The 55891-nt window shown below is 70.5% G+C and carries 52 protein-coding genes and 2 tRNA genes (1 of these 54 only partly in view); 26 read left to right on the forward strand and 28 right to left on the reverse strand.

Annotated features, from left to right (window positions below; all coding sequences use genetic code 11):
- Positions 1-494 precede the first annotated feature (494 nt).
- A complete protein-coding gene (locus tag ACH4U8_RS39035; RefSeq protein WP_395782871.1) occupies positions 495-830 on the forward strand; it encodes an integrase core domain-containing protein in 336 nt (111 codons plus the stop codon).
- 517 nt (positions 831-1347) lie between these two features.
- Here the strand turns inward: ACH4U8_RS39035 and ACH4U8_RS39040 are convergent.
- Positions 1348-2457, reverse strand: a complete 1110-nt coding sequence (locus ACH4U8_RS39040) for an ABC transporter ATP-binding protein (protein WP_395782872.1) — start codon at positions 2455-2457, stop codon at positions 1348-1350.
- A 244-nt stretch (positions 2458-2701) separates the two neighbouring features.
- On the opposite strand from ACH4U8_RS39040, the gene ACH4U8_RS39045 reads away from it, so the two are divergent.
- Entirely contained in the window at positions 2702-3721 is a 1020-nt protein-coding gene (locus ACH4U8_RS39045; protein WP_360318330.1) for a LacI family DNA-binding transcriptional regulator, read from the forward strand.
- A gap of 71 nt (positions 3722-3792) precedes the next feature.
- Here ACH4U8_RS39045 and ACH4U8_RS39050 read toward each other — a convergent pair.
- Positions 3793-3866, reverse strand: a tRNA-Thr gene (locus ACH4U8_RS39050).
- A gap of 173 nt (positions 3867-4039) precedes the next feature.
- Between ACH4U8_RS39050 and ACH4U8_RS39055 the strand changes: the two genes are divergently transcribed.
- Positions 4040-4303: a GlsB/YeaQ/YmgE family stress response membrane protein gene (locus ACH4U8_RS39055; protein WP_360318328.1), complete on the forward strand. Its 264-nt coding sequence runs from the start codon at positions 4040-4042 to the stop codon at positions 4301-4303.
- Positions 4304-4373: 70 nt separating this feature from the next.
- Positions 4374-5249: an acyl-CoA thioesterase gene (locus ACH4U8_RS39060; protein ID WP_395782873.1), complete on the forward strand. Its 876-nt coding sequence runs from the start codon at positions 4374-4376 to the stop codon at positions 5247-5249.
- 13 nt (positions 5250-5262) lie between these two features.
- On the opposite strand, the gene ACH4U8_RS39065 is transcribed toward ACH4U8_RS39060, so the two are convergent.
- On the reverse strand, positions 5263-5742 hold the full coding sequence (locus ACH4U8_RS39065) for a flavin reductase family protein (protein ID WP_360318336.1): 480 nt from the start codon (positions 5740-5742) through the stop codon (positions 5263-5265).
- Positions 5743-5861: 119 nt separating this feature from the next.
- Positions 5862-7256 carry a class I adenylate-forming enzyme family protein gene (locus ACH4U8_RS39070; protein ID WP_395782874.1) on the reverse strand — a complete coding sequence of 465 codons (1395 nt, stop codon included), beginning with the start codon at positions 7254-7256 and terminating at the stop codon, positions 5862-5864.
- A 470-nt stretch (positions 7257-7726) separates the two neighbouring features.
- Here ACH4U8_RS39070 and ACH4U8_RS39075 point away from each other — a divergent pair, with 470 nt between their 5' ends.
- Together ACH4U8_RS39075 and ACH4U8_RS39080 are read left to right on the forward strand one after the other, a co-directional pair.
- Positions 7727-9385 carry a diguanylate cyclase domain-containing protein gene (locus tag ACH4U8_RS39075; protein ID WP_360318321.1) on the forward strand — a complete coding sequence of 553 codons (1659 nt, stop codon included), beginning with the start codon at positions 7727-7729 and terminating at the stop codon, positions 9383-9385.
- Positions 9386-9800: 415 nt separating this feature from the next.
- Entirely contained in the window at positions 9801-10556 is a 756-nt protein-coding gene (locus ACH4U8_RS39080; RefSeq protein ID WP_395782875.1) for a hypothetical protein, read from the forward strand.
- 9 nt (positions 10557-10565) lie between these two features.
- Here ACH4U8_RS39080 and ACH4U8_RS39085 read toward each other — a convergent pair whose 3' ends face one another.
- The 6 genes from ACH4U8_RS39085 to ACH4U8_RS39110 form a co-directional block, all read right to left on the reverse strand.
- Positions 10566-11336 carry an S-adenosyl-l-methionine hydroxide adenosyltransferase family protein gene (locus tag ACH4U8_RS39085; protein WP_395782876.1) on the reverse strand — a complete coding sequence of 257 codons (771 nt, stop codon included), beginning with the start codon at positions 11334-11336 and terminating at the stop codon, positions 10566-10568.
- Positions 11337-11345: 9 nt separating this feature from the next.
- The gene (gene trxA / locus ACH4U8_RS39090) at positions 11346-11693 is read right to left on the reverse strand and encodes a thioredoxin (RefSeq protein WP_360318315.1); all 348 of its coding nucleotides are present in this window, start codon (positions 11691-11693) and stop codon (positions 11346-11348) included.
- Positions 11690-12166, reverse strand: a complete 477-nt coding sequence (locus ACH4U8_RS39095) for a MerR family transcriptional regulator (protein ID WP_395782877.1) — start codon at positions 12164-12166, stop codon at positions 11690-11692. Before ACH4U8_RS39095 ends, trxA begins: the two co-directional genes overlap by 4 nt.
- 108 nt (positions 12167-12274) lie before the next feature.
- On the reverse strand, positions 12275-14659 hold the full coding sequence (locus ACH4U8_RS39100; RefSeq protein ID WP_395782878.1) for a glycoside hydrolase family 65 protein: 2385 nt from the start codon (positions 14657-14659) through the stop codon (positions 12275-12277).
- Positions 14656-15435, reverse strand: a complete 780-nt coding sequence (locus tag ACH4U8_RS39105) for an HAD family hydrolase (protein ID WP_395782879.1) — start codon at positions 15433-15435, stop codon at positions 14656-14658. Before ACH4U8_RS39105 ends, ACH4U8_RS39100 begins: the two co-directional genes overlap by 4 nt.
- Positions 15436-15584: 149 nt before the next feature.
- Positions 15585-16367, reverse strand: coding sequence for an SDR family oxidoreductase (locus ACH4U8_RS39110; protein WP_395782880.1), 783 nt, complete (start codon positions 16365-16367; stop codon positions 15585-15587).
- 399 nt (positions 16368-16766) lie between these two features.
- Here ACH4U8_RS39110 and surE point away from each other — a divergent pair, with 399 nt between their 5' ends.
- On the forward strand, positions 16767-17720 hold the full coding sequence (surE, locus tag ACH4U8_RS39115; protein WP_360318304.1) for a 5'/3'-nucleotidase SurE: 954 nt from the start codon (positions 16767-16769) through the stop codon (positions 17718-17720).
- 116 nt (positions 17721-17836) lie between these two features.
- On the opposite strand, the gene ACH4U8_RS39120 is transcribed toward surE, so the two are convergent.
- On the reverse strand, positions 17837-18568 hold the full coding sequence (locus tag ACH4U8_RS39120; RefSeq protein ID WP_360318301.1) for an acyltransferase: 732 nt from the start codon (positions 18566-18568) through the stop codon (positions 17837-17839).
- Between the two features lie 205 nt (positions 18569-18773).
- Here ACH4U8_RS39120 and ACH4U8_RS39125 point away from each other — a divergent pair, with 205 nt between their 5' ends.
- Both ACH4U8_RS39125 and ACH4U8_RS39130 read left to right on the forward strand, forming a co-directional pair.
- Entirely contained in the window at positions 18774-19784 is a 1011-nt protein-coding gene (locus ACH4U8_RS39125) for an alcohol dehydrogenase catalytic domain-containing protein (RefSeq protein ID WP_395782881.1), read from the forward strand.
- Between the two features lie 146 nt (positions 19785-19930).
- Positions 19931-20572: a YidB family protein gene (locus tag ACH4U8_RS39130; RefSeq protein ID WP_395782882.1), complete on the forward strand. Its 642-nt coding sequence runs from the start codon at positions 19931-19933 to the stop codon at positions 20570-20572.
- On the opposite strand, the gene ACH4U8_RS39135 is transcribed toward ACH4U8_RS39130, so the two are convergent.
- Positions 20550-21851, reverse strand: coding sequence for a cytochrome P450 (locus ACH4U8_RS39135; RefSeq protein WP_395782883.1), 1302 nt, complete (start codon positions 21849-21851; stop codon positions 20550-20552). The genes ACH4U8_RS39130 and ACH4U8_RS39135 overlap by 23 nt on opposite strands.
- Before the next feature lie 79 nt (positions 21852-21930).
- Positions 21931-22692 (reverse strand): SDR family NAD(P)-dependent oxidoreductase, encoded by a 762-nt coding sequence (locus ACH4U8_RS39140; RefSeq protein WP_395782884.1) that lies wholly within the window; start codon positions 22690-22692, stop codon positions 21931-21933.
- Between the two features lie 213 nt (positions 22693-22905).
- Here ACH4U8_RS39140 and ACH4U8_RS39145 point away from each other — a divergent pair, with 213 nt between their 5' ends.
- From ACH4U8_RS39145 to ACH4U8_RS39155, 3 genes are all read left to right on the forward strand, one after another.
- Positions 22906-23415 carry a MarR family transcriptional regulator gene (locus ACH4U8_RS39145; RefSeq protein WP_360318288.1) on the forward strand — a complete coding sequence of 170 codons (510 nt, stop codon included), beginning with the start codon at positions 22906-22908 and terminating at the stop codon, positions 23413-23415.
- A 423-nt stretch (positions 23416-23838) separates the two neighbouring features.
- Positions 23839-25365, forward strand: a complete 1527-nt coding sequence (locus ACH4U8_RS39150) for a putative PEP-binding protein (RefSeq protein ID WP_360318285.1) — start codon at positions 23839-23841, stop codon at positions 25363-25365.
- Between the two features lie 57 nt (positions 25366-25422).
- The gene (locus ACH4U8_RS39155) at positions 25423-26001 is read left to right on the forward strand and encodes a pyridoxamine 5'-phosphate oxidase family protein (RefSeq protein WP_360318282.1); all 579 of its coding nucleotides are present in this window, start codon (positions 25423-25425) and stop codon (positions 25999-26001) included.
- 46 nt (positions 26002-26047) lie between these two features.
- Here ACH4U8_RS39155 and ACH4U8_RS39160 read toward each other — a convergent pair whose 3' ends face one another.
- Positions 26048-26713, reverse strand: a complete 666-nt coding sequence (locus ACH4U8_RS39160) for a hypothetical protein (protein WP_395782885.1) — start codon at positions 26711-26713, stop codon at positions 26048-26050.
- 395 nt (positions 26714-27108) lie between these two features.
- On the opposite strand from ACH4U8_RS39160, the gene pcaD reads away from it, so the two are divergent.
- Both pcaD and ACH4U8_RS39170 read left to right on the forward strand, forming a co-directional pair.
- A complete protein-coding gene (pcaD, locus tag ACH4U8_RS39165; protein WP_360318277.1) occupies positions 27109-27891 on the forward strand; it encodes a 3-oxoadipate enol-lactonase in 783 nt (260 codons plus the stop codon).
- A gap of 323 nt (positions 27892-28214) precedes the next feature.
- Positions 28215-29036 (forward strand): IclR family transcriptional regulator, encoded by an 822-nt coding sequence (locus ACH4U8_RS39170; protein ID WP_395782886.1) that lies wholly within the window; start codon positions 28215-28217, stop codon positions 29034-29036.
- 21 nt (positions 29037-29057) lie between these two features.
- On the opposite strand, the gene ACH4U8_RS39175 is transcribed toward ACH4U8_RS39170, so the two are convergent.
- The 3 genes from ACH4U8_RS39175 to ACH4U8_RS39185 all read right to left on the reverse strand — a co-directional run bounded on the left by ACH4U8_RS39175 (position 29058) and on the right by ACH4U8_RS39185 (position 31682).
- A complete protein-coding gene (locus ACH4U8_RS39175) occupies positions 29058-29672 on the reverse strand; it encodes a hypothetical protein (RefSeq protein WP_395782887.1) in 615 nt (204 codons plus the stop codon).
- Between the two features lie 127 nt (positions 29673-29799).
- The gene (locus ACH4U8_RS39180) at positions 29800-30513 is read right to left on the reverse strand and encodes a hypothetical protein (RefSeq protein WP_395782888.1); all 714 of its coding nucleotides are present in this window, start codon (positions 30511-30513) and stop codon (positions 29800-29802) included.
- 593 nt (positions 30514-31106) lie between these two features.
- Positions 31107-31682, reverse strand: coding sequence for a TerD family protein (locus ACH4U8_RS39185; RefSeq protein WP_020555158.1), 576 nt, complete (start codon positions 31680-31682; stop codon positions 31107-31109).
- Positions 31683-31930: 248 nt separating this feature from the next.
- On the opposite strand from ACH4U8_RS39185, the gene ACH4U8_RS39190 reads away from it, so the two are divergent.
- The gene (locus ACH4U8_RS39190) at positions 31931-32434 is read left to right on the forward strand and encodes a flavin reductase family protein (RefSeq protein ID WP_395782889.1); all 504 of its coding nucleotides are present in this window, start codon (positions 31931-31933) and stop codon (positions 32432-32434) included.
- 6 nt (positions 32435-32440) lie between these two features.
- Here the strand turns inward: ACH4U8_RS39190 and ACH4U8_RS39195 are convergent, their stop codons facing one another.
- From ACH4U8_RS39195 to ACH4U8_RS39205, 3 genes are all read right to left on the reverse strand, one after another.
- The gene (locus ACH4U8_RS39195) at positions 32441-33073 is read right to left on the reverse strand and encodes a response regulator (protein WP_395782890.1); all 633 of its coding nucleotides are present in this window, start codon (positions 33071-33073) and stop codon (positions 32441-32443) included.
- Entirely contained in the window at positions 33070-34308 is a 1239-nt protein-coding gene (locus ACH4U8_RS39200) for a sensor histidine kinase (RefSeq protein ID WP_395782891.1), read from the reverse strand. Before ACH4U8_RS39200 ends, ACH4U8_RS39195 begins: the two co-directional genes overlap by 4 nt.
- Positions 34309-34622: 314 nt before the next feature.
- Positions 34623-34934, reverse strand: coding sequence for an ATP-binding cassette domain-containing protein (locus ACH4U8_RS39205; protein ID WP_395782892.1), 312 nt, complete (start codon positions 34932-34934; stop codon positions 34623-34625).
- Between the two features lie 300 nt (positions 34935-35234).
- Here ACH4U8_RS39205 and ACH4U8_RS39210 point away from each other — a divergent pair, with 300 nt between their 5' ends.
- Positions 35235-35816 (forward strand): hypothetical protein, encoded by a 582-nt coding sequence (locus tag ACH4U8_RS39210; RefSeq protein ID WP_395782893.1) that lies wholly within the window; start codon positions 35235-35237, stop codon positions 35814-35816.
- A 610-nt stretch (positions 35817-36426) separates the two neighbouring features.
- On the opposite strand, the gene ACH4U8_RS39215 is transcribed toward ACH4U8_RS39210, so the two are convergent.
- Entirely contained in the window at positions 36427-37890 is a 1464-nt protein-coding gene (locus ACH4U8_RS39215) for a helix-turn-helix domain-containing protein (protein ID WP_360315871.1), read from the reverse strand.
- 135 nt (positions 37891-38025) lie between these two features.
- Here ACH4U8_RS39215 and ACH4U8_RS39220 point away from each other — a divergent pair, with 135 nt between their 5' ends.
- The 4 genes from ACH4U8_RS39220 (at position 38026) to ACH4U8_RS39235 (ending at position 41688) form a co-directional block, all read left to right on the forward strand.
- Positions 38026-38595 carry an ATP-binding protein gene (locus tag ACH4U8_RS39220; RefSeq protein ID WP_395783024.1) on the forward strand — a complete coding sequence of 190 codons (570 nt, stop codon included), beginning with the start codon at positions 38026-38028 and terminating at the stop codon, positions 38593-38595.
- A gap of 710 nt (positions 38596-39305) precedes the next feature.
- Positions 39306-39602, forward strand: a complete 297-nt coding sequence (locus ACH4U8_RS39225) for a hypothetical protein (RefSeq protein WP_360315874.1) — start codon at positions 39306-39308, stop codon at positions 39600-39602.
- 753 nt (positions 39603-40355) lie between these two features.
- Positions 40356-40499 carry a hypothetical protein gene (locus ACH4U8_RS39230; RefSeq protein WP_395782894.1) on the forward strand — a complete coding sequence of 48 codons (144 nt, stop codon included), beginning with the start codon at positions 40356-40358 and terminating at the stop codon, positions 40497-40499.
- A 127-nt stretch (positions 40500-40626) separates the two neighbouring features.
- Complete coding sequence (locus ACH4U8_RS39235) at positions 40627-41688, forward strand: hypothetical protein (protein ID WP_395782895.1); 1062 nt, start codon at positions 40627-40629, stop codon at positions 41686-41688.
- A gap of 3 nt (positions 41689-41691) precedes the next feature.
- On the opposite strand, the gene ACH4U8_RS39240 is transcribed toward ACH4U8_RS39235, so the two are convergent.
- Together ACH4U8_RS39240 and ACH4U8_RS39245 are read right to left on the reverse strand one after the other, a co-directional pair.
- Complete coding sequence (locus ACH4U8_RS39240) at positions 41692-42021, reverse strand: hypothetical protein (protein WP_360315883.1); 330 nt, start codon at positions 42019-42021, stop codon at positions 41692-41694.
- Between the two features lie 49 nt (positions 42022-42070).
- Positions 42071-42832 (reverse strand): GntR family transcriptional regulator, encoded by a 762-nt coding sequence (locus ACH4U8_RS39245; protein ID WP_360315885.1) that lies wholly within the window; start codon positions 42830-42832, stop codon positions 42071-42073.
- A 194-nt stretch (positions 42833-43026) separates the two neighbouring features.
- Between ACH4U8_RS39245 and ACH4U8_RS39250 the strand changes: the two genes are divergently transcribed.
- The 4 genes from ACH4U8_RS39250 (at position 43027) to ACH4U8_RS39265 (ending at position 46621) form a co-directional block, all read left to right on the forward strand.
- On the forward strand, positions 43027-43416 hold the full coding sequence (locus tag ACH4U8_RS39250) for a hypothetical protein (RefSeq protein ID WP_395782896.1): 390 nt from the start codon (positions 43027-43029) through the stop codon (positions 43414-43416).
- Positions 43416-44726, forward strand: a complete 1311-nt coding sequence (locus ACH4U8_RS39255; RefSeq protein WP_395782897.1) for an FtsK/SpoIIIE domain-containing protein — start codon at positions 43416-43418, stop codon at positions 44724-44726. The genes ACH4U8_RS39250 and ACH4U8_RS39255 overlap by 1 nt, the downstream gene beginning before the upstream one ends.
- Positions 44723-44923 (forward strand): hypothetical protein, encoded by a 201-nt coding sequence (locus ACH4U8_RS39260; RefSeq protein WP_395782898.1) that lies wholly within the window; start codon positions 44723-44725, stop codon positions 44921-44923. Before ACH4U8_RS39255 ends, ACH4U8_RS39260 begins: the two co-directional genes overlap by 4 nt.
- 246 nt (positions 44924-45169) lie before the next feature.
- The gene (locus ACH4U8_RS39265; protein ID WP_395782899.1) at positions 45170-46621 is read left to right on the forward strand and encodes a replication initiator; all 1452 of its coding nucleotides are present in this window, start codon (positions 45170-45172) and stop codon (positions 46619-46621) included.
- Between the two features lie 190 nt (positions 46622-46811).
- Here ACH4U8_RS39265 and ACH4U8_RS39270 read toward each other — a convergent pair whose 3' ends face one another.
- Complete coding sequence (locus ACH4U8_RS39270; RefSeq protein WP_395782900.1) at positions 46812-48428, reverse strand: recombinase family protein; 1617 nt, start codon at positions 48426-48428, stop codon at positions 46812-46814.
- A 30-nt stretch (positions 48429-48458) separates the two neighbouring features.
- Between ACH4U8_RS39270 and ACH4U8_RS39275 the strand changes: the two genes are divergently transcribed.
- A complete protein-coding gene (locus ACH4U8_RS39275) occupies positions 48459-48974 on the forward strand; it encodes a hypothetical protein (protein ID WP_395782901.1) in 516 nt (171 codons plus the stop codon).
- Positions 48975-49024: 50 nt separating this feature from the next.
- Here the strand turns inward: ACH4U8_RS39275 and ACH4U8_RS39280 are convergent, their stop codons facing one another.
- From ACH4U8_RS39280 to ACH4U8_RS39290, 3 genes are all read right to left on the reverse strand, one after another.
- A complete protein-coding gene (locus ACH4U8_RS39280) occupies positions 49025-51292 on the reverse strand; it encodes an ATP-binding cassette domain-containing protein (RefSeq protein WP_395782902.1) in 2268 nt (755 codons plus the stop codon).
- A 201-nt stretch (positions 51293-51493) separates the two neighbouring features.
- The gene (locus ACH4U8_RS39285; RefSeq protein ID WP_395782903.1) at positions 51494-53785 is read right to left on the reverse strand and encodes a hypothetical protein; all 2292 of its coding nucleotides are present in this window, start codon (positions 53783-53785) and stop codon (positions 51494-51496) included.
- Positions 53785-53859 (reverse strand) — tRNA-Ser (locus tag ACH4U8_RS39290). The genes ACH4U8_RS39285 and ACH4U8_RS39290 overlap by 1 nt, the downstream gene beginning before the upstream one ends.
- Before the next feature lie 328 nt (positions 53860-54187).
- Here ACH4U8_RS39290 and ACH4U8_RS39295 point away from each other — a divergent pair.
- A complete protein-coding gene (locus tag ACH4U8_RS39295; RefSeq protein WP_360318248.1) occupies positions 54188-55012 on the forward strand; it encodes an AfsR/SARP family transcriptional regulator in 825 nt (274 codons plus the stop codon).
- A 71-nt stretch (positions 55013-55083) separates the two neighbouring features.
- Here the strand turns inward: ACH4U8_RS39295 and ACH4U8_RS39300 are convergent, their stop codons facing one another.
- On the reverse strand, positions 55084-55891 hold the 3' portion of the coding sequence (locus ACH4U8_RS39300; RefSeq protein WP_395782904.1) for an NADP-dependent oxidoreductase. Its footprint extends 113 nt past the window's final position; the window shows 808 of its 921 coding nt (coding positions 114-921); its start codon lies beyond the right edge, outside the window; its stop codon occupies positions 55084-55086.

Here is a 55891-nt window from a genome sequence, read left to right on the forward strand (position 1 = left end):
CCGGCTCGCGACCACCACCCACCCACTCGCTGCGCTCGCGACCCCGCCCCAGGTGTCGGGCCCGACTTACGTTTCGCGCCGGCACGCTTGCTGCGCTCACGACTTCGGCTCGGGCGTCCGGCCCGACCCGCGACCACCGCCCGCCTGCCCGCTGCGCTCGCAACCTCGGCCCGGTCTCGGGCCCGGCTCGCGACCACCACCCACCCACTCGCTGCGCTCGCGACCCCGCCCCAGGTGTCGGGCCCGACTTACGTTTCGCGCCGGCACGCTTGCTGCGCTCGCGACTTCGGCTCGGGCGTCCGGCCCGGCCCGCGACCGCCGCTCACCGGCTCGCTCCGTTCGCGACTTCGGCTCGGGCGTCCGGCCCGGCCCGCGACCACCACCCACCCACTCGCTGCGCTCGCGACCCCGCCCCACGTGTTGGGCCCGGCTTGCGACTGCTGCTCACCAGCTTGCTGTGCTCGCGAGTTCGGGTCAGGTGTCGGACTCGGCCCGTGACCGCCGCCCACCTGCCCGCCGCGTTCGCGACCGGGCTTGATCCACTTTGGCGGACACCTAGAAACACCGGTAGTGAATTCGCCGCGCTCACTGCCGAGTTCGGCAGCCGATCGTCCGTCGGACAGACTGGCCGGTGCCGGGACAACGCACTCGCCGAGTCCTTCTTCGTCACCCTCGAAAGCGAACTCGGGGTCGACCGGCGCCGGCGCAGCCGGGCCGCCGCCCACCACGAGGTCTTCGAGTACAGCGAATCCTGGTACAACCTGCGCAGACTGCACAGCAGCCTCGGCTACCTCAGCCCCGTCGAATACGAAGCCGCCCTCACGGCCTGACCACCACAACGACGGTGTCCGTCAAAGCGGAGCAAGGTCACGACCTCGCCTGGGGTGTCGGGCTCGGCCCACAAACACCCCCCACCGGCTTGCCCCGCTCGCGACCCGGACCAGACATCAGCCCGACTCACGACCCGGCGCCTGCCCGCCGCACCCGCGACCCGTGCCGCCCACTCGCCCCGCTCACGACTCGGGTCAGGTGTCGGCCCGGCTTACGACTCGGGCTTGCCCGCCCGCTGCGCCTGCGGCCCCGGTCTGCCTGGTCGCCGCGTCCGCAACCCGGACCACCACTCGCCCCGCTTCACGACCCGGACCGGACATCGGCCCCGACTCACGACCCGCCCCGACCCGCCCGCGACCCAGACCACCACTCGCCCCCGACCGACCGGCCCGCCGCACCCGCGACCCGACCTCACCCGCCCGTCCGGCCCTCCGGCATGTAGTCCGAACGCGCCTCGCCCCCGACCCCCCACCTACCCCGGTGGGGGTGGGGGGTCGGGGGCGAGGGGGTGATGGATCAGTCGTGCAGGCGTTCGCCGGACTTGGTGGAGAAGAGGTGGGTTTCGCCGACGGTCGGGACCACGTGGAGGACGCCGCCCTTTTCCGGGACGTCGCGGCCGGGGACGCGGACGACCAGGGGCTTGGTTTCGCCGTCGATGGTGACCGAGCCGTAGACGAAGGCGTCCGAGCCGAGCTCCTCGACGACGTCCACGGAGACCGCGAGGCCCTTGGCGTCCTTGTTCAGGCCCTCGGCCGAGTTGATCTTCAGGTGCTCGGGGCGCACGCCCAGGGTCACCTTCTTGGCGCCCTCGGCCACCGCCGCCTCGCGGGCCTCGCGGGAGACCGGGACGACCGCGTCGCCGAAGCGGATGCCGTCCTCGGCGAGGTCGACCTCGATCAGGTTCATCGCGGGCGAGCCGATGAAGCCGGCCACGAACACGTTGGCCGGGCGGTCGTACATGTTGCGCGGGGTGTCGACCTGCTGGAGCAGACCGTCCTTGAGCACCGCGACGCGGTCGCCCATGGTCATCGCCTCGACCTGGTCGTGCGTGACGTAGACGGTGGTGATGCCCAGGCGGCGCTGGAGGCCGGCGATCTGGGTACGGGTCTGCACGCGGAGCTTGGCGTCCAGGTTGGACAGCGGCTCGTCCATCAGGAAGACCTGCGGCTCACGGACGATCGCGCGGCCCATCGCGACGCGCTGGCGCTGACCGCCGGAGAGCGCCTTCGGCTTGCGGTCGAGGTATTCGGTGAGGTCGAGGATCTTCGCGGCCTCTTCGACCTTCGCGCGGATCTGCTTCTTGTCGACGCCGGCGATCTTGAGCGCGAAGCCCATGTTCTCGGCGACCGTCATGTGCGGGTACAGCGCGTAGTTCTGGAACACCATCGCGATGTCGCGGTCCTTGGGCTCCAGGTTGGTGACCTCGCGGTCGCCGATGTGGATCGAGCCGCCGGTGACCTCCTCGAGACCCGCGAGCATGCGCAGGGAGGTGGACTTTCCGCAGCCGGAGGGGCCGACGAGAACCAGGAACTCGCCGTCGGCGATCTCCAGGTCCAGCGCGTTGACGGACGGGCGCTCGGCGCCCTTGTAGGTACAGGTCGCCTGCCTGTAGCTGACCGTGGCCATGGTGATGTGTCCTTCCACCGGCAGGAACGTGCCGGACGATCCGAGTGGAGGGTGAAGTACCCGGTGCCGAACGACCGCGTCGCGCTGGGCGAGTGGTCTAGTCCATTCTTGACGGACTGCGATCACCGTACCCGGGCGCACGGGATCTGTCAGCAGTCCGGAGCGGTCGGGATCGTCCGAAATGTTTTGCGTGACCCGCAAAGCCCTGCGAAATCCTGCTGAAAGTCTCACTAGGCTGCGGGGCATGAAGGCTCGGTTGGCGGACATCGCAACGCAGGCAGGGGTCAGCGAGGCGACCGTGAGTCGGGTGCTCAACAGCAAACCCGGAGTCGCGGACGACACTCGGCGTGCCGTCCTGACCGCCCTCGACGTGCTCGGCTACGAACGACCGGCCCGCCTGCGGCGGCGCAGCGCGGGCCTGGTGGGGCTGATGCTCCCGGAGTTGGACAACCCGATCTTCCCGGCGTTCGCGCAGGTCATCGAGCGGGCGTTGGCGCACCACGGGTACACGCCGGTGCTGTGCACGCAGACCCCGGGCGGGGTCACCGAGGACGACTACACCGAACTGCTCCTGGAACGCGGGGTGTCCGGGATCGTCTACGTCTCCGGCCTGCACTCGGACTCGGGCGCGGACCTGTCCCGCTACCTGCGCCTGGTCGAGCGCGGTCTGCCGATGGTGTTCGTCAACGGCTTCGCGCCCGGGGTGGACGCGCCGTTCATCTCCAGCGACGAGGCGGTCGCGGTGGAGTTGGCGATAGGGCACCTGGCCTCGCTGCGGCACACCGCGATCGGGCTCGCGGTCGGACCGGAGCGGTATGTGCCCACCGCGCGCAAGATCGCCGGTTTCCGGCACGGGCTCGCCGAGCGGTTCGGGGTCCTGGATGCGGACGGCTGGATCGAGCGTTCGCTGTTCTCGGTCGAGGGCGGGCAGGCCGCGGCGGGCGCGCTGCTGGCGCGGGGTGCGACGGCGATCGTGTGCGGCAGCGACCTGATGGCGCTCGGCGCGGTGCGGGCGGCGCGCGAGCGCGGATTGCGGGTGCCGCAGGACGTCTCGGTGGTGGGCTACGACGACTCGCCGCTGGTGGCGTTCACCGATCCGCCGCTGACCACGGTGCGCCAGGCGGTACAGGCGATGGGCGCGGCGGCGGTGCGCGCGCTGCTCGACGAGATCGGCGGCGGCCGGGCGCCGCGTACCGAACTGATCTACCGCCCCGAGCTGGTCGTCCGCGCCTCCACCGGCCCGGCGCCGGACCTGCGCCGCTGATCGACGGCGAGTACGCGTCCGGGGAGACGAACGGGCCGCCGTCCGCGTCTCGCGGATGGCGGCCCCTGGTGAGCCCCGAGTCGGGTTCGAACCGACGACCCCGCGCTTACAAGGCGCGTGCTCTGGCCAACTGAGCTATCGGGGCGTGTACCGGACCATTTTGCACCGTGGCCACCCGGCAGGCGCAACCACCTTAGGGCTTTGGGGCTCGGGTGTGTTCGCGTTAACGCGTGGTGATCGTGGGGAACAGGAGACACCTGTCCGGAAAAGTCCGGACTGATGTGGTCCGTACGCGTGCCGCCGTCCGTGGAGGAACCCGTGACATTCGTTGGTTTGATCATCGCCGGGGTCATCATCGGCGCGCTGGGCCGGCTCTTTCTTCCCGGCAGGCAGAAGATCGGCTTCCTGGCCACGATGGCGGTGGGCATCGTGGGCACGCTGATCGGCTACGGCATCGCCGCCGGGCTGGGAGTCGAGGAGACCAGGGGGGTCGACTGGCTCCGGTGGATCATCAGCATCGCGGTCGCCGCGTTCCTGGTGTCGCTGGTCGTGAAGTTCACCGGAAAGGGTGCGCGGCGCTGACCCACCGCAGAACTGACGGTCCGTCAGGGGCGGTGCGGGCGGCGGCTCGGCGGGCTGCGATCATGCGCGCATGGCTGGTGGAGTGTCGATGTGGCCGAGCATCGCGACGGAAGACCTGGTGGACGCGCTGGAGTTGGCGCCGGTGGGGCCCGCGGACCCGGGTGGGCCCGGCGCGGTGGTCACCTTCGGGGCGCGCAACATCGTGACCCCGATCCCGCGCACGCTCGGCGCGCAGGTGCTGGCGCAGACCGTGGTGGCGGCCGAACGGGTGGTCCCGCACATGGCGGTGCAGACGCTCCAGGGCGTGTTTCCCCGGGCCGGCGATCCGGCCGAGCCGGTGCGGGTGCGGGTCGAGCGGCTGCACCAGGGCCGGTCCGCGGCGATGCTCCAGGTGGGCTTTCGGCAGGGCGCGCACGAGCACTACCGGGCGTTCGTGACGCTCGGCGTGCGCGGACCCGAATTGGTGCGGCACGCCGACCCGCTGCCGGCGCGGGTGCCGGGGCCCGAGGAGTGCGCCGAGTTGTCGGTGCCGATGTTGCCGTGGGAGGTGCGCACGGTGGGCGGGGCGGACGCGTTGGCTCCGGAACTGGCCGGGCCGCCGCGCCTGGACCTGTGGACGCGATGCGTGGGGGTCGAGGACACCGCGACCATGGCCCGGGCGGTCCTGGCCTGGACGACCGAGGGTTTCCTGGGCCCGGTGGCGCTGCGGCCGTATCCGCGCGCCGAGATCGAGCGGCGCGGCGGGCGCTCGATGTCGGTGGCGCTGGCCCAGAACATCACCTTCCACGAGGACTTCTCCGCGCACGAGTGGCTGCTGCTGCGCTGCGCGAGCGAGTACGCGGGCGACGGTCGCATGCACGGGCGGATCCGGGTGTTCACCCGGGACGGTCGCCTGGTGGCCTCGGTGACCGCGGACGGCCTGATGCGCCCGGGGCCGCGGCCGTGAGCGTGCTGCGGCCTCAGCCCAGACCCTGGTAGCGGCCCCGGAAGTGCAGCAGGGGCGGGCCTTCCGGGCTGGGCATTTCCACGGCGAGCACCTCGCCGACGAACAGGACGTGGTCGCCGGCCTCGACCACCCGGTGGGTGCGGCACTCCAGGGTGGCCAGGGCGCCGCCGACCAGCGCGGCGCCGGTGATCGGGCCGCGGCGGTGCGGGATGTCGGCGAACATCAGTCGGTCGCTGATCCGGCCCGGGATGGCGAAGCGGCCGGCGACGTGTCGTTGGCTCTGCGCGAGCAGCGACACCGCCCACAGCGGTTGTTCGTCCAGTACGTCGCGCATCCGGGCCTCGCGACGCAGGCTGATCAGCACCAGCGGCGGGTCCAGCGACACCGACATGAACGCGGTCGCGGTCATCCCCACGTCGTCCACGGGGCCGCCGTCCTCGGGGTCGCCCTCGACGGCGGTGAGCAGCACCACGCCGGCGGCGAATCGGGACATCGCGGCCTTGAAGGCGGCTTCGTCGACGGGCGGCGGCGGGGTCTGGGACACGGATCCAGGGTATGCGGCCCGGACGCCGGGGCCGGGATCCGCCCTTCCCGCGCGGCGCCCCGGACCCGTCAGCGGCCCGCCGTGATCTCCCGGGCCAGGTCCTCGCGGCGGCCGGCGCCGGAGGGCAGTTCGTCGGCGTAGAAGACGCGCACCGGGTGCTTGTACTCGGCCAGGCCGGCCTCCGCACACGCGGTGCGCAGCGCTCCCGGGCCCGGGACCCGGGCGGGGTCCTCGGCGACCACCACGGCGCCGAGCAGCCGGCCGTCGGTGGGGTGCGGCAGGCCGATGACCGCGACGTCCCGGACGTCCGGGTGGGCCTTGAGGACCCGTTCCACCTCGCCCGGACCCACCGTGTGGGCGCCGACCCGGATCAGCTCGGCCGCCCGGCCGGTCACCGTCAGCACGCCGCCGGCCTCGTCGAGCACGGCCAGGTCGCCGGTGCGGTACCAGCCGTCGGCGAGCACCTCGGCCGTGGCCTTCGGGTCGTCGGCGTAGCCGTCGAACAACAGCGGACCGCGCACGCACATCTCGCCGTCCGGGTCCAGCGCGACATAGTGCAGCGGGCCGGGGATCCCGCAGGCGCCCGGGTGGGCGAACACCTCGGGGCCGGACAGCGCGGTGAGCGGGCCGGTCTCGGGCGTGTCGTGCACGACCCGCACACATGCGTTCGGCGCGATCCGGGCGATGTCCGCGAGCACCGCGGCCTCGGTCGGCTCGGTGTCGGCGAACCGCAGGGTGTCCAGCGTCTCGTCGTCGGCGGGCTGCTCGGCCTCGGTCTCGGCCAGCGCCCGCCACACCGCGGGTGCGGCGGTGAGCCGGGTGGCGGCGTGTTCGCGCACCGCCGCGCGCAGGGCGGTCGGATCGCCGCCGGGCACCAGGACCAGGGTGTCCCGGGCGTGCCACTGGGCGAGTGCGAGCGTCCAGGTCCGGCCGTCGGCCAGGTCGGCCGCGAGCACGTGCGTCCCGCGCGACTCGGCGAGCGCGCCCGGGTGCGAGCGCAGCACCAGCACGCGGTGCGACAACGACGCGCCGCGGGGGCCGGCCGGGGCGATCAGGCACGGGTCGGTCTCGGTCGGCTCGACGTCGGCCGGCTCCGGCAGGTCCTCGGGGTCCTCGTCGTCCAGGTCGGCGATCAGCGCGTCGGCCTGTTCGGCCGAGTCCAGGACCAGGGCGGGTGCGTACGCGTCGGGATCTTCCGGGTCGGCGGGCACCAGCACCGCCCCCAGTCGGGCGATGGCGGCGAACAGCGGTACCGCCGCGATGCCCGCGCCGGCCGAGATCGGGCCGCAGCCGACCCGGTCGCCCGCCGCCAGACCCAGGGCGAGCAGCCGGCGCAAGCCGAGTTCCGCCGCCGCGTCCAGTTCGGCGAACGTCAGCGAGCGCCCGCCGAGCACGACCGCGGTTCGGTCCGGGACGGCGCGGGCCGCGTTCGCGAAGACCTCCCCGACGACCAGACCGGTCATCGCCCCACCCCCGTCGTTCGACGCGCCGTTGTGTTCGCCGTATCGGCCCGTGCGACGCGCGCGCAAGATCGTACGGAAACCTGACGGACGTACCGTAGGGACTTCGTATGCCCGCTGGGAAGAGCGGCCGGTGATCTTGCTCCGGATCGACTGTGCCTCAGCTCGCTGACGCATAGCGAACGGCCTGCGGGGAATCTGATTGGTCGTCAGGTCGACTCGGCGAACCCTGGGGTTAGTTCCCGAAAATGGGCTCCCGCCTCGTACGATGCGCGGTGGATGCCGGCGGAGGGGGCGATTCCGGGGCGGCTCGGCGGTCCGACTCGATACGGTATGAAGCGTGAGGTGGCTCACAGTGACAGTCTGATCGATGACGGAACGTCGCCAATTCGAAGCCCGCTGTGATTCAGTTTCTCTGGTAAACGGACGATATCTGTTCAGAAGACACCGGCGTCGACCCCTGGGGGAGACCCATGACAGCCGAGACGGAGACCCACGTCCGGTTGGCGACTTTGCGCCTTTTGAACCGCGTCGTCGCCGACCTGAACGCCACGCGCGATCTCAAGGACACCCTGCAAGCCGTCGTCGACGGCGTGGTTTCGGGCCTGGGGTTCGGGGTCGCTGCGGTCAATCTCGTCCGCGCCGACGGCGACCTCGAGGTCGCGGCGGTGGCCGGCAACGACGAGCTGCGCAAGGCGATGGCCGGCCAGATCGGTTCGCGCGAGGGCTGGGATCGCATCCTGGCCGCCGCCGAGCCGTGGGGACCGCTGCGCTTTCTCGGGCACCGCTCGGGGCTGGCCGACGTGGGGGACGTCCCGAGTTGGATACCGGACCTGCCGATCGGGGACCACCCCGAGGCGTGGCATCCACGCGACGCGCTGCTCGCGCCGCTGCACACGCCCGAGGGCGATCTGGTCGGCGTGTTGTCGGTGGACCTGCCGGTGGACGGGCTGCGGCCCGCCCCCTGGCGGCGCGAGGTGCTGGGCATGTTCGCCGCGCAGGCGGCGATCGCGGTGGACAACGCGCGGCTGCGCAGCGACATGCAGCGCGCGGTGGCCCGCCTGGAGCGCGAGCAGTTGGCGTTGCGGGCCAGCGAGGAGAGCTTCCGGCAGGCCTTCGAGTACGCGCCCAGCGGCATGGTGATGACCGGTGTGCGCGGGCACGAACAGGGCCAACTGCTGCGGGCCAACGACGCGTTGTGTCGGATGCTGGGCTACCCGGCGCCGGTGCTCAAGCGGCTCGGGCTGGGCGCGTTGGCGCACCCGGAGGATCGGCCGCTGCTCGCCGGGCACCTGGGCGGGACGGTGCCGGTGGCGGGCTGTACCGAGCTGCGTCTGGCACGCAGCGACGGTACGTATCGGTGGGTCTCGCTACGCACCTCGCAGGTCGCGGACGGGCTCGGCGACCTGCGGTTCGGGTTGACCCACGTGGAGGACATCGAGGATCGCAAGCAGCGCGAACAGGCGCTCGTGCACGAGGCCAGCCACGATCCGCTCACCGGCCTGCCGAACGGGCGCGAGCTGCGGGCCAGGCTGGCCGCGCGGTTCGGCCCGGGCGCCGCGCTGCCCGACGCGGCGCCGGTCCCGGTCCCGGCCGCTGCGACTGCGGCGGTCGGGGCGGTCGGCGAGGTGCGCGAGCCGTACGCGGACGAGTGGGCGGTGCCCGCCGGCGCCATTCTGAGCATCCCCGAGGGCGCGGTCGTGGTCGTGGACGAGCCGCCCGCCGCCGAGCGTCGCGGCGTCGCGCTGTTGTTCTGCGACCTGGACGGGTTCAAGCACATCAACGACAACTTCGGCCACCACATCGGCGACGTGGTGCTCAAGGCGGTCGCCGAGCGGCTCACCGCCGCGGTGCGCGAGGGCGACACGGTGGCCCGGCTCGGCGGCGACGAGTTCGTCGTGCTCGCCGACGGGATCGGGCGCGAGGAGGCGGAGGAGATGGCGGTGCGGCTGCGCCGCGCGTTGTCCGTGCCGATCCCGGCCGAGGGCCTGGCGGTGCCGCTGGAGGGCGCGAGCTTCGGGATCGGCTGGGCGGAGGAGGCCGCCGAACCCGAGGATCTGCTGCGGATCGCGGACGAACACATGTACGCGAACAAGCGGCGTCGCGACCGGGCCCAGCGTCGGGCGGGCTGAGCGGGGCCGGACGGCCGGTCGGACCCGACGCCTGTGCGGGCCACTCCACGATGGTGGATCTATTGGGCGTCTCGGGTGAATTCGGTCACCGCGTGGCCGGCCGGTCGGGGCCGTGCGCCGGGGGCGCGAACGGGCTGTGAGTGGGTGTACGAGCGGTCGCCATACGCATCAGTAGGGCCTTTTCGTGACAGTCCCGTCACGCGGACAACGCCACTTGCCCTACCCGTCGCCCGTTAGTGTGATGCCTGATATTGGCAAAGCCTGGCCTGGCGCACGTAGGGAGGACTACCCGATGACGGCGGGTACCAACGGTGAACCTGAAGACCCGTACGGGTACCTCTATCGGCCGGCGCCGGGTGAGGAAGCGGCCGAGGGGACAGGGACAACCGGTGCGTACGGTTCTTCCGCCAATCGCATGATGCCGCAATACGTGCAGGTCGGGCAGATGAATTACGCGCAGCCCCCCGCGCACACCCAGCCCCAGGCGGCGATCCCGGCCCAGCACGAACACGGTGGCGCGCAGTCCCCGCCGCACTCCCCGCCGCCGAGCACGGGCGGCGCCGGCGGCGGTCGTGGCGCGGTGATCGGTGCGGCGGTGGCGATCGTGCTCGTGATCGCGGTGGTCGCGGGTGTGTTGTTGACGCGCGGCGACGGCGACAAGAAGGAGAAGGCGTCGCCGACCACCGCGAGCGGCGGTCCCAGCTCCCCGCCCCAGTCGCAGAGCGCGCCGCCCTCCAGCGCGCCGTCCACGGCACCGGGCGGCAAGTTCGCCGTGCTGGAGGCGGAGGACGCCTCGCCGAGCGGGGGCGCGGTCGCGGTGCCCGGTGTCCCCAACTCCTCGGGCAAGGGCATGTTGGACATGTCGGCGCCGGGGTCGACCATCACGTGGAAGGTGGAGGTACCCAAGAAGGGCACCTACTACCTGGCCGTGAAGTTCCTCAACGCGGGCACCGAGCAGCAGAACCTGTCGATCCGGGTGAACGGCAAGGACACCTCGAACAAGGTGAAGCTCAAGAACTACGGCACGGCGACCAGCGTCACCGGCACCTGGAACATGGTGCAGCTCAACGAGGGTTCGAACGACGTCGCGCTGACCTGTGGAACCGGGGACAGCTGCAAGGCGGCCCTGGACCAGGTGTGGTTCGAGAACCAGCAGCCGAACCTCAAGTAGCGGCCGAATTCACGTGGCGGCCGAGACGCCGACCCGGTCCCCGGCCCGCACGCCCAGCAGCCGGGCCGCGTCGCCGCCGTTGACCGAGATGGCCAGCAGCCCCGCCGAGTCCTGATAGCCGACCAGTTCCCCGGCGGGCGCCTCGCCGAAGGTGCCGCGCAGGGGAACCGGGTAGGTGCGCTCGCCCACCTCGACCCGCAACACGTCGACGCCGGCGAACTCGGCCGGCGTGTAAGCGAGTTGCACGTTGCCGAAGTGGTCGACCGTGAGCACCTCGCCGGGCGCCGGGGCGGTCTGCTCGACCGGGTCGCCCACCGGCGGGCCGACCTCGGCGAGCGGCGTGCCGAGCGCGAGGTGGGCGGCGACCGGCGCGAACACGTCCCGGCCGTGGAAGGTCCGGGAGACCTTCGCCAGGGTGAGCGCCGGGTTGGTGATCTCGCGGATCTCCTCGATGCCGCCCAGCGCCTGCGCGGCCCACGGGAGCAGGCCGTTGTCCGGCCCGACCAGCAGATGGCCGCCCGCGCGCAGCACCAGCGCCCGCCGCGCGGTGCCCACGCCGGGATCGACCACCGCGATGTGCACGCTGCCCGGCGGGAACCACGGCACGGTCTGGGCCAGCACCAACGCGCCGCGGCGCACGTCCCCGGGCGGCACCAGGTGGGTCACGTCCACGACCGGTACGGCGGGTGCCAGGCCGGCGATCACGCCGTGGCACGCGGCCACGAAGCCGTCGGCGAGTCCGTAGTCGGTGGTGAAGGTGATCCGGTGGGCGCTGGTCATTTCGGCAAGTTACCCCGCGACGGCCGGGTTCTCCCCGAGCACGCCCGCGAGTTCGGCCAGGATCCGGCGCTTGGGCCGCGCCCCGACGAACTGTCGTACCGGCTCGCCGCCCTGAAAGACCATGAAGGTCGGCATGGACAACACGCCGTAGCGGGCGGCGACGGCCGGGTTGCGGTCGACGTCGAGCTTGGCCACCGCCAGGCCCGGCTCCTCGATCGCGATCTGCTCCAGCACCGGTGCCATCTGACGGCACGGCCCACACCATTCGGCGGTGAACTCGACCAGGGTCGGCCGGTCGGCGCGCAGCACCGCGGTGTCGAAGTCGGCGTCGGTGGCGTCGTGGACGTTCGTGGTCATCGGGACTCCTTGGTGAGCGGGCCGGTGGTCAGCGCGCAGCGGGGCTCCGGCGGGTCGGGCAGGGTGGCGGCGGCGAAGGCGGCCGGGGTGGTGGGCCGGTCGGCGCGCTCGCCGGCGGCGTGCGCGCGTTCGGTCTGGTCGAGCTGGGCGACCAGATGGGCCCGGATGCCCTGCATGCGGTCGATGCAGGCGTCGAGCTCGGCGAGCTTGCGTCGGTAGACCGCGACCGACGCGGGGCACTCGTCGCCCGCGTCGTGCCCGGCGCGCAGACACTCCACGAACGGGCGGGTCTCCTCCAGATCGAAGCCGATGCCCAGCAGCGCGCGGATCTCGCGGACCAGTCGGGCGTCGTCCTCGTCGTAGTCGCGGTACCCGCTGCTGTTGCGCCGAGCGGACAGCAGACCGCGTTCCTCGTAGTAGCGCAGGGTTCGGGTGCTGGTCCCCGCGCGCTCCGCCAGTTCTCCGATGCGCATGTTCGAAACGGTAGACCTTGACGTTGACGTGAAGGCCAGGGGTTCGGGGCGGCATCGGTGCGGCCGGGTGATCGCCGGCCGAGTCCGCGGGCTCGGCCGGCGGGTCGGTCAGCTCGGGCTCGGGCCCGTGGCGTGGGTGTCGGGGGCGCCCTGGCGATGCACCGGGGCGCGGCCCGCGGGCTGGCGGGGCGGGGTGTCCCGGGTGAGCGGGGGGATGTTCAGCGTTATCGACTTGCCCGGGATCAGTACGTGCTTCTCGCCGTGGTGCAGGAACGGCAGCTCGTCGCCCTCGCGCAGCGTGTACGTGGTCTGCTCGTGGGTGGTCTGCACCCGCAGCCGGGCGCCGCGCACCGACAGCGAGAAGGCCAGCCCGGTCAGGCCGATCGGCAGGCGCGGCTTGAACGACATGCACTCGCCGTGGTCGCGCAGCCCGCCGAAGCCCGCGACCAGCGCCATGCAGGTGCCCGCGAGGGAGGCCATGTGCAGGCCGTCCTTGGTGTTCTTGGCCAGGTCGTGCAGGTCCATCAGGGCGGCTTCGGCGGTGTAGTCCAAGGCCAGTTCGAGGTGGCCGACCTCGGCCGCCAGGACCGCCTGGGTGCAGGCCGACAGGGACGAGTCGCGCACGGTCAACGCCTCGTAGTAGTCGAAGTTGCGGCGCTTCTGCTCGTCGGTGAACGCGTCGCCGCGCACCTGCATGGCCAGTACCAGGTCGGCCTGCTTGACCACCTGCTTGCGGTAGATGTCGAAGTACGGGTAGTGCAGCATCAGCGGATAGTGGTCCGGCGGGGTGTTCTCGAAGTCCCACATCCGGTGCTTGGTGAAGCCGTCGGCCTGCGGATGCACCCCCAGGTCCTCGTCGTAGGGGACGTACATCGCGTGCGCCGCGTCGCGCCAGCTCGCGGTCTCCTCGCTGTTCACCTCCAGCGCGCGGGCCTCGTGCGGGTGGCGTGCCACCGCGTCGGCGGCGGCCAACAGGTTGGACTGTGCCATCAGGTTGGTGAACACGTTGTTGTCGGCGAGCGCGCTGTATTCGTCCGGGCCGGTCACGCCGTTGATCCGGAACCGGCCGGCCGCGTCGTGGTGGCCGAGCGAGCGCCACATCCGGGCCGTCTCGATCAGGATCTCCAGGCCGAAGTCGCGCTCGAAGTCCCGGTCACCGGTGGCCCGCACGTAGCGCGCGACGGCGACCGCGATGTCCGCGCCGATGTGGAACGCCGCGGTGCCGGCCGGCCAGTAGCCGGAGCACTCCTCGCCGCGAATCGTCCGCCATGGGAACAGGGCGCCGGCCAGGCCCAGTTGGGCGGCGCGCTCGCGGGCCAGCGGCAGCGTCGAATGCCGCCAGCGCAGCGCCTGCGCGACCGCGTGCGGCAGCCCGTACGTGAGCACCGGCAGCACGAACACCTCGGTGTCCCAGAAGCAGTGCCCGTCGTATCCGGGTCCGGTCAGCCCCTTCGCCGGGATGGCCCGCTCCTCGGCCCGGGCACCCGCCTGGAGCACGTGGAACATCGCGAACCGCACGGCCTGTTGCAGCTCGACGTCGCCCTCGACCTCGATGTCGGAGTTGTCCCAGAACTGCTTGAGGTAGCCGCGCTGCTCGTCGACCAGCCCGTGCCAGCCGGTGTACCGCGCGGCGGTCAACGCGGCGGCGACCTGGTCGCGCAGCGCGGGCAGCGAGCGGGTGGAGGACCAGCCGTAGGCGATGTACTTCACGATTCGCAACTTCTGCCCGCGGTCGAGCAACGTGGTCACGCTGAAGCGGGCCAGGTCGGCGGCGCTCTCGGGCTCCACGTACATGCCCTCGGGGCCGTCGACCTCGTGGTCCATGCCGACCGCGACGCGCAGTCCGCTGTGCTCGGTGCGGTGCACCAGGATCGCCTTGGTGCCGTTGTGCGTGTGCTCCTCGGCGCGCAGCGGCGCCTCCAGGACGGCGGCGGCGCGCGGGTCGGCGTTCGGCAGCGGCAGTTCCTCGTTGGTGACCAGCTCCGACTGGAGCACGATCCGGGCCGGGCCGTCTATCGGTTCGATCACGTACTCGATCGCGGCGATCGAGCGTTGGGTGAGCGAGACCAGCCGCTTGGAGGTGACCCGGACGGTCCGGCCGGCCGGCGAGGTCCACAACGCGCGGCGGTGCAGGACCCCCTCGCGGAAGTCGATCGAGCGTTCGTGGTCCTGGGTCTGGCCGTAGCGCAGGTCGAACGGCTCGTCGTCGACCAGGAGTCGGATGATCTTGCCGTTGGTGACGTTGATGACGCTTTGGCCCGACTCGGGATAGCCGTATCCGGCCTCGGCGTAGGGCAGTGGGCGCAGTTCGAAGACGCCGTTGAGGTAGGAGCCGGGCAGGCCGTGCGGTTCGCCCTCGTCGAGGTTGGCCCGCAGGCCGATGTGGCCGTTGGAGAGCGCGAACACCGACTCGGACTGGGGCAGGCGGTCCAGGTCCAGGGTCTGCTCGGTGATCCCCCACGGCTCGATCGTGTAGGGGTTTCCGGTGTTCATGCCGTGCCTTCCGCCGAGGTCCGGCCGCCCGGTCGGTCGCCGGGCGCGGGGTCGAGGAGTTCGTCGAGATCCGCGACGACCACGTCCGCGCCGTGTCGGCGCAACTCTTCGGCCTGACCGACCCGGTCCACGCCGATCACCTGCCCGAAGTCGCCGGCCCGGCCGGCCGCGACGCCGGCCAACGCGTCCTCGAACACGGCCGCGTGCGCGGGGGCCACGCCCAGGGCCTTCGCGCCGGCCAGGAAGGTGTCCGGCGCGGGCTTGCCCGCGAGGCCGTCGCGTTTGGCCACCACGCCGTCCACGATCGCGTCGAACAGGTCGTGGATGCCCGCCGCGCGCAACACGTCCTCGCAGTTCGCGCTGGAGGACACCACGGCGCTGGGCAGCTTCGCCGCGCGTGCGGCGTGCACGTAGCGCACCGAACCGGGGTAGACCTCCACGCCCCGGTCGTGGATCAGCCGCAACACCAGGTCGTTCTTGGCGTTGCTCAACCCGTGCAGGGTGAACGACCCGGGCGGGTCGCCCTCGTCGCCTGTCGGCAGTTCGATGCCGCGCGACTCCAGGAAGGAGCGGGTGCCGTCCAGGCGGGGCTTGCCGTCCACGTAGGTGTCGTAGTCGCGTCTGGGGTCGAACGGGGTGAAGTCGGCGCCGTCGCGTTCGCGCAGGTATCGGTCGAACATCTCCTTCCAGGCGACGCCGTGCACCTTGGCGGTCTGGGTCAAGACCCCGTCGAGGTCGAAAAGAAGCGCTTGGATGGTGTTCGGCAGGCCCAACATGGCGGGTTTACTGCCCCCGATACGGGCTGGTTATCCGTGCGGTGATCTTTTCGGATGACACCCGGGAAGAGATGGCGTGTCACGTGTGGTGCTTGAGCACGTTTTGACCGAAATGATGTTGAATTCCAGAGGTGGCGCGCGTGGGGCGGCTACCGGACCACATGGCCCGCATTGACCAGAAGCATCTGGCCGGTGATGGCCTTGGCGCGGTCCGAGAGGAAGAAGACGACGGCCTCGGCCACGTCGGCGTCGGTGGCCATTTCGGGCAGGGCCATCGGCGCCACGAGGTCGGCGAGCACCTCTGCGGCCGGCACTCCGGCGGCCTGCGCCTGGTAGTTCACGAAGCCCTCCACCGGCGGGCCCCACATCCAGCCCGGGGCCACCGAATTGACCCGGATCCGGTGCGGACCCAACTCGTGGGCCAGGGCGTAGGTGGCGGAGGTGAGACCACCCTTGGACGCGGCGTAGGCCATCTGCGGCGCCTGTGGCGGCGGGACCAACTGGGACTGGGTGGCGATGAAGACCACCGCGCCGCCGCCGGCCTTGAGCGCGGGCAGCGCGGCCTTGGTCATCGCCAGGCTGCCGACCAGGTTGACCTCGACCACCCGGCGCAGGTCGGCGAAGTCGGTCGCCTCCAGCCCGCCGAACACGGTGTCCAGCGCCGCACAGTTGACCAGACCGTCCACCGTGCCGAAGCGTTCCACCGCGAGGTCGACCAGGGCCCGGCAGGTCTCGTGCTCGGTGATGTCGGTCACCGCCCAGGCGACCCGCTTGCCGGTGGGATCGATCTCCTCGGCGACCTTGAACAGGTTGGCCTCGGTCCGCGAACCGAGCACCACGTTGGCGCCGTCGCGCGCGGCGGCCAGGGCCACCCGGCGGCCGAGGCCCGGGCCCACGCCGGAGACGATCACGGTTTTGCCGTCCAGGATCATCACAGCTCCGCCCACTCGACCCGGCCGAGCCGGTCGGCTTGGCTGATGATCCGTCAGATTACGTTCGGGGAAAGGGCTTTGGCCAGACCCGGGCGAGGGGGGTCGGCGCGGCCGCGGCGTGCGCATCCGGACGAACCACCCGGCTCCGCCCATTGCAATGTCCGACCGTTGACCTTATTTTCGCTATCCGCCGGCTGACACGTGTCGAATCGCAGGGTGCATTCCGTCCGATTCACCCCTCCGTACACGTTGTGCGACCCGAATTTCACTCGACCGTCCGGTCGGGTCGGTGACGGGTTTCGTACGGCCGGTCCCGTTCCACGCACAAGACCCGAGTCGTCGAGCCACAGGGTGCGATGTCCCCCGGGCGTGCGGACCTTCTTGCCTACGGAGGACGAGATGGCCATCTTCGGTACGAAACACGTGTTCACCGTCGCGGCGGGTGCCACCGCCGCCGCGCTGCTCGCGGCGAGCGCACCCGTCGCGATGGCGAGCGACGACGCGCGCGGCACCCAGGCGCCGCGCAAGCTCAGCATTTTGATGAGCAACGACGACGGGCAGCAGGCGCCGTTCATCCGCGCGCTGCAACGGGCGCTCAAGGCGGCCGGCCACGACGCGGTGATCGTCGCGCCCGCCACCGACCAGTCCGGCAAGGGCACCGGGATCAACGCGACCCCCGGCGCGATCGTCAAGGCCGCCGAGGTCGAGCCGGGCATCTGGTCGGTCGAGGGCACGCCCGCCGACTCGGTCTCCTTCGCCCTGGCGAACGTGTACCGGGACAAGAAGCCCGACCTGGTGGTCACCGGGATCAACCCGGGCCAGAACATCGGCGCGACCACGAACCACTCCGGCACGGTCGGCGCCTCGATCACGGCCGCGGAGAAGGGGGTCCCGGCGGTCGCGTTCAGCGCCGAGTACAGCACCGCCGACCCGCGCAACCCGTTCCCGCAGATGGCACAGGCGACGGCGTTCGCGACCCGGTTGGTGGACCGGCTCGCGGCCACCGCGAAGCGGACCGGGCCGGTGCTGCCGCTGCACACCACGCTCAACGTGAACTACCCGGCCAAGCCGACCGGCCGGGTGGAGACGACCAACGTCGGCGAGGCCGACGCGCTGAAGGTGAGCTACGTCAAGGACCCGTCCTGCGACACCTGCTACAAGCTCGACCTGGGTCTGGCCTCGGGGGTGACCGAGCCGGTGCGCAACGCGGACACCACCGCGCTCGCCCGGGGATCGGTGTCGATCTCGATGTTGGACGCGGACTGGACGGTGCCGGGTTGGCAGTGGGGGCAGCAGACGCGCGTGTTGGACGCGGTGGGCGTGCAACTGCGGCTGTCCGGCCTGAAGGCGTGATCTCGCGGTGACCCGGGCGGGGCCGGCTTCGGTCGGTCCCGCCCGGATCACCGGACCGGTGTGGCGGCGGCCGGGCGTTTCACGTGGAACCCCCGGGCGGCGGGCTCGATCGGGTGCTACTGGCCGTGGGAGGCGTCGTACTCGCTCAGCAGGGCGACCAGTTCGTCGTGGGTGATCCCGTCCGGGAGCGGCGTGGGGGTGTGCCGCAGCGGCGGGTCCCAGCCGGACTCGGTGCGTCGGCGGACCACCTTCGCGGGCACGCCCGCCACCACGCTGTGGTCGGCGATCGTGCCGCGCACCACCGAACCGGCGGCGACCACCACGTTCCGGCCGAGTTTCGCGCCGGGCAGGATGATCGCACCCGCGCCGATCCAGCTACCCGGGCCGATCTCCACGGTGTCGTTGATCGGCCACTGGGTGCCGATCGGCCGATCCGGGTCGGCGTAGCTGTGGTTCTGGTCGGTGATGTAGATGTACGGCCCGGTCCACACGTCGTCCGCGATGGTGATCGAGCGATGACCGACGATGTGGCTGCCGCGCCCGATCGTGCACCGGTCGCCGATGGTGACCACCGCCGCCGTGCCCAGATCGTGCCCCGGGGCCAGCCCGGCGGACAGCGTGACGTGCTCGCCGATGATGCAGCCGGCGCCGACCGTGATCCATTGCTCGCCGAAGACCGAGCCGACCGGGAAGGCGAGCTTGCTGCGCGCGCCCAACTCCCGGAAGCGGTACGGGCCGGGCTGCTCCGCGGTGATCGAGGCGGCGCGTTGCAGCGCGCGCCAGCCTCGGTGCGCGGCGCTCGAGAGGGCACCCCGGGCGTGCCCGCGCAGGGCTTGCGACAGCGACATGGGGATCACGTTACCGACGCTCGGGCGAGGGTCGGCGAAGCGTGGGACGAAGGTCACGCCGGGCCGATCGGGGCCATCCGGGGGTTGGCTTCCGAACGCTTCTGTAACAGTGTTACTGCGTGTCGCCGGGGTGTTCCGGCGTCGGGTGAGCGAACCAGCCGGGAGAGTGGACATGCGTGCCGTCGTCATCAATGGAACCCGTGACGTGAGTGTGGAGACGGTCGCGGACCCGGTGCTCACCGGTCCGGACGGGGCGATCGTGCGGGTCGAGGCGAGTGCGGTGTGCGGCTCGGACCTGCACTTCTACGAGGGCGAGTTCCCGGCCGCCGGGCTGCGGCCGGGGCACGAGGTGGTCGGCACGGTGATCGAGACCGGCGCCGAGGTGGGCCGGATCGCGGTGGGCGACCGGGTGCTGGTGTCGCCCGTGCTGGGTTGTGGGCGGTGTGCGGGCTGCCGGGTGGGCAATGCGATCGACTGTGTCGGCGGCGGCATGCGGGTGCTCGGCGGCGACCTCGGGCTGCCCGGCGGGCATGCCGAGGCGGTGGCGATCCCGGCCGCCGACGCGTGGTTGTTGCCGGTGCCCGAGGACGTCGCGGTGGACCACGCGGTGCTGCTCACCGACGCGCTGCCGACCGGCTGGACGGCGGCGACCCGGGCCGACATCACGCCCGGCGCGACGGTGCTGGTGATCGGCCTCGGGCCGGTCGGGCTGTACGCGCTGCAGGCGGCCCAGGTGCTCGGCGCGGGCCGGATCCTGGCCGCGGACCGGGTGCCGGCGCGACTGGCGATGGCCGAGCGGCTCGGTGCCGAGCCGATCGACGCGAGCGCGGGCGACCTGGTGCAGCAGGTGTTGGCGGCCACCGGCGGTCGGGGAGCGGACGCGGTGATCGAGGCGGTCGGGCAGGATGCGACGCTGGCCGCCGCGATCGCCTCGGTGCGTACGTCGCACACCGTCTCGGTGGTCGGCGTGGACGCGAACTTCGCGTTTCCGCTCGCCGTGCCGTTGCTGATCATCCGCAACGTCACGCTGCGCTTCAGTACCGCGCCGGTGGCGTCCACCTGGCCGACCCTGATCCCGCTGATCCGGCACGGGCGGCTCGTCCCGGTCGATGTGTTCACCCACCGACTGCCGCTGACCGAGGCGGCGAGCGGATATCGCACCTTCGCCGACCGCACGGACGGCTGCCTCAAGGTGCTCTTCGATCCGACGCGCTGACGGCGCCGGTTGCCCCGCGCCCGGGCGGGGTCGAGCGGGCCGCTTCGTCGCCCGATGGGCGTACTGCCGACGTGCCCACCGCGAAGTGCTGTCCTATTTACCCCACTATGGGAGCCGGATATGGCGACCTGTGCAGGGAGAGACGGATGAGCGGCGGCGGAATGGGCCTTCCCGGTGGACTCGGCGGCCTCCTGGGCGGGATTCTCGGTGGGCGGGGCGGCAGCGGGCATCAGGGGCTGGTCCGGGTGGTGCTGGGCATGCTGACCAAGCAGGGCGGTTCCGGCGGGCTGGGTGCGCTGTTGAACAAGCTCCAGGAGGGCGGCCTGGGGGAGCAGACCAAGTCCTGGGTGGATACCGGGCGCAATCAGCCGGTGAGCGGCAAGGAGATCACCGACGCGCTCGGTGAGGACGAGATGGTCCGGCTGGCCGGCCAGGCGGGGATGACGAAGGAGGAGACCGCCGCGGCGCTCGCGGCGACGTTGCCCGGGGTGGTGGACGCGGTGACGCCCGAGGGTGAGGTGCCGGCCGCCGAGCAGATCGACGCGCTGATCGACCCGGAGGCGGCTCCTGCTTCGGGTGCTTCGGGTGCTTCGGGTGCTTCGGGTGGGTCGGCGGGGGAGGCGGAGCAGGCCGAGGCGGGCGAAGCCGAGGCGGTGGACGAGGATGCGCCGGAGGGCGAAGCTGTGGCCGACGCCGACGCCGACGCCGACGCCGACGCCGACGCCGAAACGGAGCCGGAGTCGGGGCCGGAGCCGGAGGCGGAGGTCAAGCCTGAGGAACGGGCGTGAACTCGCAGTCCATGTGCTTGATGCCGTTGATGAAACTGGAGCGCAGTCGTCGTGGTTCGCCGACCACCCGGATGTCCGGCAGGCGGGCCAGCAACTCCCGGAACAGCAGCGTGATCTCGCGGCGCGCCAGGTGTGCACCCAGGCAGAAGTGCGGGCCCCGGGCGCCGAAGCCGACATGCGGGTTCGGATCGCGGGTGAGGTCGAACCGCCCAGGGTCGGTGAAGACGGATTCGTCCCGATTCGCCGACCAGTAGAACAGCAGCAGTTTGTCGCCGTCGCGCACCCGCTTGCCGTTCAGCTCGGTGTCCCGCGTGGCGGTGCGTCGCATCCACACCACGGGGGAGGCGAGCCGGACGATCTCCTCCACGGCGGTCGGCGCGTAGCGTTCGAAGTCCGATAGCCAGAGTCGGTGTTGGTCCGGATTCTCGGTCAGCAGCCACAGTCCGTGCGAGATCGCGTTGCGGGTGGTCTCGTTCCCTGCGGTCAGCAACAGGATGAAGAACGAGGCGAGTTCGTCCGCGGTCAGGCTCTCGCCGTCGATCTCCGCGTTCACCAGCGCGGAGGTGACGTCCTCGGTGGGGGTGCCGCGCCGGAACTCGCCCAGATTCTTCATCAGTTCGGCGAGTTCGGCGCCGGCGGTGAGCAGCGCCTCGATGTGGCCGCCGCCCTCCTGGGGCACGTACTCCGGGTCCGCGATGCCCAGGATCACGTTCGAGCGATCGAAGACGAAACGATGGTCCTGTTCCGGTATGCCCATCATGTCGCAGATCACCCGGAGCGGGAGGCGGGCCGCGACGTCGGTGACGAAGTCGCACGAGCCGCGTTCGGCCACCTCGTCGACGATGGTCTTGGCGGTGCGGTCCACGTCGTCCGAGAACTTCTTGATCATCCTGGGCGTGAAGGTACGGGCGACGATCCGGCGCAGCCGCTGATGCCGAGGGTCGTCCATTTCGATCATGGAGCCGAAGAACTCACCGAAGCCCGGCGGGAAGTCGGGGATGTGGGTGGAGCCTCGGCCCGAGCAGAAGTCCTCGGGTCGGCGGGTGGCCTCCGCGACGTCCGCGTGCCGGGTCAGCGCCCAGAAGCCGGGGCCGGGCTCCAGCGGGCTCTCCGGCTCCGGGTAGTACGGCATCGGCCAGGTCTCGCGCAGGTGTGCGAAGCCCGCGTCGCGGGCGGCCGGCGGCCCGGACCAGAAGTCCAGATCGGCGAGCGGTACCTGCGCGGGCCAGGTCCGGGGATTGGGGTCGGTGGTGCTCGGTCCAGCCGTCTCGGCCGTCATGCCGGTCACTCCGATCGCGCGTTGTTACTCGCGGGTTCGGTATCAGTCCAGCACACATGCGGGCGCCGATCCAGGGCTCTTAAGTGGTGATCGCGCCACCGTTGACCTGAATGGTCTGGCCGGTGATCCACCCGGCCTCGTCGGAGGCGAGGAAGACGCAGGCCGCGCCCGCGTCCTCGGGGGTGCCGAGCCGGCCGACCGGGATGTGCTTGGCCTGGTCGGCGGTGTGCGCGAGTTCGCGACCGCTGGGGCGGGGGTCCATCAGGCCCAGCGCGACGGTGTTCGCGGTGACGCCCTCGCGCGCGCTCTCCATCGCCAGGTGGCGCATGAACGCGATGGCGCCGCCCTTCGCGGCCCCGTACAGCGAGATGCCGAACGACTGGCCGCTGACGCCCGCGGTCGACGCGATGGTGATCACCCGCCCGAAGCGGCGCGCGCACATCCCGTCCAGCACCGCCTTGGTGCAGGCCATCACGCCGAACAGGTTGACGTCGGCGAAGCGTTGCCAGTCCTCGGGGGCACTTTGGCGGAATTTGGTCGGCCGAAATCCCTCGGTGCCGCCGTTGCCCGCGTTGTTGACCAGGATGTCGATCGGGGCGACCGCGCGTTCGAAGGTGCGTACGGCCAGGAGCGCGGCCTGCGGGTCGGTCACGTCGAACGCGGCGGTGTACGCACGACCGCCGGCGGCGCGGATGTCGGCGCACGTCTGTTCGGCGCGCTCGGGGTCGAGGTCGTTGACCGCGACGATCGCGCCCCGCGCGGCGAGCAGCCGGGCGATGCCCGCGCCGACGCCCTGCCCCGCGCCGGTGACCAGTGCCGACCTGCCGTCGAGTGCGAACACGTGGGTCCCCCGGGATGATCGATGGGCTCGACGACGGCGCTCGCGCACGGCGTCGATCTTGACGCGCGCAGCCAACCATCGGCCCCTACACGTGTCAATGCTGGACTCCATCAATTACCTTCTGTGCGTCGGGATGCACACCTAGACTGTGGAACGCCCGCCTCCGCCATACGAAACCGTACGGCGCTGCTTCCCCTTCGGAGGACTCGTCCAGTGCCCCCGTCAGCCGAGTCGCCCACGCCCTCCTCGGATCGACACGAGGCGCGGCAGCACGTCCAGACCGCGCTCGAACGCCTGATCCGACTCCAGCAGAGCCGTCGCGTGCACGGCGAACTCACCTCCGCCTCGCGCGCCCAGGTCTCGCAACCCGCGGTGGTGTTGCTGGCCCGGTTGCAGGCGGGCGGCGGCGGGCTGGCCATCGGCGATCTGGCCAAGCTCGCCCGGATGGACATGTCGCTGGTCAGCCGGGAGCTGCGCAAGCTGGAGGCCGACGAACTGGTCACCCGGACCACCGACGCGCGGGACGGTCGGATCACCCGGGTGGGACTGACTCCCAAGGGCCGAGGTGTGGTCCGTCGGCTGCGCCGGGTGCGCGATCGGCACTTCGAGGAGGCGCTGTCCGGCTGGACGGACGACGACCTCGCCACGCTCGGCGCGCTGATGGGGCGCTTCGTGGACGACCTGTCCGCGGTTCGCTATCGCGAGGCCGACGAGACGGGCTGAGTCCGCGCCGGTGCGACCGCCGGGCGGGGTTGCGCTGTGCTCGATGCGCGGCCGGTGCGTGGCCGGCGCGGTGGCTGTTGCGGTGGCCGGCGGGTGCCTGTCGAGATGCCTGTTGCGGTGTCGGCGAACGTCGACTCCGCGTTCGGGTCCCCCACTTCCCCTTTTGTGCGTCCCACCGTCCCCATCCGCCCCCTTTGCGCACAACCCGGCTGGACACGGTCCGTGTGTCCACCAGACTGTGTCGCGGGACCGGGTGGTTGTCTTGTGCCGGGTCGAACCGGTGTCGTGCCGGCAACCGTTACCGCTCACGGCACCCGCGCGCCCACCGGCGCGGGTCGACGTGCGGCGGTTGGACGACGTGGGAAGAAGGGGACACAGCGTGGGAGAGCTGCACTGGGCCGGCCGCGACCGTGCCCGGGTCGTATGAGCACGGTACTGCGCGGCACGGGGGTCGCACCGGGTTCCGCGGTCGGTCGGCTCGTGGTGGCCCGGGTCGGAGCAGGCGGTGTACCGGCTCCGGCGGCACCGGCCGACATCCCGGAGGCGCTGGACACCGTGGCCCGGCACATGGACGATCTGGCCGGCGCGCTGCGTACCCGCGGGCGGTCGGCGGAGGCGGACATCGTCGACTTCGCCGCCCTGATCGCGCGGGACCGCGAACTGCGGGACGGCGTCGCACTACATCTGGCGAGCGGTCTGGCGCCGATCGACGCGTTGGCGGCGGCGGTACACGATTTCGCCGACCTGCTGGCCGGCTTCGACGACGAACTGATCGCCGAGCGTGCGGTGGACGTACGCGATGTGGGCCGACAGGCCGAGGCGCTGCTGCGCGGCGAGGATCCGACGGGCGGGCAACTCCCGGGCGGGGCACCTGCGGTGCTGGTCGGTGCCGAGCTCGCGGCGATGGACCTGTTGCGCGGCCCCCGGCCGGCGGCGGCGGTCTCCGAGCGGGGCGGGCCGACCGGACATCTGGCCATCGTGGCGCGGTCGTTGGGGATACCGCTGGTGCTGGGCATCCCGGTGGCGGCGCTGGCCGACCTGGCCGAGGACCTGATCCTGGTGGACGGCGAGGCGGGTACGGTCGAGGCCAACGCCGGTGCGCGGGTGCGTACCATTCCGGCGCCTCGACGGGTGCCCGGTGGCGGCGCGGGGCAGGCGATGACCCGGGACGGGCGGCGGATCCGGGTGCGGGCGAACGTGGCGACCGTCTCGGACGCGCTCGCCGCGGCCGAGGCGGGCTCCGAGGGCGTCGGCCTGCTGCGTACCGAACTTCCCTTCCTGGCCGAGGAGTCGGGTTGGCCGGACGAGGAACGGCAGGTGGCCGTGCTGGCGCCGGTGTTGGCCTCGGTGCCGCCGGGGCCGGTCGTGGTGCGCACCCTGGATTTCACCGGTGACAAACGACCGCCGTTCCTGCGCGACCGGCGCATGACGCTGCCCGGATCGGAGGCGCTGACCGCGCAGTTGCGCGGGATCATGCGCGCGGCGGCGGAGACGGGGGTGGAGGTCGCGCTGTTGTTGCCGATGGTCGACCATCCCCGGCGGATCAAGCATGTTCGGGGTCTGCTCGCCGCCGCGTGCGGTGAACTGGGCCTGGCCCCGCCGCCGTTGGGCGCGATGGTGGAACTGCCACAGGTGCTCGCCCAGGTGGACGACCTCGCCGAGCACGCCGACTTCCTGTCGCTGGGCACCAACGACCTGACCTCCCGGTTGCTCGGGTTGAGCCGGGACGACCCGCGGCTGACCCCCGCGTCGGCGGCGCATCCGCGGGTGTTGGACGCCATCGCGCAGACCATCCGGGCCGGGCACGCCCGGGGGCGCGCGGTGTCGCTGTGCGGGGACGCGGCGGCGGATCCGGCGGTGTTGCCGCATCTGGTCCGGCTCGGTTGCGACGCGGTGTCGGTGGCGCCGGCCGCGCTGTCGCGGGTGCGGGCGGCGGTGCGGGCATGCTGACGGCGCCGTCGGGAGTGCCGGAGGGGGGCCGAACGGGGCGGCGCGGATAATGCGGACATGGGAAAGACGTATGAACGCATGGACGGCCGCCTGCGAAAGTTCATCGAGGACCAGCCGGTCTTCTTCGTGGCGAGCGCGCCGCTCGCCGAGGACGGGCATGTCAACGTGTCGCCCAAGGGTCGCTCCGGCACGCTCGTCGTGCTGGACGAAACGACGGTGGCCTACCTGGACTTCGGCGGCAGCCACGCCGAAACCATCGCGCACCTGCGGGAGAACGGCCGGATCACGCTGATGTGGTGCGCGTTCGAGGGCCCGCCGAAGATCGTCCGGGTGCACGGGATCGGCGAAGCGGTCTTCCGCGACGATCCGCGCTTCGCCGACCTGGTGGCCCGGTTCGGCGACGCGGACGCGAGCGGGCTGCGCGCGGTCGTGGTGGTGCGCGCGACGTTGATCAGCGACACGTGCGGCTACGCGGTCCCGTTCATGGACTACCGCGAGGAGCGCACGCTGCACGAGGAGTTCCTGGCCCGCAAGACGGACGCGGAGTTCGCCGAGTACACCGGCAGTAAGCCCTACAACGTGGCGAGCATCGACGGCCTCCCCGCCGTCCCGCTGCCCCTCCCGTCGCGCGGCTAGCCGGTCGTCGGGCCGGGCGGCTCCGGGAGGAGCGGGCGCGGGCGGGTCAGCCGGGGTGCGGGCCGCCCTGCTGCGGATACTGCGCGTACGGGTTCGGGGCCTGCGGCGGGTAGCCGACGGGGGGCTGCGGGGGCTGGGCCGGGTACGGGTTCGTGGGCTGCGGGGCCTGGGCCCGGGCCGGGTACGGACTCGGGGTCGGCGGGGCCTGGCCGGGGTACGAGTTCTGTTGTGCTGCGTACGGGTTGGGCGCTTGGGCGGCGTAGGGCTGCTGTTGGCCGCCGGAGGCGGTGTACGCGTCGATCAGGAAGCGGAAGATCCATTCGCCCTCGGCGCGCCACGGGCGGGGGAAGTTGAGCTTGGCCGGGCGGTCCCGGCCCGGGAACCAGAAGTGCATCCGGCTCCAGGTCGTGTTGATCTTCAGCTCGGAGAGCAGTGCGCCGGCCTGGGCGTGGGTCAGCGCGTAGGCGACCTCCTTGGGCCTGCTGGAGAGCGCGCTCGCCCGATGGAACATCACCCCCTGCTGGGTGACCGTGAAGAAGTAGTAGTCGGACATCGACGCCCCGATCAGTGCGCCGATTCCGCCGAACAACGCGAACAACATCGGGTTCGGGCCGCGGACCACGAACATCGTGGCGAGCGGCTGATCGCCCGGGTTGGCGGCGGCCACCGCCTCCGCGACCTGCCGTTGCATCGTTGCCTTGCGGACCGCCATGTGCGTCGCCTCCCCGTGAGGCCGCCACCGCGATTGCGGCAGGGCGATCAGAGGCTAACGGTGTGCTCGGGCCCGGTGGTCGCGGTCGGGCAAAGAATCCCGGTCCGATCCGGCGCCCGGGCCTTGGGCTTCCGCTGGGCGGAAGTCGGGCGCCCGTTGGTGGCGGGCGACCGGAGACCGTGTGCGGTACGAGCGGCGCTCGGTGCCGGCGCGCGCCGCGGAAGCCGGCCGGTCGGGGCAGGTCGGACCTCGGCGCGAAACGGCCGGCACCTTCGTGATCTGCTGGGGTCGTTGGACGAGGCGGTTTTCCATCCGGCCGCCTGCTTCGGCTCGGCCCCGGCTCTGCTCGGCCGGGCGCTCGCGCACCATCGCACCGTGTTCCAAGAGAAGGACCAATGACGATCGCCACGCTCAACCACCGCTTCGACGGCCCGGCCGACGCCCCGGTGTTGATCCTCGGCCCCTCGCTGGGCAGCGAACTGGGCATGTGGGACGCACAGATCCCGGAACTGTCCCGGCACCACCGGGTGCTGCGCTACGACCTGCGCGGACACGGCACATCCCACCCGGTACCGGGTACGGCCTCGGTCGGCGATCTGGTCGGCGACGTGCTCACGTTGGCCGATTCGTACGGCATCAAGCGGTTCGCCTACGCGGGCATCTCGCTCGGCGGGGCGGTCGGTCTGTGGATGGGCGTGCATCATTCCGAGCGGCTGACCGCCCTGGTCTCGTGCTCCTCGTCGGCGCGCTTCGGCGAGCCGGAGCCGTGGCTGGAGCGGGCCGCGACGGTGCGCTCGCGGGGCATGCGGGAGTTGGCCGACACGGTGATCCGGCGCTGGTTCACGCCCGAGTACGCCACGCGCGAGCCGGCCGAGGTGCGGCGCATCCTGGACATGCTGTACGGGTGTCCGCCGGAGGGTTACGCGGGGTGCTGCGAGGCGCTGGCGCGGTACGACCTGCGGTCGGAGCTCGGGCGGATCGACGTGCCCACGTTGGTGATCGGTGCCGAGCGGGATCCGTCGACGCCGATCGAGCAGGCGCGGGAACTGGCTGCGGGGATTTCGGGGGCCACGCTGGTGGAGGTCGGCGATGCGGCGCACTTGGTGAATATCCAGCAGGCCGAGGTGGTCACTTCGGCGATCTCCGCGCATGTGGCGGCGGGGCGCGCGGGAGGGTGAATCCTGGCCTGCGGCCGGATTTTTGTCCTCGAACGCCGGACGGGCTGGGGGTGACGGTCGGTTCGGTGGGTGGGGTTGCGGTTGGTGGGAGTGGGGGCCTTGTTCGTCCTCAATCGCCGGACGGGCCGAAGGGGGCAGGCGTTCGGCGGGTGGGGAGCTTTGGTCTTCCTCGGACGCCGGACGGCTGAGGGGGTGGTCGGTTCGGTGGGTGGGTTGGGGTTGGTGGGGGCTTTGGTCTTCCTCGGGTGGGGGACGGGCTGGAGGAGGTTGGTGGGGGTGGGGGTGGGGATTGGGTGGGGGAGGTTGTTCGGTTGGAGGTCGGGATGACGCCGGGCACGGTTGCCGGGAAGGTGATGGCCATCCTGGGTGCGTTTGCGGCGGGGGATGGGCGGTTGCGGCTGACGGAGGTGTGTCGGCGGGCGGATCTTGCGCCGGCCACCGGGCATCGGCTCATGGCCGAGTTGGTCGCCGGCGGGTTTCTGGAGCGGCTGGACGACGGGTCGTATCGGGTCGGGGTCAAGCTGTGGCACATCGGTACCCAGGCGCACGCCGCGACCGACCTGCGCGATCTCGCGTTGCCGCATATGGAGGACCTGTACGAGGCGACGCACGAGAACGTCCAGCTCGCGGTGCTGCGCGACGGCAAGGCGCTCTACCTGGAGCGGCTGCGCGGCACCCGCTCGATGCCGATCGTCACCCGGGTGGGTACCGAACTGCCGCTGCACGCCACCGGTGTCGGCAAGGTGCTGCTCGCGTACGCGCCGAGGCAGTTGCGCGAGCGGGCGCTGTCCGAGCCGCTTGCCGCGCACACGTCGCGGACCATCACCGATCCGGACCGGCTGCGCGAGTGCCTGACCGAGGTCCGTCGCACGGGTGTGGCCACCACGTCGGGCGAGATGACCGTCGGCGCGCACTCGGTGGCGGCGCCCGTCCGGGACCGGCACGACACCGTGGTCGCCGCGCTGTCGCTGGTGACCGGACGCCGTACGGCCGACCTGCGGCGGCTGATCCCGACCGTGACGACCGCCGCGCGGGCGCTGTCGCGGGACGTGGCCCAACATTGGAGCGGCAGCGCGGACATCGGCGGTGACGCGGATTGGGGCACGGGTGGGCGCGCGGATGGGGACTCTCACCCACGTGGGTGACAGTCCCCGGTAGCGCGTCGGTCAGAGTTTCAACATCGCCTGCACGAACGAGCGGTACTTGTGCAGCGCCAGCCGCAGTTGCTCGGTGTCGTCTCCCGCCGCGCGCCGGGCCTGCTCCAACTCGTCGCGTCGGGCCTGGATCGCGTCGGTCACCAGCTTGGTGAGCCGCGCGGCCACCTCGTCGGCGTCGGAGACCGCGTCGGCGGGGCTGTCCACGAAGGCCGCGAGGGTGTCCCGGAAGCGCGCGTGCAACTCTTCGCCGGTCTCCCGGTCGAACAGCGGCTCCGCGGCGGGGCCGGTCCGGCGCGACGTCTTGCGCGCGGTCGGCGTGCGGTTCGACGAACTCCGTGCACCGGCTCCCGCCGAGGGCGCCGGCGGTGCGCCGTCGGCCGCGTTCCGGACCGGGAGGACCGACGTCCCGTATGGCTCCACGTCGTCGTGCTGGCGGTGCGGGAGGCCGGCCACGGACGGCGGCTGGGTGGGCGCCGGCGGGATCCCGCCGGAACCCGGACCGGCGCCGTCGGTGACGCGGGCCTGGCGGGCGGCGCGGTCGCGTTCGTCGCGTTCGACGACGGGAGCGTCGTCCCGGCCGGGACCGGCGGTGCCCGGTCCGCTCGGGGAATTCTGCTTGCGCATCGGTATGGGTCCTCTCGTCCGGTACGACTGGCGGTGGCGCCGTTCCTCCGAGCGTTCCCCGTTCAGGACCGCTCTTTCCGTTGTCCGTGACCACTCGGTGTCCGGGGGCGCCCGGGCGGGCGTTCGGTCAGCGGGTTTCCGGCTTCGTGGTGTCCAGGCGGGGGCCCTTGGCGTCCTGGTCGGCCTGCCACGCGTCGGTTCGTTCGTTCCGCGTCGAGCCGGTGGTGCGGGGGGCGCCGGCGGTGTCGGTCGGGTCGGTCGCGCCGGTCGGGGGAGCGGTCCTCGTGCCTTCGCTGCGGCGCGGCCGGTAGGGCTGACCGAGCAGGTCGTCGAACAGGGCGCGGTGGTGGATCATCGCCTGGCGCAGGTCCTCGGTCTCGGCCTGGCCGGCCTCGCTGCGTCGGGCGATCTCGTGTGCCTGGCGGTAGTGGTTCAGCGTGTGGCCGTGTTCGACGGACAGCAGTTCCATCCGCTTGTCGTGTGCACCGGTGGGGTAGCCGCGCTCGCGCATCAGTCGGCTGATCAGCTCGTCCGCCGCCTGTACCGCGTCGTCCGGAGCGTCCACGAACCGTTCCTGGACCTCGGTCCACTCGGTCGCGTACTGCTCTCGGGCGGCCGGGTCCAGCGGTTCGAGCTTGAGTTCGTTGTGCCGACGCTCGCGGTCGACCAGATTGCGCTCGGCCTCGCGTCGGTCGCCGTACTGCTCGACGGCCCGATCGTACTCGGGGCCGAATCGCGTTTGGAGATGCCTGCGTCGCAATATCGAACGGCCTGCGAAGGCTGCGGCGGCGAGGGCGACGACGATCACCACGGCCAGGATCACGGTCGCTGTCGGGTTCACGGGGACTCCCAGGTGGGTCGGGGCTTGGATCGTGCGGTTTCGGTGGAACCTTGGAGGCACTTCGTGTATTGGCTGTTTTTGCTCGTGCACACATGACTTGCCGGGAGTGGGCGGGCCAAACTCCTTGCGTGTGGCGGGGATTCCGGTTGGGCTGGGTTCGCCTCATGCGCCGGCGGGGCTGGGTGGCCTCAAGCGCCGGCCGGGCTGTTTCGCCTCAAGCGCCGGCGGGGCTGGGTGGCCCTCAAGCGCCGGCGGGGCTGAGTGGCCTCAAACGCCGGCCGGGCTGTTTCGCCTCAAACGCCGGCGGGGCTGGGTGGCCTCAAGCGCCGGCGGGGCTGAGTGGCCTCAAACGCCGGCCAGGCTGTTTCGCCTCAAGCGCCGGCGGGGCTGGGTGGCCTCAAGCGCCGGCGGGGCTGAGGGTCCTCAAGCGCCGGCCGGGCCGGTTGTGCTTGTGCGTTGGGTGGGCTGGGTTTGGCTCAAGGAGGAGTGGGGCTGGGTGGTTTTGAAGGTGGGTGGGGTGGTCCTGGGGTCGGGGTGTGGAAACGCCGGCCGGGGTGTGGCCCGGCCGGCGTTCGGGGTTGCTTGGGGTGGGGTCAGACGCTGACGCCGAAGTCCTTGGCGATGCCGGCGAGGCCGGAGGCGTAGCCCTGGCCGAGGGCGCGGAACTTCCAGTCGGTGCCGGCGCGGTAGAGCTCGCCGAAGAGCATCGCGGTCTCGGTGGACGCGTCCTCGGAGAGGTCGTAGCGGGCGAGTTCGACGTTGTCGGCCGCGTTCAGTACGCGGATGAACGCGTTGCGGACCTGGCCGAACGACTGCTTGCGGTTGTCCGCGTCGTAGACCGAGACCGGGAAGACGACCTTGTCGACGTCCGCGGGGAGCTGCGCGAGGTTGACCTTGATCTGCTCGTCGTCGCCCTCGCCCTCACCGGTGCGGTTGTCGCCGGTGTGCTCGACGGTGCCGTCCGGGGTCTTCATGTTGTTGAAGAACACGAAGTGCTGGTCCGAGTAGACCTTGCCTGTCGCGTTGACCACGATGGCGCTCGCGTCGAGGTCGAAGTCCTCGCCCGTGGTCGTGCGGAGGTCCCAGCCGAGGCCGACGACGACCGCGGTCAGGCCAGGGGCCTCCTTGGTCAGGGAGACGTTTCCGCCCTTGCTCAGGCTCACGGCCATGGGTGTTCCTTCCAGAGGATGTATGACGTCGCGGACGACGCTACTGCTACTGATCCGGACGTGCAGCAGGCACACGTAAGTTCCCGAACGCGCCGAAAGGGGCCGTCAAGGTGGCGGTGATCACGGGGCGGAAGCCCGCTCCAGGTTATTGACGGTTCGTCAGTTCCGCCGTTCAATGGCCGGGACAAAAAGGCATACGACTATTAGTCATATGCAAGAAATCCAGCTTCGGACCCCTGGGGGCAGCCATGTCCAGCGCAACGACGCCGTCGGCCGGGATCGATCAGGCGCGGATGCGTCAGGTCATGGGCCACTTCGCCACCGGCGTCACGGTGGTCACCGCGATCCACGACGGCGCGCCCGTGGGCATGGCCTGCCAGTCGTTCACGTCGTTGTCGCTGGAGCCGGCGTACATCTCGATCGCTCCGGCGCTCACCTCGACGACCTACCCGAGGGTGCGCGCGGCCGGCCGGTTCGTGGTCAACATCCTTGCCGAGGACCAGCAGGACGTGTGTCGTGCGATGGGCCGCAGCGGCGGCGACAAGTTCGTCGACGTCGACTGGGCGCCCGCCGACAACGGTGCTCCGCGCCTGGCCGGTGCGGTGGCCTGGATCGAGTGCGACATCGCGCACGAGTTGCCCGGCGGCGACCACGTGATCGTGATCGGCACGGTCACCGCCCTGGACCTGCCACGGGACACCGCGCCGCTGATGTTCCACAAGGGCCGGTACGCGCGCCTGATCGCCGGGTAGCGCGGCCTATCTGCCGGCGCCGGGCAGCAGCCCGTCCGCCATGGCCACCGTGACGGCGGCGGTGCGGTCGGTCACGCCGAGCTTGTTGAAGGTGCGCAGCAGGTGCGTCTTGACGGTGGCCTCGCCGATGTACAACTCGCGGCCGATCTCGGCGTTGGTCATCCCACGTGCGACCAGGCCGAGCACCTGCGTCTCGCGCGGGCTCAGCGCGTCGCGGACCGGTGCCTGCAACCGGGTGACCAACTTCGCGGCCACCGGCGGGGCGAGCACGGTCTCGCCCCGGGCGGCGGCGCGGATTGCGGCGGCCAGTTCCAGCCGAGGGGTGTCCTTGAGCAGGTAGCCGGTGGCGCCCGCCTCGACCGCGCGCACGATGTCGCCGTCGGTGTCGTAGGTGGTCAGGATCAGTACCTGCACCCCGGGCAGTTCGCGCACGATCCGCCGGGTCGCGGCGACGCCGTCGGTGCCCGGCATCCGCAGGTCCATCAGCACCACGTCCGGCCGCAACTCGGCGGCGCCGGCCACCGCCCGTTCCCCGTCCTCGACGGAGGCGACCACCTCGAAGTCGGCCTCGGCCGCGAGCATGCCCGCCAGGCCCTCGCGCACCACGGGATGGTCGTCGGCGATGAGCAGCCGGATCACTGCGGTACCTCCACCCGTACGGTCGTGCCTCGGCCGGGCGCCGAGAGCAACTCGACCTCGCCGCCGACCTGCGCCAGCCGCGCCCGCATTCCGGGAAGACCGTATCCCCCCTTCCCCCGCCCCGGTTCGAAGCCTCGTCCGTCGTCCACCACGGTCAGCCGGGTGGCGAACGGACGGTAGGCCAACTCCACCGTCACCGAACGGGCGTCGGCGTGTTTGCGGACGTTGGCGAGCGACTCCTGAAGCACTCGTACCAACACCACCTGGATCGTCGAGGACAGCTCGTGTTCGACGCCGGCGACCTGGAACGTCGCGGACACCTCCAACTCCTCGCCGAGTCCGGCGACCGTGCGACCGAGCAACTCGGCGATCGGCTCGGCACGCTCCGCGCCGCCCGCCGGCCCCTGGGCGGCGACCAGGGCGCGGGCCTCGGCGAGGTTGTCCCGGGCCACCCGCTCGGCCAGCTCCAGGCGTTTGCGGGTGGCGGCGGCGTCCGAGTCCACGGTGATCCCGGCCGCCTGGAGCAGCATCAGGATGCTGGTGAAGCCCTGTGCGAGCGTGTCGTGGATCTCGCGCGCCATGCGCTCGCGCTCGACCCGCACTCCCGCCTCGTGGTGCGTCGCGGCCAGCTCGGCCCGGGTCGCCTCCAACTCGCGCAGCAGCCGTCCGCGCTCCTGCACCTTGGCGGCCAGCCAGTTGATGATCCGGGCCATCAGAAAGCTGAAGCCGAGCGCGACCACCATCTCGGCCAGGATCCTGATCATCCGATCGTGCGCCCAGTGCGCCTCCCGGGCCTGGAACGCGCCGTTCACGCCGAAGAGGTAGACGCCCGCCGCCATCGCCGGGAGCATGCGCTCGATGAACGTGAAGGTCAACGGCATCAATACGTACATCAGGGCGATCCGGTCGGGATCGACCATGCTCAGCGCGGTCACTCCGCCATACGCGAGTACCAGGTGGATCTGCCCACGCCGATCCCACGTGTACGGATCCACCCCGGGTGGGAGCAGCAGCCGGAACGACACCGGCAGCAGTACGAGCACCACCAGGCACCACGGCGGTTGGTCCGCGCCGAACTCGGCGGCGGTGGTCGCGGCGAGGATGAAGTAGGCGTAGCGGTACGCGGTGAGCAACTTGTTTCCGAAGAGGATCTCCTCCTCGTCGATCGGGGCGGGTATCGGGGTGCTCACCGCACCGGCCCCGGGCACCGCACCGGCGGGGTTCGCCGCATTCACCGCATCAACCGCATGTGCCGCGTTCAACGCTCGTTTCCGCTCCAGTCGAAGGTCCCGATCCACACGACCAAGCCGAGCACACCCCACCCGGCGAGCACCAGCGCCACCCGGCCGGTTCCCGGCTTCCGGCCGGCTCGACCGCCTGGAACGTGTCCGGCAGGAAGACCGAACGCATCCCCTGGATCAGCCGTTCGAGCGGGAACAGCGCCGCGAACCGCCGCACACCGGCCGGTGGTTCGTTCAGGTCGAGGCCGACGTCTTCCAGGGCGGTCGGGTGATGGTCGGCTCCGGTATCTCGCCGCCCGGGCGCACGGTCAGCTCCGCCACGTCAGCCGATTCCCGGAGCACGATGCCGATCCGGGTCCGCCGGCGCGAACCCGCGCTCGCCGGATGCCGGCCCGGGAGCGCGACCTCGCCCGCGTCCCGGGAGCGGTAGCCCTCGGGATCTCGGTCGTCGTGTTCTTGCCCGCCCCGTTCGGGCCGAGCAGCGCGAAAATCTCGCCTCGGTACACGTCCAGGTCGAGGCCGTCCACCGCCGGGCGGCCTCGGTGGCTCCGGCGCAACCCGCGCACCGTGATCACCGAGTCGGGGTGGGTGCGGGTCGGGCGCCGGCGCTGTGTCGTCATGCCTCGACGATGGCGGGTGCGGGTCGGGCGGCGGGTCGTACGATCGACGGACGCCGGCTGTCCGTCGATCGGTGGACAGCCGGCGCGGGACCGGGCGGACGCGGTCGGCCTCGGGCCCGTCCGTCGACGGTGGTCGACGCGGAGCGGGCGTGTGTGCGGTCGGCCGACGGGTCGGCGTGGTCGTACGGGGCAGGCGTGCGGTTGTATCGCGTTGCCGGTGTGAGACTTCCCGCTCCCTGCGACAACCGGTCCGGTGGCACCATGACAGGACCGGGGGAGTCGCTCGTGAAGGGATTTCGGATGACCGCGCAGCCCGAGGTGACGGCCGATCAGCACCGGTCCGGAGAGCGGGAATCCGCGCTCTTCGACCCCACCGTCGCGGCGCCGCCGCTGGTGGACGTGGCCCGATTCGGCTTCGAGGGGCCGCTTGCGGCGACCGCCGCCGCGTGGAGTGCGGACGCGGTCTACTGGGAGTACACGAAGGCGGCCAACCCGATCGGCGCCGGATACACGACGCCCGTCCCGGTGGAGCGTTTCCCGGCCGAACTGCACGCCGGCGGAGTCACCCGGGTGATCCCGCTCGATCTGGCCGAGCCGATGCGGATCGCGGGCGGCCCGGCGACCAGTCCGGCGCTGCTGGCCAACTTCGTCCGGATCAACGCGGGCGACCGGCTCGCGGTGCGGCCGAACGCGACCTCGCAGCTCTACTACGTCATGTACGGACGGGGCATGTCGCTGGTCGGCGGCCAGGCGGTGGAGTGGGAGAAGGGCGACTTCCTGGTCCTGCCGGACCTGGGCGAGATCACCCACCACGCGGCGCAGGATTCGGTTTTCTATTGGGTGCAACAGATTCGTGAATGTAACCTCGGGCTGGCAGCCTGAGTCATGCACGCGTCGTCTCAACTTTGGTGACGTGACCAGCGAAGATGCGTGAGAATTGGTCTATACCTTATCTGGATCGTGACCTTGCCTTCCTTGCCCGCCCGACCGGGGTCGTTGCTGCGGGGCGTGTCGTCGCACGCTGGTGGTCGACGTGGGGCCCGAACTCGGTGTCGGGCGGGGCCGCTACGATAGCCGGCCGGCGGACTCGGAGGCGGCAATGGGCATGAGCGAGTGGCAAACGGGCAACTGGGACGTTACTTACAGCACGACGGCTGACTACCCGAAGCGGCACACTGTCCGACTGGAGTTCGATACCGAATCGGGTTACGGGCCCAGCATTGGCCAGATGCAAACGGCACTGCGGGCTTTGGTGGCACTCCCGGCTGAAGCTTGATCCGCTGTCTGACGATGGGCCCCTGGTTGACATCGCAATTCATGACGTTGTGAGGGTCGACGAACGACCTTAGAGACGGCGTTGAGCGTCCTCTAGCCGTTCCGAGTAGTACGCCTGGTCGCGGGGGAAGTCGGCTAGTTCACCGATGCCTTCCCCAAGTGCTCCCACCGCAGTAGACCAGTCACGCGCGGCGTACGCGGCTTCCCCTACCAGAAGTCACATGGACTGAAACCGTGACATGAGGGCTGCGACTTCGGGTTGACTTGCATGGCCCTTCATCCGCATCTGAAGCCCGTCCATGGCGGCACTGACCCGGACGGACGGAATGCCCGCCGAGAGGTCAAGCGCACGATGGGCGGCCGTGGCGGCAGCATCCAATTCGTTGCGCTGGATGTGACTTGCGGCTAGGACTGCTTGGCTGAGGGATGCTCGCCGGGGGCGCTTCTGGGCTTGGGCGGCGGCGATCGACTCGCGCGCGAACGCTTCTGCGTTGACGGAGTCGCCCATGTCACGCAAGCTCCCGGCAATCTCGCCGGTGACGTATGCGCTGTCAATGAAGCGGGCCCACTCAGGTTCGTTCTGGTGGTTGACGGTGTCGTAGGTGCGTTCGGCCTTGTCGATGGCACGTACGGCTGACATGACGTCGCCGAGACTGGCATGGGCGCGTGCTTCAAGGACAAGCAGATCGGTGGTCGCTGCTGGCGCGGTGATCCCACGTAGTCCTTGGCGCCCGGCACGGGCGAGAGACAGCCCCTCTTCTGGATGTCCGAGTTGGGTGGCCTGATCGCTGAGACCTGCAAGTACGTGTGCCCCAAGCATTCTGTTGCCGGATGCCTGAGCTAGCCGGAGTGACTGAATCAGGTAGCGCTCGGCTAGTCCCTGGCGCCCGGCATCGAATGCCATCCACCCGGCGAGATAGGTTTGTTCGCTGGCCACCTCGTAGAGGGCATGTTGTATCGCTGGTGCGTGGGGTTGCCCAACGAGCGGCATTACATGCTCGGTGAGGAACTGCGCGACCAGTCGCCGTGCTGTATCGCCTCCACCGCCGATGACGTCCATCTCCTGGAAGCCGGCGAAAGCGCGGCGGATGGTCTCGATCTGGTCGGCCCCTACCCGACGGGGCTTCGCTCCGTCCAAGTCTTCAAGGCTAGCCACCAGCCAATCACGGCTTGGTACACCCAGAGCACTTACGGCAAATGTCGCGTTGGTGAGGAATGACCGTCGGTTCATGTCGCTGCTCCCCAGAGTCGATACAACGGTCAGCGTATCGGTGAGGGAACGTGTGTACGTGAGTCCGATCTCGGACTCTTTTGTCTGTTCATGTGCTGAACTTGTGAGAGCGACGTCTTTGGAGGGTTCCCTACTACCCCGCTCCCACGGGCGTGGTGCAAGTCCCAGCATGTCCCCAGGGATTCGCAGAGCATCGGCGATCGTCTCGATTTTTTCGATCGTGGTGATCTCACCTTCGCCGCGTGCCAGCAGTCCCACGCGGTTGGGTTTGATGCCACATGCCTCGGCGATTTTCTGGAAGCTCACGCCTCCCCACTGGCGAGCAATCTTGAAAACCGCACCGAAATCTCGGATGCGTAGGGCTTCGCGCATCTCGTCTCGATCGAGAACCTGCGGGGGTAACGCTGCTGGTGAGATGGGGTAATCGGCCACAGAACCCTCTTCGATCACACGTAGTTGATCATTGCTCGCCCAGAGTCTACCCCTGAGGGATATACCCATCATGGGCTGACGATTGGATTCCGAGTCAATGACGCTTGTCGCATGGCCGGAACGAACCAAGAGCAGGCGGGTCTTCGGGGCTTAATGATCACGCAGGACCCGGCCGAGCGGACAGCAATCGTGGGGTCGCCCTACCTTGACCTGGGGAATGGGTCGTGGGCGCTCGGATCGGGCGGGTGCAGCTCCGGGTGTGTGCCAGGTGGGGCTTTCGCGTTCGGCAGGGATGAGGTGTGGGCGTCAGTGCCTGCCTCGGTGGCCGGAGCGCGGGCGTGGACGCGTGATGTGCTGTCCCGGTGGGATCTGTGCGTCCTGAGCGATGACTGCGAGTTGTGCGTCTCGGAGCTGGTGACGAATGCAGTCAAACACGCTCCCCCTGTGGATCCCAGTGTGGGGATCACGGTGCGGGCGTGGCTCTGGACGCGTCGGGCGCTGGTCATCGAGGTCATCGACGGGTCGCCCTGCCTCCCCACCATGCCGGCGTCGGATGTCCTACGTCCGTCCGCGTCCAACTTGACGCACCTGCCGTGTGGTCATCGGGGACTGCTGGCCGTGGGCTGCGTCGCGGACGATCTTGTCTGGGAGCGGCGCGAGTACGGGAAATCCGTGTGGGTGCGCTTCGTGCTGGGTCCCTATGGCCTGCACGGTCGGCCGTGAGGCTCTCATGATCGGCGGGGGCCGCTGCGCTGAGGCACGGTCGGCGGTTCCCGCTTCCCCGGGGGGTTGTTGAGCCTTCCCCCCCCGGGGGCGGCTCTGTCGGAACGCGGGGAAGTGGTGCCTCCTCGACTCACGACAGGGTCCGGCGCCTGGATCTGCATGGTCCGGGCGCCACTTGATCGCCACGGTTGCGAATTCGTCCCTCGCTTCCGTGGGCCCTGCCCGCAAACTGGGTTGCTGGTGGCGGGGCGGCGGTGCCCGGACTTCGAGCGGTCCGGGCACCGCTTCGAGTTCTCGGAGGAGTGTCCGGTTCCACTTCTCCGGGTGCCTCGCCGGGGCGGGCGTGTGTCAATCCGTCCGCCGTTCGGACCCGGCGGGGTGGTGTCCGAAGTTCGATCCTTCGGGCACCTTGCAAGTCCCCGGAAGCGCGCCCCCCTTCCGGGGCCGTCGCGGCGGCGACGGGTGGCGGCGCCTGTCCAAGGCGGGTGCCGCCATCGACCTCCGGGGGATGCCTTGACGCGACTCGGGCATCCCCCGGGACCAACCGAATAGTTCAGTCCGGACCACCCCGCGACCTTGGCGGGGATGGGGGTGGTCCGGGTGGGGCCCTGATGGAACCCCGGTACCGATGGTACCGGGGTTGTCGCGCTGAGTTCTGCGTGACGGTCCATCAAGGTCCTTGTGCTGGGCGGGCGTTGGGAGGAGACACGGTGGACATGGACGAGGGTGCGGACGGGACGGGTCACCTAGACGGCTGCGGGGTGGCTGAGGACTGGGATCCCGGATCGTCGCTGTGGGTGGCCGGGGTGGACTATCTGGGGGCGTGGCGTGCCGCTGCCGCTGCGGCGGATGAACTGAACGTCGTGCTCGCCGAGTTGGGCATCAACGGTGCCCGGGTGGTGGTGGTGTCCGGGGCGGACGGCTGCGCCACTGTGGATGTCCGGCTGCCGGTGGCCGTTGCTCGGATGGTGGCCAGCCGGCTGCGGCGGGTGTCTCGCGCGGCATAGGGCCCGGCGCGGTCTGCGGTCGTGTCCCGTCATGCCGTGCACGCACCGGTTGTCCCGTGGGACCCGATCGAACGCGGGTGAGCATGGGCGGCCGGCACCTTTGACCCGTATCGGCGGTGCGCGGGTGGGTCCCACCTGGGATCACCCCGCCTCCTCTGTTGTGAACCCCGCGCCGGTGACGTGTCGGCCTGGTGCGCGCGGTCGGCGTCCGCAGTGTTGGGCCGGTGTCCTGCCCGTGCGGGGGTCGGGCATGGTCGGGGGCCCGTACGCTGGCCGGCACAGTGGGGAGCACCGCTCCCCACCCGAATTCCCCACTGAGGGCCCCCGGCCTTGCCCGACGCGGGGTCCCCGTGCGGGGAGGTGGCTCAAGACTGCGGACGCCGGCCCCCACGGAGCGAGGTGTTCCCGGGGGAAGACGTACCGGTGTCTTCTCTGTGAAGGCAGGCACCGCGGCTGCCCACTCGCGCGCCGGCTCGATGGTCGTGTCCTCGGGCAGCCGCTGTGCCGGACCTGCCGCGCCGGCTTCGTGTACCGGGCGGGCCGCACCACGTGCACGTCCTGGTGCTCGATGTCGCGTCGGTTTCGTGTACGGGGGCGGGGCCGGCCGGGGTGTCGACCCGGGATCGGCGGCCACGCCGCACGCCCGGGGCGGGCGCCCCGGGCGGGCCCGCCCCCGGCGCGGAACGCGCCGGGCTTGAGTAAGTAGAGAAAGTCTCGGCCATTCTGGGGCTTGGGCCCGACACAGGAGGATGCGTGGACCACGACCAAGAGCACGACCGCGATCACGTCGACGGGGAAGACGACTTCCGGGATGTGGTGCTGTGGCCGGCACGCCCGGCCGACCCGGACGACGTCGACCAGGACGCTATCGACCCGGACGGCATCGACCCGGCCTGAGCGCGAGTGGCCTCGCCCGGATCGACAGGGCGGGGCTTCCGCCGGTCGTCTGCGGTCGGTTTCTCGGCCGACGGAATGATCTTCGCGCGCGGGTATTTCGGTTGACACGGTGTTTAGGCTCCCGTGCATGATCCGGAAAAAGAAAAAGAGTTTATTGATGATCTTGGCGGTGGCGGCGGTTTCGTGTGCGGGTGGCGATCCCTCGGAGCGGTCCGCACGCTCGTCCTCGCCCCCCGCCCTCACGTCTGTGGCTCCGTCCTTACCACCCGTGGCGTCGCCTCCGGCGCCGGTGCCAGCCATATCCGAATCCGACGCGCGCGCGACCGTCGTCGCGTTTTGGGCGGCGAAGGAAACGGCCTTCGAGACGAAGAATGCGGCCCCGCTCAAGGACCTGGAATCGGGAATCATTCTCGGGTCGGATGCGAATCGTATATCCCGAGTGGCGAAGTACGGGCAAAGTCCGACGCTATTCTACTATCCGAAGTCGGTGGAGAATATCCGTGTCTATCCCACGGGGCAGACTCCGCCGGGGGCGGACCGGTATTTCCTCTCCAGTCAGAGGATATCTGTCCTCTCGGATCAACGGACCATGTATGTGGTCTTTCGCCAGAGCAGGGGCGAGGGTCCCTGGCGGGCGGTTCACACGTCGCTGTTGTGGGCGGAGAACGTGAACGGCGATCCGCTGCCCGCGTCGGGTACTTCGCTGGTCACCGTGCCCGGGGCGGACGCTGCCTGCGGGGCGCTCGGGGACCTGCTCAACGCGAAGGACGACGTACCCGCCGGCTATTGGGGGGCGAGCGGGCCGGCGGCGGCGAAAGCACGCATGTGGCGGACCCGCAACAACAGGGCGGGAGATACCCGGGTGCACGTAGTGGCGGAGAAGTCTCCGGATGATCCGGGGCCCGTGTGGGTCCTGCCGAGCGGAACCCGTTTTGCGCCGTGCGCCATGGCGGAGACGTGGACTTTCACGCCACCCGAGCACACGTGCCTGCACTGGGATGGGACCTGGGGGGACGAACAATTCTACGGACGTGACGTCTGGGCCGGCGGCGGGCAATCATTCGAGGCCGGAAACTACGGGCTTTCCATCCCGAGGGACGGAAAGCCCGTAGACGTCCTGTCCTTGCAGTGGTTCGGTCTCGATCTCCGCAGTGACGACTGTCCGTCGTCCTATCGGAAGGAATCCTGAGCGCTAGCCGGCGTCCGCAATGTAGTAGTTCGTGAGTACGACGTATCCGGCGTGAGTGATATCCGTGTCGTCGTGGACGATCTGGAATTTGTGGCCTCGGGCTTCGAGGTAGGACCGGATGAGCATCACCGAAATCCAGTTGTCGCCGACCCAGTACGCGCGGGCCCAGTGGTCGGCGAGTTCGGGCGCGTCGTCGACGACGACGAACCGGTGAGGGTCGTGGGGCGCAGCAGTTCGCCACGGCTGTCCGTCTTGGCAGAGCCGCGAGAAATCGCTCGGGGACATGGCCATCACGATCACGGAGGGGCTGTCGGGGGTGTTCGGCGTTGTCACGGTGACTCCTTCGTCGGTGGGTGAACGGATCGGGCGTGCGTCGGGGCGGTCATTCCCGCGCGGTGGCCTTGGCGCGGCCCTTGGCCACGATCGGGTAGGCGACTGCGGCGGTGCCGACCCTGGTCTCTTCGAGAATCAGCGGTCCGGCCGTGCCGGCGGTAACTCGGTGCACGACTAGCAGGGGGGTGCCCTCGGGCAGCCGTAGCGCGGTGGTCTCGTCCGGGGTGGGTGTCCGGGCGGTGACGGTCTCGTGCCATGTGAGGCGGTGGCCGGCCGCTTCGAGCGCGGCGTATAGCTCCGGCTGCGGGCGGGTGGGGTCGTTTCCGAGTTCGGCGCCAGCGGCGGTGGCGAACGGGACGATCGTGCGGACCATCGCCCGTGTGCCGGTGGGCCGGTGGGTGATCAGGCGGTCGCAGCCGAACGCTGCTTCGCCTTCGTTCATGCCCAGGGCCGGCCCGGTGATGGCGTCGGTGGTGGTGCGGTAGGCGGTGGGTTCCTCGTCCTGGGACCACTCGGTGCCTGGGTCGGCGTAGCGGCCGGCGCTGCGTGTGATCGTCCGGTCCAGGGTCACGGCGGGCGCATTCTGGGCGGCGCGCACGAACGATCCCCGGCCCCGTTGGACGGTGACCAATCCCTCGGTCCTCAGTGCGGCCAGAGCCTGGCGCACGGTCGGACGGGACACCCCGTACCGCTCGGTCAGGGCACTCTCGGACGGCAGCAACGACCCCGGGGGGTACTCTCCCGACTCGATATCTCCCCTGATCGCTGTTGCCAACTGCCTGTAGAGCGCGGCGGGTCGGACTAGATCCATGGGGTCTCCTCGTCGGTGGCTGCGGTTCACCGTGGGCGCGGGTTCGTCTGCTTCCGACTGTACGGCGCCACCCATGCTGATGTCACCTGTCCTGACAAGTCACTTGCGTCACGCCTCCTTGTGTTTGACACTTGTCATGACAAGTGACGTCCGACAACCGATGGGCGTCCGTGAGTGGCTGGAGGCCACACCCCATGCAGTCCATTCCTGTGGACGTCACCCGGCTCGGGACGCTCCTGTGCGTCGTGGGGCCGGAACCCAAGCTCGTCAACCGGGAAACCGGGGAACTCAAGATCGACAAGGACGGAGAAACCGTCTGGACGGTCGGTGTATCCGTCCGGCAGCAGAACACCCGGCGCGCGTCGGTGATCGAGATCGCCGTGTCGGGCGAACCGGTTGGGATCGTGGAGGGTCTGCGCATCGTCGCGGTGGGCCTGGTCGCCTTCACCTGGGAGCAGGGAGGCCGGCACGGCACGTCGTTCCGGGCCGACTCGATCGCCCCGGCGGTGGCGGCCGAACCTGCGGCCGGCGGCCCGTTGGCGTCGGCGTTGCGCGGCGGCAAGGACAAGGGCGGTGACGCCTGATGGTGCGTCAGTTATTGATCTGGGTCTTGCTGGTCCTGGTGGCGGGGCTGGTCGCCGGTGCTCCGGTGCTGCGGCGGCGTTTCCCCGTGGGCTGGTGGTACGCGGTCGGGTTCGTGCCGGCTGCGGTGCGGGTGCTGCGGTCGTGGCGTTCGCTGACGATCGAGCGGGGCCTGACCATCACCCGTCGTCCGGCACTGGCGTTGCTCGGGACGCTGATCGTGCGCGGGCAGCCGCTGCGGCCGATCCCGCCCCGGATCGGCATCCCCCGGCCGCGTCCGGGCGGCCTGGCGGTGACGGTGCGCATGCACCCCGGGCAGACCCCGGACGCCTTCGCCGCTGCGGCGGACTCGCTGGCGCACGCCTGGCATGTACACGCCGTGCGGGTGGCCTCACCTGAGCGCGGTCGGGTCCGCCTCACCGCGCTGTCGACCGACCCGCTTGCGGACCTGTCCGCGCTGGTCGGGCCCGGCCCGGCCGAACCGCTGATGTGCGCCCGGGTCGGTCGGCGGGAGGACGGTCAACCGTGGGTGATCGATTTTCGGGCCGTGCCGCACTGGCTGATCGTCGGCGCCACGCGATCGGGGAAGAGCACGCTGCTCGCCGCGCTGGTGACCCGGCTCGCTCCGCAACCCGTCGCCCTGGTCGGCATCGACCTCAAGGGCGGCATGGAACTGGGCTTGTTCGGTCCGCGTCTGTCGGCGCTGGCCACGACCCGCCGAGAGGCCACGGCGCTCCTTGACGCGTTGGTGGTGGAGGCGCAACTACGCATGGCCATCTGTCGGTTCGCCCACGCTCGCTCGGTGTGGGAACTGCCGGACGGCAAGCGACCCATGCCGATTGTGGTCCTGGTGGACGAAGTGGCCGAGCTGTTCCTCGCGGCCTCGCGCGCGGACAAGGACGAAGCGGCGCGGGCGGCCACCGCGCTGGTGCGGCTCGCCCAACTCGGCGCCGCACTCGGCCTACACCTGGTCGTCGCGGGGCAACGGGTGGGCTCGGACCTGGGACCGGGGGCAACGGCGCTGCGGGCGCAACTGGCCGGCCGCGTGTGCCACCGCGTCTCCGACCCCGGGACGGCGGAGATGGTCCTCGGTGATCTGGATCCGGACGCGGTCGACGCGGCCCAGGCGATATCCGCCGACGAACCGGGCGTCGCCGTTCTTACCGGTGTCGGCGGCGAGTGGACGCGGGCGCGGTCGGTCCTGGTCTCCCCGAAGCAGGCGGCGCTCATCTCGGCAACCCATGCCGCACAAACCCCCGACCTGCCGGCGCTGAGGTTGGCCCTTGCGACCTGCGGCGGGGGGAACCCGTGACCGACTCCCAAGCCACGTTCCCGCTGATCGTGGTGTTCGCCCTGATCGTGTTCATGCTCGTCCGCGCCGGTGAACTCCGCGTCTGGCAAGTCTGCGTCGTCGGCCTCTTCGGGTTCTACCTCGCACAAACCGCACTCGCGCCTTCGATCTCGGCGCTCGTCGCCTCCCTGGCAGCCGTGGTCTTCCACGCCGGCTGAACCTCCAAGCAAGGAGCACCACGTGCGCATGCGTCCCGTCCTGTGCCCGATCTGCCACGGCGACCGCAGCACCCGCACCCGTACCGGCCGGCGCCGCAAGTGCCGCTGCTGCCGGGGCAAGGGCGCCATCCGCTGACCCTTCCGACCCGACACATCGCCACCCACGAAAGGACACCCCGTGACCACTCTCCGGCGCCGCGCGGCGCTCCCGACTCACCGCCGTTCTCGTGTCAGGAGTGACCACCGTTGTCGAGCACCACCCCGAACACCGACCACCCTCCCCACAGCAACAGCCGTGCCCGATACGACCATCGGGCACGGCTGGCCGCGCTTTCCCCCGTGGACCAGGACCTGATTCGCATTGCCAACCTGCCCCGGTTCGAGCGCTGGATCGAACAGATCCGCGCAACCGGCGGATGCGAACACCCCATCTACCTGAGCGGATCCACCGTCACCCGTGACACGTCCGGGACGGTGCTCTCCTCCTACTCCACCGACACCGAACCCGGCGGCCGGCTGGCCGTGCGCTGCCGCAACCGGCGGGCGTCGCGGTGCGCGCCGTGCTCCTACGAACACCAGGGCGACACGTTCCACCTCGTCCGCGCGGGCCTGGTCGGCGGCAAGAACGTGCCCACCGCCGTGCGCGACCACCCTCGCTTGTTCGTCACGCTGACGGCCCCATCGTTCGGGCCGGTCCACCGCGCGACCACACACGGGTCCTGCCGGCCCAGACGTGCCGGTGACCTCTGCACCCACGGTAGGCACCGCGGCTGCCCTCTCACGCATTCGCCGGATGATCGCGTCCTCGGGCAGCCGCTGTGCCGGGCCTGCTACGAATACCCGCACCACGTGCTGTGGAACGCACACGCCGGCGGCCTGTGGGACGGCTTCGCACACACCCTGCGCCGGCGCCTGGCCTCGGCGGCCGGCATCCCCCGGTCACGCCTGCGCGAGCACGTCCGGGTGTCCTTCGCCAAGGTCGCCGAGTATCAGGCGCGCGGCGCGATCCACCTGCATATCGTCGTGCGCCTGGACGGGCCCGACGGACCCGACTCGCCTCCGCCGGCCTGGGCCTCGGCGGACCTCGTCGCCGGACTCGTCCCCGAAGCTGCCGCTGCGGTACGGGTGCCCGCTCCGGAGTCGGAAGCGCTCGGCTCGTACGTCCTGCGCTGGGGGCGGCAACTCGACGTGCGTCCGCTGCGGGCGGTCACCGACGAACACGCCCCGACCGATGACGCGGTGGCCGCGTACCTCGCCAAGTACGTCACGAAGTCCACTGTTGACGGCGGCGGCACCGACACCCCCATCACCCACCGCGCGACGATCGAACTGCTACCCGTCACAGACCACGTAAGGGCCCTCCTGCGCACCTGCTGGGACCTGGGCGGACTTCCCGAGCTGGCACACCTGCGCATGCGCGCCTGGGCACACACGCTGGCCTTCCGGGGCCACTGCCTTACGAAGTCGCGCGCCTACTCGACGACTTACGGGGTCCTGCGGGCGGCTCGTGCCGATCACCAACGCACCGACGAACCGGAGGTCGGGGACGACGGGGTGACCACGCTCGCCATGTGGCGCTTCACCGGACACGGCCACACCCCCGGAGAGGCCGAGATTGCCGCAGGAATCGCTGAAGACATCGTCCGACAGCGTGAGATCGCGCGTGAACCGGCGACCGGGCGGCGGGGCTACATATGACAGCAACCGATGCGCAGACACGCCGCGCCACGCCCACGGCTGAGGATGACTCGGCTGATCAGCAGTGGGTTCGAGAGCAAGTGGCGAATGCGCCTGCCTGGTCCGAAGCACAGTGGTGCAGTGCGAATGCGATCCTGGGGTACGCGGTAACCACGAGCAATGCCCCTAAGTTACCGCGTACCGCAAAGGTCTAGTCCTCGGGGCCGCGAAAGTACGGCGTTAAACGTTCGCGTAGCGGCCGACCACGTACGGCAGGCGCCACAGAGATAGCGATTAGAGCGCGTTGAACATAGGCGAACTTCTCATCCAATTCTAGGCTGTCCCAATCGCGACGAAGGTCGATCGGTGGAGCCTCGGCTGCGTAACGTCGGCGCAACCATTGGGTTCGCTCTGCGAGAAGCGTGCGTTCTCTCGTTTCGTGCCGTGCCAACTCGGAGTAATAGAGCCGTGACGAAATCTCGCCGACACGGCGGCTTTCTCGGGCAGCCTCCATATCTTCCCGCACGCGGGACAACTCCGTTTCCTTTTCCCATTCGTCGGGAACTGCGCGTGCATCACGCGAGACGGCTTCTGATTCGTATTTGAGAATGACAAGCTCTTTGAGCAACTTGTCTGCTTCTGGGCCGTTGATCTTTACCCCACCGCATCCCTGGCCTGTGGATTTGCTGGGACAGTTGTAGTAATACATTCCGGGCGGTTGTTTGTGGCTGGGAGGGGCCTTTGTTCCTCGTAACTTACGCCCGCATCCGTTCTTGTCGCATCGGAAGGTGCCTACGCCAAGGTATACGCGGGCGTTTCTGCCGGCGCTCGGCGTTCTTGAAGGGCGGATGACTTCGATTAAGGATTCCCAGACTTCGGGATCGACTATGCGCACCCATTGGCCGATAACTGGATTTCCCTCAGCGTCTAGACAGATTTCTATGCGCGTGTGTTCGGAGCCTGTCTCCGGATGGAATTCGCGAACGATGCGGGAGCGGTATCCGCAAAGTCGGGGGTTGCGCAGCATCGTGATTGCCATGTTGCGATTCCACAGACTACCCCTCGGCGTCCACAGTCCGGCCGCGTTCCACTTGCGAATCGCACTGCCGATTGAGGCCCCTGCGATTATCCGAGGGATGTCTTCACGCAAGGCCGCTGCTTCGGAGGGCCTCAATGTCCGTTTATCGGACTCCCACCCGAATGCGCGTGTGCCGCCCGCCGGGATTCCGGCTGCCTGGCGGGCCTGGTGGTTCTTGTGGACTCGTCGTGAGGTGGCTGCTGACGCCTTGTTAGCCATCGTGACCAACATTCGTGCGACTGCTTGGCCGTTCTCGGTGAGGAGATCTAGCGTTCCCGTGATATCAATGATGGGTCGGCGGAATCGGACGACTACATCTATTGCATCTTCCAAGTGTCGGTTATCGCGGGTAAGCCGGTCGATGTCGGACACGATTAACCCGTCGACGCGGACCCCGTTGGGTGCCATCCCCTTCTTGAGATCTTCTAATGCTCCCTCGAAAATGGGACGGATTACGCGATACCCAACAGTTCCGTCGGGCAACCTTATTCGCTTGCGCTTCCAAGCGCTCGTGTCGGGTTCTTCGTATGTGTAGACGTAGGTACCTCCGCGCTTTTCTACAAACGTCTTGGTTTCCTTCTCCTGTTCTTCGCGGCTCTTGATGTCCTTTCCCGAGTAGGGGCGTTCAAGTGTGGGCTCGGCTTCCTCTTCCTCCTTGCTGAGCTGCTCGAATGAAAGGCGAACGAGTCCGGCTATGTTCTGCCCGGAAAGATCACCCCAGTGTGCTCGCGTTACCAAGTCGTCGACCATGAATCAAAGGTACATTCGTGCTTGTGCTGTGTGCACGACGAGCCGTTGCTGCGCTACCTCGGGGTCACCCCGAATCAGGCCCGATTCCGGCCGACCAAGTTCTCCCGGCATCGGGCGGTGGAGGAACTCACCCGGATCGCCGAGGCCCCCGGCGCCAACGCCAAGAACCGGGTCAGCGTGTTGCTGAACACCGTCGACCAGGACCAGACGCTGACCGTCACGCACACCCTGTGGGCGATGTTCGGCCTGCTTCCGGTGGACCAGATCCAACGCCCGCACCGGCACCAGTCGGTCGCCCTGGACCTGATCCTGGACTGCGAGCCGGGCTGCTTCACGCTGCTGGGCGATCGGCTCGACGAGCACGGCGAGATCGTCGATCCGCAGCGAGTGGACTGGCAACCAGGGGGCGCGTTCGTGACGCCGCCGGGAAAGTGGCATGCCCACCACAACGAGTCCGGTAGTCCCGCGCACCTGATCCCGATTCAGGACGCGGGCCTGCAGACCTATCTGCGCAGCCTGGACATCCGCTTCAGCGACCGGCGTTGAGCCTCGGGGGTGGGGCGGCGGTCGGCCGCACGCCCCACCCCGTCTCGGCTCTACCGCCGGTTCGCGTCCCGGTCGAGGTTGCGACGCAGGTATTCGCCGGTCAACGAGTGTTCCGCAGCCAGGAGTTGCTCGGGCGTGCCCTCGAAGACCACCGTGCCGCCGTGCTTGCCGCCGTCCGGACCCAGGTCGATCACCCAGTCGGCGCGACCGACCACGTCCAGGTTGTGCTCGATCACCAGGAGCGTGTTGCCGCCGTCGACCAGCCGGTCCATCAGCGCGATCACGGTGTCCACGTCGGACATGTGCAGTCCCGTGGTCGGCTCGTCGAGCACGTAGACGCTGCCGGTCTTGTGCAACTCGCCCGCCAGCTTCAGCCGTTGCCGTTCGCCGCCGGAGAGCGTGCCGAGCGGCTGGCCCAGTGTGACGTAGCCCAGACCGACCTCGGCGAGCGCGGCCAGGTGCGGCCGGATGCGCTTCTCGGTGAAGAACTCGTGCGCGTCCTCGACGGTGAGGGCCAATACGTCGATGATCGACTTGCCGCGCAGCGGATGTCCCAGCACCTTGTCGTCGAAGCGCCGCCCCTCGCAGCGCTCGCAGATCGTGGTCACCGGATCCATGAAGGCCATCTCCACGGTGATCGAGCCGCGTCCCTGGCAGGCCGGGCAGGCGCCGGCCGAGTTGAAGCTGAACAGGCCCGGCCGCTCGCCGCTCGCCTTGGCGAACAGGGCCCGGATCGGGTCCATGATGCCGAGGTGACTGGCGGGCGTGGAACGGGAGTTGGCCACGATGGCGGCCTGGTCGATGACGATCGTGTCCGGGTGCGCGCCGGTGAACACCTCGGACACCAGGGTGCTCTTGCCGGAACCCGCGACGCCGGTGAACACGGTCAGCACCCCGGTCGGGATGTCCACGTCGACGTGCTTGAGGTTGTGCAGGCTCGCGCCGCGCACCGGGATGTGCCCGGTGGGGGTGCGGTAGTCGGTCTTGACCACCGTGCCCCGATTCAGGAAGCGGCCGGTGAGCGTGTCCGAGTCGATCAATTCCTTGACGGTGCCCGCGAAGACGAGTTCGCCGCCGTGCGACCCGGCCTGCGGGCCCATGTCGATCACGTGGTCGGCGACCGCGATCACGTCCGGGTCGTGCTCGACCACGAGCACGCTGTTGCCCTTGTCCCGGAGCGCGACCAGGAGTTCGTTCAGTCGGTGCACGTCGCGCGGATGCAGGCCGACGCTGGGCTCGTCGAAGATGTAGGTCATGCCGGTGAGGCTGGAGCCGAGGTGGCGGACCATCTTGAGCCGCTGTCCCTCGCCGCCGGAGAGCGTGGAGGTCTCCCGGTCCAGGCTGAGGTAGGACAGACCGATGCCTACGATCCGCCGCAGTGCGGCCGAGGCGGCCTCGGCCACCGGGCCGCCGATCGGGTCGTCGATCCCGGCCAACACCTCGATCAGATCGCCGACTTCGAGCGCGCAGTGGTCCGCGATGTTGCGCCCGTCGATCCGTGCGGCGAGCACGGCCGGGTTGAGCCGGGCGCCGGCGCAGTCCGGGCAGGAGCCCTCGGTCAGGAACGCCTCGACCGTCTCCCGGGTCTTGGCGCCGAGCGTGGACACGTCGCGGTTGACGTAGAGCCGGTCGAAGCGGGTGTACAGGCCCTCGAAGGTGACGTTGGCCGTGCCGTCCGGGGTGACCCACTTGAACTTGATCACCCGGTCCGGGTCGCCTCGGGTGAGCAGGGCGAACTCGGCATCGGTGTAGTCGGCGATCGGCTTGTCGTTGTCGAAGAGTCCGGACGCCTGGTAGATCCCGACCGCGAGCAGACCGAGCACGAACGCGCCGTCGTTGAGCGATCGGGAGCGGTCCAACAGGCGGGAGTGGTCGGCCCGGACGGTCCGGCCGATGCCGTCACAGGTGGTGCACATGCCGCTCGGGTCGTTGAACGAGTACGCCCCGGGGGTGCCCGCCGAGGGTTGGGCGATGCGGGAGAACAGCACCCGCAGGAGCGGATTGATGTCGGTCATCGTGCCGACCGTCGAGCGGGAGTTGGACCCGATCGGCTTCTGGTCCACCACGATGGCCGGCGACACGTTCTCGATCGCGTCGGCGTGCGGGCGTTCGTGGCGCGGGAGGAACTTGCGCTCGAACGCGGAGAAGGTCTCGTTGAGTTGCCGCTTCGATTCGACCGCGACGGTGTCGAAGACGATCGACGATTTGCCGGACCCGGACGGACCGGTGAAGACGACGATCCGGTCCTTCGGGATGCGCAGCGAGACGTCCTTGAGGTTGTTCTCGCGCGCGCCGGTGATGACGATGTCGTTGATCATGCGGCTCCGTAGCTGGTCGACGGCGGGCCTCGACGGGCCCGGAACGATCGCGCGTGGGCGGGGACGGACACGACCGGACCAAAGATCGTACGGGTGGGCACCGACACGGCGGGCGCGGCGAACGGGGGTTGTCGGCAGGCGGACCCGTGTGCCCCAGACCTGTGTGGCGCGGACACGTGTGCGGCCCGCGCCGCGACCGCCTCAGCCGCGCAGGAAGTGCCCGCCGGTCGTCCAGCCGGTGAGGCGGCGGCCTCGCCCGCCGCCGACCGCCTCGTACCGGTCGAAGCGGTCGCCCTCGGCGATGGCGCGCAGGCCGAACACCACGGGAGCCAGTCGGCCGGCCACCGGGTCGCCCCACAGCGCGATCTCCTCGTCGAGCCGGGCCAGCGCCCGGATTTCCGCGTCCTCGTCGAGCATCGAGAGGTGGAACACCACCTGGCGCCACGCGTACGCGGCGTCCTTGATGGTGGCCAACGGCCGCATCTGCCACTCGGCGTGCTCGGTCAGTCGGCACACCGTGACGAACGCGCGATGCGCCGCCTCGGCCCACCCGGCCCGCGGCGTGATCCCGACGGGCCCGGCCAGCGTGGCCAGGTTGTGCGTGGTCAGGATCTGCGCCTGCTCGATCACCATGCCGTTGGCGGCCGGCGATCGTCGTCCGCCGGCAGGCACGTCGGCCCGCTCGCGACACAGCAGGGCGAAGCGCTCCGCGGCGGTCCGCGCGGGTGCGATCCGGGTCGCGGCCACGTCGCCCAGCTCCGCGATCGCCGCGTAGTCGATGTCGTAGTAGACCTCGTACAGGCTCCCCGCCAAGAGCTCCGCGGCGATCTTCGCCGCGGCGAGGAACTTCGGTGCGAAGCGGCCGGTGAAGATGTCCGCGGCCAGTTCCTCGACCCACGGCAGCCCGGTCTCGGCCGCCCGGCTCAGCGTGGACAGCTCGCCCACCAGCGGATTGGGCAGGATCGTCCCGGGAAAGCCGTGCACGGCCAACTCCCCCAGGTGCACGAGGGTGCGCCGGGCGGCGCCCCGGCCCTCGGCGGCGGCGCCGTCCCGGTACCGGGCCACCGCCGCGACCCAGGGCAATTCCTCGGCGCGCACCTGGTGGGCCAGGTCCAGCAGCAACAACGAACGACGCCGACCGAACGCCCGGTGATGCGCCGCCATCAGCGTGCGCAGGGCGTCGTCCGGGTACGCCCGCGTGCTGCTCGCGGCGACCAACTGCGGTACCAACTCGGCCAGGACCTCGGCGGACGGCACCAGACCACGTTCGATCAGCGTGTCGATCGGGGCGCTCAGCGTGCCCTCCAGGATGCGCCGGATCGCCGGCGGAATCGCCGTTCCGGCGGGCAGACCCGTGGTCGACGCCTCGATCGGGTCCACCGGGGCGGTCAGCGCGTCGACGTCCTCGGTGCCGATGTCCTGGGGACGCTCGGCCAGCCGGCGCAGCACCACCGCCGCCAGGGCGTGTTGGGTGGGTAGGGCCGCCTCGGCCGTCTGCCGGGCCCGCAGCGCCTCGTGGGCGGCGCCGGCGGGAGCGCCGCGTCGGGTCACCATCGCCTCGATCGCCCGGGCGAGCAGGCCCAGGCGCCGGGCGTCGAGTGCGCGGCCGGCGAGGTGGTCGGCGAGTGCGGTGCGCAGGATCGCCGCGTTCTCCTTGGGCCGGCGGTGCTTGGTACACAGCGGATGCTCGGCGGCCAGTACGCGATGGCGGGCCAGGAGGGCGTGGCCGCGCTCGGCCCAGCGGGTGTCCGGGGTGCGAGCCAAGACGCGACCGGCCTCGACGGTCTCCAGCCAGTGCGCCAGGAGCGCGTCGGCGTAGGGGTTCCAGACGGTCAGGGCCTCGCGCATGGCGGCCACGGCCGGGTTCGGCGGGCGGGCGGCGATCCGCGCGTGCGCCTCGCCGACGCTGGTGCGGAAGGTGTCGGACGGATCGGGCACGGGCGCGGCCGTGGGCCTGGGCGCGAACCGCAGTCGATCGGCGAACGGCGCGATGGCCTCGACCAGTTCGAGCGCGCCGTCGGTGTCGCCGGTCCGGAGCAGCCAGGCGACCACGAGCAGCGCCGTCTCCTCCGGCAACTCCGCGTCGTAGGTGCCGCTTTCCAACAGCGCGGTCAATTCGGCCAGGCCCGCCGCGGAGAGGTGGTGCGCGAACAGCGCGCCGCGCTCGGCGGGCAGGCCGATCCGCCCCGCGAGGGCGATCTCGTGCGGCCGCAACTTGCCGCCGGCGGCCGGGTGTCCGGTGGCGAAGCCGCCCCGGACCACTTCCGGGGTGACCCATTCGGGGAACTCGCGCACGGGCCTGCGCGAGCCGATGTCCAGCACGCCGTCGCGCATGCCGCGAACCACGTCCTGCCAACGCCGTAGGCGCTCGGCCGCGCCGGCCCGGGTGTCGGGATCCTCGTGGGTCAGGGCCGTGTGCAGTGCACGGGCGGATCGGAGCTGCGGATACGCTTCGCCGACGCGCACGGCGTCGGGCTTGTTCGTTTGATCCATGGCCGGCATGGCGGGTCCTGCCCCCGCGCCCTCCGGGTATCAAGCCCGGTGCTCTTCTGCTGAGCTACACGCCGCGATTCGCGGGGCTCAATGTATGTCGGTCCATCGGGTGGGACAAGGGATTATTTCCCGGGTCCGGGCCTTACGGGAGCCCGCCTCCGGGCCTTCCCGGGAGCCGGGCCCGCGCCTTCCCGGGAAGCCGGGCGGCGGGACGGGAGAGCCTGAGGGTCCCTCGACTGCGCGGCGGAGCGGAACCCCATCTGGTGATGTGTCGTCACTTTCCATATGACGAGGGGGATTCCGTCGCGCGGGCAGGTTGGGGAGCCACCGCGCAACGATGAGTCGGGGGGCTTGTCCTTCCAAGTGTTGGGACCGACCCGGGTTTTGGGTCCCGACGGAAGTGTGCTGAACATCGGACCGAGGCGGCAGCGCGAGCTGTTGACCCTGCTGTTGTTGCGGCCGGGGGTCGCGGTGCCGGTGGACCGCTTGGCCGAGGAGCTGTGGAACGGCCGCCCGCCGCCCGGCGCACGATCGACGTTGCATGCCTATCTGTCCGGCCTGCGCCGAGTGTTGGAGCCGGGGCGGCGGGCGCCCTATCGGGTCTTGACTACGCGCGATGACTCGTACGCCCTGGAGGTGCCGGCCGGCCGGCTGGACACCGGGCGGTGGCATGCGCTGGCCGAGGCGGGCCGGGCCGCGAGCGCCGCCGGCGCGTACGGCCGGGCGGACGAATTGTTGCGTGCGGCGCTGGCGTTGTGGATCGGGGACGCGTTCGCGGAGTTGGGCGATCACGAGGTGGCGCAGGCCGAGCGGGCGCGACTGGCCGAGGAGCACACCGCGTTGTCGGAGGAGGCGGCCGAGTGCCGACTCGCGCTCGGTGCGCACGCGTCGGTGATCGGGGAGCTGATGACCCTGGTCCGGGAGCATCCGCTGCGGGAGCGGCCACGGGCGCAACTCGCCCTGGCACTCTACCGATCGGGGCGGCAGGCGGAGGCGTTGGCGGCACTGGAGGCCGGTCGGCGGTTGTGCGCGGAGGAGTTGGGTCTGGATCCGGGCCCGCGGCTGCGTGACCTCCAGGCGGCCATCCTGCGCCAGGACCCGATGCTCACCGCCCCGGATCGGCCGCCGGCGTCGACGTCGTCGGTGTGTACGGGCCGCCGGAGCTTCGTGGCCGCCCGCCCGCATCGGCCCTGCCCGCACCGGGGTTCGCCGTACCGACGCGGGTAGCGGGCGGTTGCGGGCGCGGGGCCGGTCGGTTGTGCGTGTCGTGATGTGCGCCACCGGCCGGCCCTTGCGGTTCAGACCGTCAGGACGATCTTGCCGGTGACCCGGCCGGTTTCCCCGCGTTCGTGTGCCTTGGCCGCGTCCGCCAGGGGGAACATCGAGTCGATCGCGGCCCGCAGTCGCCCCGTCTCGACCAGGGCCGCGATCTGCCGCATGGCAGCGTGGTCGGCCTCGACCAGCATCTCCGCGGCGCGGACCCCGTATCGCCCGACCTCCAAGTCTCCGACCTGGTTCACGATCGAGACGAGGATGCCGCCCCGGCGCAGGGTCGGCAACGAGCGTGGGCCGTATTCGCCGCCGACGCCGTCCAGGACGACGTCCACGTCCCGTACGACCGCGGCGAAGTCGGTCGTCGGGTAGTCGATCATCTCGTCGGCGCCCAACTCGCGGACGAAGTCGTGCTTGGCCGCGCGGGCGGTGCCGATCACGTAGGCGCCGCGCGCCTTGGCGATCTGTACGGCCAGATGGCCGACCCCGCCCGCCGCGGCGTGGATCAACACCCGCTGTCCGGCCCGCAGATCCGCGGTGTCCACCAGGGCCTGCCACGCGGTGGTCGCGGCCAGCGGAAGTGCCGCGGCCTGCACGTGGTCGACGTTCGCGGGCTTGCGCACCAGGTGGCGGGCCGCCGAGACCACGTACTCGGCGTGCGCGCCGTTTCCGTACGGGTACTTCAGCATGCCGAACACCTGGTCGCCCGGCCGGTGGATCGTCACTCCCAGGCCGACCGCCGCCACGACACCGGACACCTCCCAGCCGAGTACGAACGGTGGCCTGCCCAGGATCAGACCCGTGGCGCGGTGGATCCAGTCGGTCGGGTTGACG

Source organism: Embleya sp. NPDC020886 (assembly GCF_044333915.1).
GTDB lineage: Bacteria > Actinomycetota > Actinomycetes > Streptomycetales > Streptomycetaceae > Embleya.

Excerpts from the sequence above, each read along its gene's own strand:
- ACH4U8_RS39040 (WP_395782872.1), bottom strand. The coding sequence starts at position 2,457 with ATGGCCACGGTCAGCTACAGGCAGGCGACCTGTACCTACAAGGGCGCC.
- ACH4U8_RS39045 (WP_360318330.1), top strand. The coding sequence starts at position 2,702 with ATGAAGGCTCGGTTGGCGGACATCGCAACGCAGGCAGGGGTCAGCGAG.
- ACH4U8_RS39060 (WP_395782873.1), top strand. The coding sequence starts at position 4,374 with ATGGCTGGTGGAGTGTCGATGTGGCCGAGCATCGCGACGGAAGACCTG.
- ACH4U8_RS39065 (WP_360318336.1), bottom strand. The coding sequence starts at position 5,742 with ATGTCCCGATTCGCCGCCGGCGTGGTGCTGCTCACCGCCGTCGAGGGC.
- ACH4U8_RS39070 (WP_395782874.1), bottom strand. The coding sequence starts at position 7,256 with ATGACCGGTCTGGTCGTCGGGGAGGTCTTCGCGAACGCGGCCCGCGCC.
- ACH4U8_RS39075 (WP_360318321.1), top strand. The coding sequence starts at position 7,727 with ATGACAGCCGAGACGGAGACCCACGTCCGGTTGGCGACTTTGCGCCTT.
- ACH4U8_RS39080 (WP_395782875.1), top strand. The coding sequence starts at position 9,801 with ATGATGCCGCAATACGTGCAGGTCGGGCAGATGAATTACGCGCAGCCC.
- ACH4U8_RS39085 (WP_395782876.1), bottom strand. The coding sequence starts at position 11,336 with ATGACCAGCGCCCACCGGATCACCTTCACCACCGACTACGGACTCGCC.
- trxA (WP_360318315.1), bottom strand. The coding sequence starts at position 11,693 with ATGACCACGAACGTCCACGACGCCACCGACGCCGACTTCGACACCGCG.
- ACH4U8_RS39095 (WP_395782877.1), bottom strand. The coding sequence starts at position 12,166 with ATGCGCATCGGAGAACTGGCGGAGCGCGCGGGGACCAGCACCCGAACC.
- ACH4U8_RS39100 (WP_395782878.1), bottom strand. The coding sequence starts at position 14,659 with ATGAACACCGGAAACCCCTACACGATCGAGCCGTGGGGGATCACCGAG.
- ACH4U8_RS39105 (WP_395782879.1), bottom strand. The coding sequence starts at position 15,435 with ATGTTGGGCCTGCCGAACACCATCCAAGCGCTTCTTTTCGACCTCGAC.
- ACH4U8_RS39110 (WP_395782880.1), bottom strand. The coding sequence starts at position 16,367 with ATGATCCTGGACGGCAAAACCGTGATCGTCTCCGGCGTGGGCCCGGGC.
- surE (WP_360318304.1), top strand. The coding sequence starts at position 16,767 with ATGGCCATCTTCGGTACGAAACACGTGTTCACCGTCGCGGCGGGTGCC.
- ACH4U8_RS39120 (WP_360318301.1), bottom strand. The coding sequence starts at position 18,568 with ATGTCGCTGTCGCAAGCCCTGCGCGGGCACGCCCGGGGTGCCCTCTCG.
- ACH4U8_RS39130 (WP_395782882.1), top strand. The coding sequence starts at position 19,931 with ATGAGCGGCGGCGGAATGGGCCTTCCCGGTGGACTCGGCGGCCTCCTG.
- ACH4U8_RS39135 (WP_395782883.1), bottom strand. The coding sequence starts at position 21,851 with ATGACGGCCGAGACGGCTGGACCGAGCACCACCGACCCCAATCCCCGG.
- ACH4U8_RS39150 (WP_360318285.1), top strand. The coding sequence starts at position 23,839 with ATGAGCACGGTACTGCGCGGCACGGGGGTCGCACCGGGTTCCGCGGTC.
- ACH4U8_RS39155 (WP_360318282.1), top strand. The coding sequence starts at position 25,423 with ATGGGAAAGACGTATGAACGCATGGACGGCCGCCTGCGAAAGTTCATC.
- ACH4U8_RS39160 (WP_395782885.1), bottom strand. The coding sequence starts at position 26,713 with ATGGCGGTCCGCAAGGCAACGATGCAACGGCAGGTCGCGGAGGCGGTG.
- pcaD (WP_360318277.1), top strand. The coding sequence starts at position 27,109 with ATGACGATCGCCACGCTCAACCACCGCTTCGACGGCCCGGCCGACGCC.
- ACH4U8_RS39170 (WP_395782886.1), top strand. The coding sequence starts at position 28,215 with ATGACGCCGGGCACGGTTGCCGGGAAGGTGATGGCCATCCTGGGTGCG.
- ACH4U8_RS39175 (WP_395782887.1), bottom strand. The coding sequence starts at position 29,672 with ATGCGCAAGCAGAATTCCCCGAGCGGACCGGGCACCGCCGGTCCCGGC.
- ACH4U8_RS39185 (WP_020555158.1), bottom strand. The coding sequence starts at position 31,682 with ATGGCCGTGAGCCTGAGCAAGGGCGGAAACGTCTCCCTGACCAAGGAG.
- ACH4U8_RS39190 (WP_395782889.1), top strand. The coding sequence starts at position 31,931 with ATGTCCAGCGCAACGACGCCGTCGGCCGGGATCGATCAGGCGCGGATG.
- ACH4U8_RS39205 (WP_395782892.1), bottom strand. The coding sequence starts at position 34,934 with ATGACGACACAGCGCCGGCGCCCGACCCGCACCCACCCCGACTCGGTG.
- ACH4U8_RS39210 (WP_395782893.1), top strand. The coding sequence starts at position 35,235 with ATGACCGCGCAGCCCGAGGTGACGGCCGATCAGCACCGGTCCGGAGAG.
- ACH4U8_RS39220 (WP_395783024.1), top strand. The coding sequence starts at position 38,026 with ATGATCACGCAGGACCCGGCCGAGCGGACAGCAATCGTGGGGTCGCCC.
- ACH4U8_RS39235 (WP_395782895.1), top strand. The coding sequence starts at position 40,627 with ATGATCCGGAAAAAGAAAAAGAGTTTATTGATGATCTTGGCGGTGGCG.
- ACH4U8_RS39245 (WP_360315885.1), bottom strand. The coding sequence starts at position 42,832 with ATGGATCTAGTCCGACCCGCCGCGCTCTACAGGCAGTTGGCAACAGCG.
- ACH4U8_RS39250 (WP_395782896.1), top strand. The coding sequence starts at position 43,027 with ATGCAGTCCATTCCTGTGGACGTCACCCGGCTCGGGACGCTCCTGTGC.
- ACH4U8_RS39255 (WP_395782897.1), top strand. The coding sequence starts at position 43,416 with ATGGTGCGTCAGTTATTGATCTGGGTCTTGCTGGTCCTGGTGGCGGGG.
- ACH4U8_RS39270 (WP_395782900.1), bottom strand. The coding sequence starts at position 48,428 with ATGGTCGACGACTTGGTAACGCGAGCACACTGGGGTGATCTTTCCGGG.
- ACH4U8_RS39280 (WP_395782902.1), bottom strand. The coding sequence starts at position 51,292 with ATGATCAACGACATCGTCATCACCGGCGCGCGCGAGAACAACCTCAAG.
- ACH4U8_RS39285 (WP_395782903.1), bottom strand. The coding sequence starts at position 53,785 with ATGGATCAAACGAACAAGCCCGACGCCGTGCGCGTCGGCGAAGCGTAT.